Origin of the sequence: Butyrivibrio sp. NC2007 (assembly GCF_000421405.1) — a bacterium.
Classification (GTDB): domain Bacteria; phylum Bacillota; class Clostridia; order Lachnospirales; family Lachnospiraceae; genus Butyrivibrio.
On the sequence record NZ_ATWY01000007.1, the window covers coordinates 115,344 to 161,141 of the forward strand.

Here is a 45,798-nt window from a genome sequence, read left to right on the forward strand (position 1 = left end):
CCTTCGTGGTTAGGTCTTTTAGCCTGCTTCCACGTCCACCTGCCAGGATCATCGCTAACATTTCGTTTTGCGCCATAGTAAGATCCCCCTATCATTGTGTTTGTAGAAATACCCTATAAACTATGATATAATGCATGAGGACTTTAATCAAGCACGAAAGGGGTATTTTAGGGTGCTTTCAGTAATAATACCTGCATACAATGAAGAAGAAATAATACCGCAAACTGCATCTGTGATCGATGGCATTTTGAGCGGTGAGAATATAGAACATGAATTGCTTTTTGTGAATGACGGCTCCAAGGACAAGACCTGGGAAAAGATAGAGGAGCAGGCAAAGACGTTTTCCAGTGTAAGAGGCGTTTGCTTCTCAAGAAACTTTGGAAAAGAGTCAGCAATATTTGCGGGGATTGCTGAAGCAAAGGGAGATTGCTGCGTAGTGATCGACTGCGACCTGCAGCACCCACCGGAGAAGATTGTTGAAATGTACAGACTCTGGGAACAGGGCTATGAAATAGTTGAAGGAGTTAAGAGCAACAGAGGAAAAGAGAGTGGCTTGCACAGGTTTGCGGCCAAGAGCTTTTATGAAATCATGTCAAACTCAGTTGGCTTTGACATGTCGAGGGCATCAGACTTTAAGCTCCTTGACAGAAAGGCCATGAACGTCCTTCTTAACATGCGTGAAAAGAATGCGTTCTTCAGAGCGCTTTCATCCTGGATCGGATTCAAATCCACCGAGGTTGAGTATGAGGTAAGAGAGAGGGAAGTCGGAACATCCAAGTGGAGCACCAAGGCTCTTTTCAAATACGCTCTTACCAATATCACTTCCTTTACATCTGCTCCGATGCAGATCGTAACATTCCTTGGAATTATAGTTTTTGTAGTTGGCCTTGGCGCCAGCCTTGAAGCAATTATCACTTTCTTTGAAGGAAAGGCACAGGATGGTTTTACAACGGTAATCATACTTCAGTGCTTTACGGGATCATTTATTATGATGGCACTGGGAATCATAGGATACTACATTTCCAAGATCTATGATGAGGTCAAGGGAAGACCGAAGTATATTATCGATAAGACGGTATAAATCTACGGAATTTTATAAAATTATTATTGGTTTAAACATTTTTTAGAGGTACAATATAAGTAAGTGGGAGTTTGTCTTTAAATGGCTGAAAGGAGAACTTTATGCTTGCTACGTTGATACCTCTTTTTGATAACCAGATGTCTGTGAGTGCATATTCTGTCTTTGCTCGAAAGACTAATCTCTTTTTGAACCCCTCTTTCATGGCCGGTGCAAGATTTGACGGAGCCGGAACGGTTCCCGAACTTGAAGTTGTAAGCAACATGGGTGTTGCAACTCTTTCCGGCGGAAAGGAAGTCTTTGTTCCCATAAATCAGTTCTCCGTATTCGCGGAAATTTCCCTTCAGTGTACAGTTCCACCCGAGAAGGTTGTTCTTCTTATGGACAACTCTATTCCGCCTGAGGCAGAGTACATCAAGAGGGTAAAAGAGCTTAAGGAACAGGGCTACAAGCTCGCCATCCGAAAGATTCCCATCAGCAGTTTTGAAGATTACAAGGAGATAATCAGCCAGTGCAATTATATCCTCCTTGATCATGCCAAGATAGATATTTCAAAAGCTAAGATATACTTTGGCAGACAGTATCCAAACATCAAACTCTGTGCTGTCAACGTAGATACAAAAGAGCAGTATGACAAGCTGGTAGAAGACGGCGGCTACGACCTCTACGAGGGAGGTTTCTTTAGAATGCCGGTAACAAAGTCAGAGACGGAAGTTAACCCTCTGAAGGTCAACTACATTGAGCTGCTAAACGTGGTCAACGCCCCTGACTATGATCTTACCGATGCTGCAGATGTCATTGGAAAAGACCCTGCTCTTGTAATTTCTCTTTTGGAAATGGTCAACAGAATGGCCTTTAATTCAGAGATTACTTCCATTCGCCATGCAGCAGCAATGCTTGGACAGAAGGAATTAAAGAGATGGATAAACACAGCCGTTACCAAGGAGCTGTGTGCAGATAAGCCTACAGAGATCATAAGACTTGTAATGATAAGAGCTAAGTTTGCAGAGAACCTTGCAAGCGAATTTGAGATGGCGATGCATGCTCCTGAGCTGTTCATCATGGGACTGTTCTCAGCACTTGATATCATGCTCGAGAAGACTATGCCTGAAGCCCTTGATATGGTTCAGGTTTCTAAGAATGTAAGAGAAGCACTCCTTGAAGATAAGGGAGATTTTGCCAAGGTACTGGATTTTATTAAATGCTATGAGGATGCGGACTGGACAGAAATATCCAGGATTCTGGTTCTTGAAGACATTGATATGAACGATGTTTATACTGCATATCTCGGGGCACTTAGATGGTATCGCGACCTGATTCCCGCATAAGGAAAAAGATCTTTTGGATGCCTTGAGGGTTTTGTATGGTAGATGTTAGAGGTATCGGCAGTTTTACCTTTAACCTTGCGGCTATTGTCATTTCACTGACCTGTCTTTTCTATACTCTTTTGATGGGCAGAAACCGCAGGTTTAAGAATAAACTGTTTATTACGTTAATAGTAATTGTTATCGTTGATTCAATAACAGTTATCGGAGCTGACCTGGTTGTTGCCGGAGGTATTTCCCATGCCGGGAAGCTCCTGTTTCTTAATGTGCTCCAATTCCTCTATTTCTTTACCCATTTTGCAATAGCCCCGATATTTGCCCTGTACATCATTTTGGTATGCAATGTTTCGTATAGGTTTTCAAGAAGCGCACAGTTCTGCCTTGCGCTGCCTTTTTATATTCTTGAAATTCTTGTTCTGACCAATCCTCTTACACGTTTTGTCTATATCTTTGACGATAACCTGACATTCCACAGACATGCCGGAGTGTATGTTGCATACATTCAGGCCGGTTTCTATGTTCTCTTTGCGATAGTGGCACTCTTCCTGTACTGGAATATCCTAAACGGTATGAAGAAGATAGCCCTTTTGTATTTCTTTGCCATAGTCATAGTCGGAACCCTGATACAGATGATACACAGCAATATCCAGTGTGAGCTTATGTGCGAAGCTATAGGACTTATGGGTATTATGATAGTTCTGGAAAACGACGATGACAGAATGGATATGTCCACAGGTGCCTTCAACAGAAATGCAATGACCAGGGATGTGGCGAGCTATTTTAAATACGGACGAAGCTTCTACAGCATCTGTATTAGAATGGTCAACGCCGATTCGTATCGCAAGATAACAGGCTACGAAGAGTTTGAGAAGATACTTAGGGAGATTGTCAATTTTATCCGCAGTATAAACAACGGTTTTGATGTTTACAGGGCAGCTTCGGACTGCTTTATGGTTGTGTGTCCGGATATTGACGGAAGCGACGCAAAAGAGGCTGCGGAAAAGATTTATACGAGATTTAGCATGGGCTGGTCTTTGGGAGATAACACCTTATTCTTAAAGGCTTATATCCTCATGGCCTCATCACCTGATCAGTTTGCGTCTTTGGATAATCTCTATTTCCTCAGCGATACCTCAATTGATGCGGACAACGACAGAGTTTTAAGCGAGCATGACCTGGACTTCATCTTAAGAAGAGCAGAAGTTGAGAAGGCTGTAAAAAGAGGTATTGGAACAGATGCCTTCAAGGTTTACTTTGAACCTATATACACCAAGGAAGATCTGGCTATCTGTGCTGCTCAGGCAGTTGTTGTTTTTGAAGATCCCGAGCTTGGAAAGATAGAGCCCGAAGAGTTCATCCCGATAGCGGAGCAGACAGGACTTATAGAAAAGCTCGGATGGTTCACCATCGATGAAGCTTTCTATTTCCTGGGCGGTGGTATTGCAGAAGAGATGGGACTTTTGTTTATTGAAATCGGCCTTTCATCTATTCAGCTCATCAAATCAGACTTCAGTAAAAGAGTCAGAGAAGCTCTCTCAAAGTTTGGAGTCAGACCGTCGCAGATTGTCTTTGACATCACGGAATCAGCAGCTGCAACGGATCAGGATGTGCTTGGCGTTGTTATGTCTGATCTTGCGAAAGACGGAATCCGATTCTTTATGGATGAGTACGGAACCGGCTTCTTTAACATGCAGTCGGCATCATCTCTGATGTTTGAAGGTGTAAAGATGGATGCAGCTCTTTTGCATGTGGCAGGTAAGCAGATGCAGAACAAGATCATTCTTGAGAACAGACTCAAGATGATGAATCAGATGCTAAAGCGCGTTGTTATCGATAATGTTGACAGTCAGGAGCTCCTAGATACCATTGCACACATAAAGGCTGACTATCTGAAGGGAGCATATTTCTCCGAGGCGGTAAGTAAGAACGAGTTTATCGCAATCCTTCGTGCCACTGAGCTTGCAAGGATGGAGGAGAGAAGGGCAAGAGCTGCCAACGAAGCCAAGAGTAATTTCCTTGCAAATATGTCACATGAGATCAGAACCCCCATCAATGCCGTGCTCGGCATGAATGAGGTCATTCTTCGTGAGTGCAAGGACGAAAAGATCCTTGAGTATGCCCAGAACATTGAAGGCGCGGGAAGAACTCTTTTGTCACTGATAAATGATATCCTTGACTTCTCCAAGATCGAGGCGGGAAGCATGGAGATCAACGAGTCGGATTACGACTTCTCATCAGTACTCAACGACGTTTACAACATGGTTCATATCAAGGCATCCCAAAAGGCGCTGAAGCTCGAGTTTGATATTGATGACCAGCTGCCTGAGAGGATGCATGGCGATGAAATGCGCCTTAGACAGATAATGGTCAACATCCTTAACAACGCAGTCAAATATACCTCAGAGGGTAAAGTGACCTTAAGAATCACAGGCTACAGGGAATATGAGGATCTGATAACCCTTAAGATAGATGTCACAGATACCGGCGTAGGTATCAAGGAAGAGGACAAAGAAAGACTCTTTGAGAAGTTTAAGAGACTTGATATAGACAAGAACAAGACGGTGGAAGGAAGCGGACTTGGACTTGCAATCACCAGCTCTCTTCTTGATCTAATGGGCGGAAATATCTCCGTTGAGAGTGAATACGGAAAGGGCTCAACCTTCACAATGTCCCTACCGCAGAGGGTTGTGGATGATACGCCTATAGGAGACTTTAAGACCAAACTTCAGGAATCCGTCAAGGAGAGAAAGAAGTATAAAGCTAAGCTCACTGCACCTGAAGCAGAGATCCTTGTAGTTGATGATACACCGATGAATCACGTGGTGATAAGGGAGCTTTTGAAGAATACCAAGGCAAAAGTAGAGTCTGCAAGAAGCGGAGATGAGTGCTTAAAGAAGCAGCACGAAAAGAAATATGACATCATCTTCCTGGATTACAGAATGCCCGGAATGGATGGCATTGAGACTCTGGATGAGATCAAGAAGGATACGGCAAGTCCCAACAAGGACACTCCGATCATCGTCCTTACAGCAAATGCTATTTCAGGCGCCAGAGAGAACTTCCTCAGGGAAGGCTTTGATGATTATTTAAGTAAGCCGATAGAGAGTGACAGGCTGGAAGATACACTTATCAGATATCTGCCAAAGGATAAGGTTTTGATTTCCTCTGAGGAGAATGCATTTAAAGAGATTCCTGATAGCAGCAAGGATACGGAAGAATATCCGCAGTGGCTTAAAGAGCTTGAAGAGATAGATGTGGGCGAAGGCCTTAGAAACTGTGGCGGAGTAGACAGCTACTTCAGCATTATCAAGGTATATTACGAATCAGCGCAAATGACAGAATCAAACCTTGTAAGTGCCTATGAGGATGAGAACTGGAAGGATTATACGAGCTATGTTCATTCCTTAAAGAGCACCAGCAGAACCATTGGTGCAAAGCAGCTCAGCGAACTGGCCAAAAAGCTGGAAGATGCAGGTAATGCAGGTGATATAGAAACCATTAGAGATCATCAGGATGAACTGATGAATCTGTATGCGATAGTTATTCATACCCTCTCAGAGGTTCCGGGAATTGATAAGGAAGATGAGAGTGATGATACAGAGGATAAAGTTGACATAAGCACAGCACAGTTAAAAGACGCATATCAGAGCATCATAGAAGTCAGCAAGAGCCTTGATTATGACACACTTACCTTTATTCTCGATTCATTAAGAAGCTACAGACTCTCCGATGCAGACCGTAAGATAACAAGAAGTATCGGAGAAATGGCCTACAAACTTCAGTGGGATGAGATAGTGAAGCTGGCATCGGAAGGACTTGCCGGATTGGAGGAGTAAGCTATGTTTAATAAAAAAATATTACTCGTAAGAAATGAACAGACATTCCTGGTAAACGCCATAAAGAACGCATTGGATGCTGCCAAATTCATAGTGGATGAAGCGGCTTATTCCATTGCGGATCTAAGTGCAAAGGCCAAGGATGCCAATCTGATCCTTCTTTATACGGACAATGAGCTTGAGGAACATCGCGATGCCATGGTCTACCTTAAGGATCTGAGCATGGAAGACAACATAGTCATGATGGTCATAGGAAACAAGGATGCCTTTGACTTTGTTCATCAGTATATTCCCAAAGAGGATGTGGCATACGAGATAGAAAGACCTCTTGATATGGCAGACCTGGTTCAAAAGGCGCAGATTGTCACAGATGATGAGTACGAGTTCCAGAGAAGAAAGAGTATTCTCATAGTTGATGATGATCTTACCTTCCTTCAGATGATAAGGGAGTGGCTAAAAGATACCTACAGAGTCGGCATGGCAAACTCAGGAACACAGGCTGTTGCATGGCTTGCAACCAACAAGGCCGATCTTGTGCTTCTTGACTATGATATGCCTGTTCTTGACGGTCCAAAGGTTCTCGAGATGCTAAAGAGCGAATCATTTTCCAGCTCGACACCGGTAATGTTCCTTACCGGCAAGAACGACAAGGAGAGCGTTACAAACGTTATCGCACTAAAGCCGGCCGATTATCTGCTTAAGACTATATCTAAGGATAAACTTCTTTCAACTCTGGACGCATTCTTTAAGGCGAGGAAGTAATACATGGGTGATTTAAATCCTATTGGAGCGCTATCCTTTAGGACTGCTGCGGCTATAATCTGCATAACCTGTATATTCTACACGGCTGTGATGAAAAGAGAGACCACAAGAAGGCTCCGCAGCCGTTTATTTCTTGCTGCCCTTGTGATCACTCTCTATGACTGTATCACCGGTATCATCAATACCGTTGTTCTAGGCAGCAATCTCTCTCAAAGTATTAAGAATGTAGTTATTTATTTTAATAAGCTAAGCTATTACGGAACACATTTTGCTTTTGTTCCGATATTTGCGTTGTACATAATGATGGTCTGCGATGTCTTTCACAGATACAAAAGTAAACTCAAACTGGCAATATTCCTTGCGCCGTGTCTTATTCTCGAGATTGCGGTTCTGACCAACCCATTCACAGGCTTTATCATCAGCAATAATCTTGAAAAGAATTTTGCCAGAGGCGGTGGCGTTTATCTGGCTTACATTATCAGTGCGTTTTATCTGGGATTTTGCTTCTATCTTCTTGGCAAGTACTGGAATACCATGAATCACCTTCAGAAGATCGCCATGTTCTATTTCCTGGGACTTGCTGTGCTGGGCGTCTTCATACAGATGATATTCCCTGAGATAATCTGTGAGATGCTGGCTGAATCCCTGGGACTGATGGGCATTATGATCATGATTGAGAAGGACGACTACAGGCTTGACTATAAGACAGGGGCCCTGAGCAGAGCTTCACTCCTTCAGGATTTAAAGGGCAGCATAAATGTGGGAAAAGAGTTTGTGGCCATCTATGTTCGCATTGTTAATGCTGACATTTACAGGCGAGTTATGGGCTATGAAGGATATGATATCATCCTCACAAAAGTTGCGGATTTCCTTAAGGGAATTAACTATGAATACGATGTTTACAGGACTACCGGCGGCAATTTCTATCTGATCTGTACAGATGCAGATGAAGATACGGTAGATATAATCATTGACCGCATAGTGGAGAGATTTGGACAGAGCTTTGAAGTAAGCGGCGGAGCAACCAATGTTAAAGCCAAAATCATCTGTGTAAAGTCTCCCGATGAGTTTAACGATGCCGACGATATTTTAAGGCTCTCCGAGACTAAGATTGATGACGACGAAAGAATGGTATTTCGGGGAAAGGACCTTGATTTCATTCATAGAAGTATAGATGTCGAGAAGGCAATCATAAAGGGAATGGCAGGTAATGCCTTCAGAGTTATGTATCATCCGGTATATAAAAAAGAGACAATGGGAGTATTCTCTGCAGAAGCTCTTTTGACACTTAATGACCCGGACCTTGGCAGGATCAGATTCTCTGAGTACATGGCTGTTGCTGAGAATGCCGGAGTTATTGATGAACTTGAATTCAGAATGATTGAAGCCGTTTGTCAGTTTATCAATACCGGAGTAATAAAGTCGGAGATGAATATAAAGATATTCTGCATACACATAATGTCTGTTCATGTTCTAACTCAGGAGCTGGTGGAAAAGGTAAGCTTTCTTATAAAAAAATATGAAGTAGATCCTGCCATGCTCAGATTCAGTGTAAATGACACGATCGCAACACAGGCACAGGATGTACTTGGATTCATAATGGATGAGTTTAACAAGATCGGAGTAGAGTTTATCCTCCTTAACCATGAATCGGTATTTCTTGGTCTTGATGTAGCAACTATTGATAAGTTTGACGGTATCAATATCGATGTCAAAAGACATTTCGAAACCGCGGATGAGAATCAGGCGGATGCAATACTACGCAACAGGGCAGCTATGGTAAGCCAGCTCGGTAAGCGCGTTATCCTTAGCGGCATAGACAGTAAGGAACTGTACAACAGGATAAAAGACGTAAAGGCAAACTACCTTATAGGAGATTATCTATCACCTATGGTAACAAAGAATGAACTTCAGAATAAATTCTGGAATAATGAGGTATTTTCGGACAACAGATGATCAATTGGTTTTGTTATCTGACAAATAGCGTGTATAATTAATATATCAAGTAATCCGAAATGGAAAGGAGAAGAATTATGAAAAAAAGATTAGCATTGGTATTGGCGGGGCTTATGACTCTTGGCCTGATCGGCTGCGGAGAGGCTGAATCTTCGGCTCCTGCAGCTACTGAAACACCCGCAGCAACTGAGGCACCTGCAGCTGAAGCACCTGCAGCAGAGGCTGAAAGTTCAGGAATGGACGCACTCATCGAGGCAGCTAAGGCAGAGGGTGAACTCATTGTTTACGGTTCCTGCGAGGAAGAGTATCTTGCAGCAGCTTGTGAGAACTTTGAGAAACTCTATGGAATCAAGGTTCAGTATCAGCGCCTTTCAACAGGTGAGGTTCAGAGTAAGATCGAAGAAGAGAACGGAAATCCTTCAGGTGATGTATGGTTCGGCGGAACAACAGATCCTTACAACGTAGCAGCTTCAGAAGGACTCCTTGAAGCATATGATGCACAGAATGCCAGCCACCTTCTTTCAGATAAGTATCGCGATGCTGATGGATACTGGTATGGTATCTACAAGGGAATCCTTGGATTTATGGTAAATAAAGACGAGCTTGCAAGAATGGGTATCGAAGAGCCTGCTGACTGGAAAGACCTTCTTGATGAGAAGTACAAAGGTCTCGTTTGGCTTTCAAACTACAACACAGCAGGAACAGCTAAGCTTGTTATCAACACAATGATCCAGAAGTATGGTCATGACGAAGGTATCCAGTACCTTGTAGACCTTGATAAGAACATCGAAGTTTACACAAAGTCAGGTTCAGGCCCTTCTAAGAACGTTGGTACAGGTGAGTGTGTTGTTGGTATCGGATTCCTTCATGACGGTATCACACAGATCGTTGACAACGGATATGGCAACATCGGCCTCATCATTCCTTCAACAGGAACATCTTACGAGGTTGGTGCAACAGCTATCTTCAAGGGATGCCAGCATCCAAATGCAGCTAAGCTTTGGATTGAGTATGCACTCAGCCCTGATTGCGTAGAGCTTGCAGCACAGAACGGTTCATATCAGTTCCTGGTTATCGACAATGCTAAGCAGCCTGAGCTCGCTACAGAGTTTGGCCTTGATCCCGAGAACGTTATGGATTATGACTTCGAAGATGCTAAGCAGAACACAACAACTTACATTGAAGAAGTTATGAATGCACTTGGAAGCGCAGCAGACGATCGTTTCCAGACAGAGTGATTTCTATATCGGGGATATTACAGGGCGGATGTTTATCCATCCGCCCTTCTCTTTTTAAGTTGATGTGAGGAGGATTTTCAGAATGGCAAAGAGTCAGAGTGCCAGCCTTGACAGGAAAAAGCTTTTGGCCGACCCGATCATGGTGACGACCATTGTGCTTTTGGTGGTATTTCTTACAATATTCATCTTGTATCCGCTGGCAATACTTCTGGTAGACAGTTTCGTTTCGGACAATGGACTTACGCTTGATACATTTAAGAGAGTAATGGCGCTTCCCAATTTCAGACGCGCTATCACCAATACTCTTAAGGTTGGTTTTTTGGTTGGAATTGCATCAGCTCTCATAGGCCTTTTGTTTGCGTATGTGGAGGTCTATGTTAAGCTTCGTACAAAATTCATGGAGGGACTTTTTAAGGTAGTATCAATGCTTCCTGTTGTTTCACCTCCCTTTGTTTTGTCGCTTTCAATGATCATGCTTTTCGGAAAAGCAGGTATCATTACAAGATTTCTTTTACATATCTATGACAACAGTGTGTATGGATTCTGGGGTATTGCAATAGTCCAGACCCTTACATTTTTCCCTGTATGCTACATGATGCTCAAGGGGCTTTTGAAAAATATCGATCCTTCCCTTGAGGAAGCAGCAAGAGATATGGGCGCTTCCAGATTCAAGGTATTTATGACGGTTACACTTCCCCTTATCCTTCCTGGACTTGGAAATGCATTTCTTGTAACCTTCATCGAGTCTATTGCAGACTTCGCAAACCCAATGATCATCGGTGGTTCATACGATACTCTGGCAACAACGATCTATCTGCAGATAACAGGTGCTTATGATAAACAGGGTGCAGCTGCCATGGCGGTAGTTCTTCTGGCTATAACACTCATGATGTTCGTGGTTCAGAAGTATTACCTTGAGGCAAAGAGTACTGCAACACTTTCAGGTAAGGCATCAAGAGAGCGTATGCTGATCACCGATAAGAGTGTTACTGTTCCTCTTACCATCATGTGCTCAGCTCTTGCGATATTCGTAATCATCATGTACATCTGTGTTCCCTTCGGTGCGATGTTCAGGACCTGGGGATATGATTTCCATCTGACCTTTAAGTGGTTCGGTCAGGTATTTAGCAAGTACAAAGGCTTTAAGGCATTTAAGGACAGCTTCATTCTGTCACTTATTTCAGCTCCTATAACAGCTCTTTTGTCTATGATAATCTCATACCTTGTGGTAAAGAGAAAGTTCAAGGCCAAGGGCTTTATTGAGGCGGTATCTATGCTGGCTATGGCAGTTCCCGGAACGGTTCTCGGTATCGGATATATAAGAGGATTTTCCGGAGGTCTCTTCGGCAGCGGATTTCTTCAGGGACTCTACGGAACAGGAGCAATACTGGTTATCGTATTCGTAGTACGAAGCCTTCCTACAGGTACCAGAAGCGGAATTTCAGCCCTTCGCCAGATTGATAAGAGCATTGAGGAATCAGCTTATGACATGGGTGCAGACAGCTTCAAGGTATTTATGACGGTAACACTTCCGCTCATTAAGGACAGTTTCCTTAGCGGCTTTGTTACCTCCTTCGTAAGGAGCATTACAGCCATCAGTGCTATCATCCTTCTGGTTACACCTTCTTATCTGCTCATCACAGTTCAGATCAACGAGTTTGCAGAGAAGGGTGCTTACGGAATAGCCTGTGCGTTTGCAACTATCCTGATCCTTATTACTTACACAGCGGTTCTTCTCATGAACATATTCATGAAGTACTTCGGAACCAGCCGTAAGGTAAATTTAGAAGACTGACACTTAACATAGATTAAAGCCGCATGAAGATGCGAGATAGGTGGATAAAATGGCAAAAGAGAAAAAGGGCGTACGCCTTGAACATATTTCAAAGATATATAAAGATCCAAAGACAGGAAAAGATTTCTACGCAGTAAAAGATCAGAACCTTGAGATTGAGCCGGGCAGCTTTGTTACACTGCTTGGACCATCAGGCTGTGGCAAGACAACCACACTTAGAATGATAGCGGGCTTTGAGTCACCGGATGAGGGCGAGATATACCTTGGAGGAGAGCCTATCAATGCTCTTACTCCCAACAAGCGTGATACAGCCATGGTTTTCCAGAGCTATGCGCTTCTTCCTCACTACAACATTTTTGACAACGTAGCTTACGGACTTAAGCTTCGCAAGATGGATTCCGAGACCATCAAGAAAAAGGTTACTGATATCCTTTCACTGGTTGGACTTGAGGGAATGGAGAACCGTATGACAAACCAGCTCTCAGGTGGACAGCAGCAGAGAGTTGCTCTTGCAAGAGCACTGGTAATTGAGCCAGGAGTTCTTTTGTTCGATGAGCCATTGTCAAACCTTGATGCCAAGCTCAGGGTATCCATGAGAACTGAGATCAGACGTATCCAGCAGGAAGCCGGAATCACAGCCGTTTATGTAACTCATGACCAGTCAGAGGCTATGGCCATTTCAGATAAGGTTATCATCATGAACAAGGGTGTGGTAGAGCAGGTGGCAACACCACAGGAAGCATACTACTATCCAAACAGCAAATTCGTTGCTGACTTCATCGGTGAATGTAACTTCCTTAAAGCCAAGGTAACAGGTCAGGATATGGTTGAGATCGATGGATCGGCCGTAAAGTGTGCTACAGGAAGCCTTCAGACCGGCGCAGACTGCGATGTGGTTCTTCGCCCTGAAGGAGCTGTTCTTTCAGATACAGGAGCCATTAAGGGCATTGTTGATTACTCATGCTTTATGGGTGCTTATCAGGATTATCGCATCAAAGTCGGCGAGAGTTTTGTTAAGATCCAGGAATACAATCCCAAGAACAAGAAGATATACAATGTCGGTGATACTGTATGTCTTGGCTTTGAGGATAATACATTATATGCGCTATAAAGGGGTAATATATGTCTTTAGCTACTATTATTGATTATTTGCAGGGAAGCAGCAGTATAGCTGTTGGCATAAGGCTGGTGGTAGCCACTGTATTCGGAGGCCTTGTAGGCTGGGAGAGGATAATAAAGCACCACAGTGCAGGTATTAAGACCCACGCACTGGTAAGCCTTGGATCAGCCTCAGCTACAGCACTAAATATTTACCTTGCCATGCTTCCCGGACTAAATGCCGACGTCAGCAGGATTCCCGCCGGTGTTGTAAGCGGAATCGGATTCTTGGGAGCCGGCACAATACTGGTTACCGGCAGAAAGCAGATAAAGGGATTATCTACAGCTGCAACACTCTGGGTTACCTCCTGTATGGGAATGGCTATAGGAGCAGGATATCTTGAGATTGGCTGTGTATGTCTTTTGATGGTTGCCTTTTCGAATATCCTTCTAAAGCAGCTCTCCAACAAGGTGGAAGGTTACAGCAAGTACATGAACATCTACATCGAGGTCAACAAAAGCCGCGGTGTAAACAAGCTCATGAAGATGCTTTCGGATCAGGGCTTTACAATTCTTAGCATGACCAAGAGCAAGGAAAAGACTCTTCAGTCCTCCGATACAGGCCTGATCCTTGATCTGGATCTGGATAAAAAGAGATCACACCATGAGATACTAAACATGCTCAGCGATGAGGAATATGTCAATTACGTAGAAGAAGTTTAATAGTTTTGCAAATCTGTTTTAGAGGGACAAAATACTATGATAATTGAAGGTTGGCAGGTCAATAATTTCCTAACACTCTTTATACTGGTAATGATTCTTGCATTCCAGAGAAGAGGCAGCAGAGTTAAGACAAGCAGAATGTTTACGTACATTATCATTACCACTATTGTGCTTGTCGTTGCCGATACGTTTGCAAGGATAGGAGAGAACAGAGGAGGTTCCTACATTCTCATGGCCTTTTTCGGCAACCTGATAATGTTCCTTGTAGATCCTCTTATCATCCTGTTTTCAGTCATCTATATAGACTGCTGGATGGATGAAAAGAATAAGAAAGCACGAAAGATTTCCAAGATTGTCTTTCATATATTTGCCACTTTAAACATAGTATTTGTTCTTGCAGATCAGGTTTTTGGCCTTAAGTGGTTCTTCTATTTTGAAAGAAGTAATTATTTCAGAGGGAAACTCTTTATGGCAAGGGCTGTTGTGCTTGCTCTGTTCATGCTTCTTGTTACGGTTTATCTGGTTGCCTTCAGGAAAAATGTACTTAATGATTACAGAAGAACGCTGTATGTTCTGCCGGTATTTGCTCTGATCGGTACAATTGCTCAGATTCTGTATAATGGAATAAATACCACATACACCGCAGGTTCATTGGCTTGTCTGATACTGTTTATCAGTTTTCAGAGTAATGATGTCAACATGGATAACCTGACCGGAGTCTTAAACAGACGAGGATTTGATATCAGGCTTGAGCAGATGATGAAGAGCAGCGCATCAGGAGACGGAGATTTTACAGCTGTTTTGCTGGATATCGACAACTTCAGAAAGATCAACGAAAGCTGCGGCCATGAGGAAGGCGACGGTGCGATTATGGTATTTGCCGATATGATCATGGACGCTTTCGGAGAAAACTGCAAGATTGGCAGGATTGACGGAGTGACCTTCTGTGTGCTTTTGGAAAATGCATCAGAACCGGAGATAAAAGAGGGAATCAGAAGAGTAAGAAACAGTCTTGAAAGAGTAAGAAAAAAATGCGACTGGGATGAGAGCGTTGGAGTAAGAAGTATCTATGAGACCTATGATCCCGGTATTAACATGAATTCTTCGGAGTATAGAAAACACCTTGATAGCCTTATGCATGAACAGGGGGTATAACAGGGAGAATCAGCACCATGCAGGAAGATTTTCATTACTATGGAACATATTGCGCGGCGTATCTGGCAGGGTACTCCCACGAGGAGAGCCTTGACATCTGTTACTGCGCCCAATTTGTTGATCTTTGTTCAACTACATTTTTATCCAAAATAAAGGCGCCCACCAAGGCAGCCACAACCCAGCTTCAGCTGGAGATGATGGATGCAAGGACTGATATCATAGGCCTTCAGGACATTACCAGAATCTGGGCATCCTTCCACTTTCTTCCAAGAGATCTGTATGCTTACAAACCAAAGCGCACAAAGAGATACTTGAATAAATTCAGGCTTATCTGCGGACCAAACGGAGATCTTTTGGAAAAGACCGTAAGGATTGCGAAGGATAAGCCTCTTCAGCATGCAGGTATTGCAATGCATGTACTCGCCGATACCTGGGCACACATGTACTTTGCCGGGACGCCTTCACTTGTCATCAACAATGTAGATAATTCGTTTTTTGAGATCATAGAAAAAGACGGTGAGGAGATAGCAAGACCTATCAGGTTCAGGCATAATCCATCAGCTCCCGATGACATTGAAAAGGGCCTATATACAAACAGTCTTTATCAGTCAAACGAGAATTCCATCATGAACTTAGGGCACGGAAGAGCTGGGCATTTCCCTGATTACTCTTTTGCCAAATACAAATATATGCCTGCCTGGGGAGATTACATGGAGGTTTTGAAGGACAACCCGTCTGACTACGAGAAGGCCTTTACGCAGATGGTATATGCTCTTAAGTACTTAAGGGGCGAAGTGGAGTCTTTTAACAAAGATACTTATGACACCTCCGTGATGGAGAAGTATGGCGACAGAATCAGAAGCATAATCAGAAAGAGGCAGCTGAATGCCTGCGCTGACTGGAAGAGCTTCGGCGAGGAGCTATCCGGTGAGAGCATTGAGGATTTTGATATCACGAAATATGAGGATGAATACGACCTGATTCCGGCCGATTCCAAGAACAAGTCCTTTATTGGCAAATTCATTGAGGGAGCTCTTTTGCAAAAGGGAATGGTGACGGATGAGATATCAAAGGCCGGTATAAATCACGCCGGATTTGTACTTCCAAAAGAACTTAATCTGAGGAAATCGGGATGACGAAACTACAGAAAATCAGAAATTCATTATTCGGGATAGCCATGATGGTGGCAGCAGTTGTTATGGCTTATAAACCAAAGGATGCATACGAGAGCGTGATTGTCTTTATGGCACTGGGCTTTTTTGTTACGAGCATCGCAACACTTGGGTACTACTTCACCATGGCCAAATACATGGTGGGAGGCAGAATGATACTGTACAGAGGTGTCGTGCTGTTTGACTTTGCGATTCTTACAGGCTCGATCACGGATGTTCCCAGATTTTATGTGATCATTTATCTTGCAGTGCTCCATCTTTTCTCGGGACTTGTCGAGATACTAAGGTCAAGGGAGGCAAGAGCCAGCGGCGGAAGGGGCTGGAGACTCAAGCTCTTCCATGGAATCTTTAACATGTCGATTGCAATCGGATGTATTGTCCTTGCCAGAAGAGTAAATACCGCAGTCTATATGTACTGCTTTGGTATATTCTACTCGGGGCTTATAAGAGTGATACAGTCTTTCAGAAAGACAACTTTTGTTTATATCAGGTGATCCGGATTTAATGCCGCTTTCCATGGCTTTGGAGAGCGGTATTTTTGCGCCTTTTTTTAAAGTGCAAAAATATATAAACTTTGGCTTGGATTTTATAAATACACCCCTTTTGCGCTTTGATAGAATACAAATCGGTTGAAACTTTTTGGAAAAAGTGCGCCTTTTGTCTAGAAAAAAGATACTTAAATGGTTTTAAGATACTTGTTTGTCATGTGGCAAAAAGTTATGATATATGGGCATGAAAACGTTTCCGGGGGTGTTATATGAAATACAGAACTCTTGTTGCAGATGATGAACCTATGATTAGAAGAGGAATCATCAGTTTCCTTAAGGCCTATGATGATTTTGAAGTAGTGGCCGAGGCGGAAGACGGTGAGATGGCTCTTGAGAAGTCCAAATCGACAGTTATTGATGTGTTCTTTGTGGACATCAACATGCCCTTCCTCAATGGACTGGATTTCATTAAGGAGCTTAAAAAGCTCTATCCTCAGGCACTTGTTGTAATAATAACCGGGTACGATCTCTTTGAATACGCAAGAAAGGCCGTAGGCCTTGGAGTATTTGACTATGTACTTAAGCCTCTTATGGAGGATCCTTTCGATGAACTTATCGGAAGGATCCGTGAGGCTCTCAGTAAGCGCAGCGGCGAAGAGATGGAAAAGAAATACCTTGAGTGGGCAAGGGACAAGATGAACGAGAGCAGAGAGCTGCTCGTTGCCGAACTTGTCAAAAAGATAATTGACGGAAGACTCTCGGAAGATGAGATAACCCAGGAGTGCAATTATCTGAATCTCAGGATCCCTGAGAGCTACTCAATGATCCTTGTCAGGATGGACACAAGGCCTACAGAGGAACTAAACGGAGACTGGAACGACGATCTATTGTACTTTGTATCGGAGAACATTGCGCTTGAGATGTTTGCATCTCTTGCCCTTGAGAGCAGATGCAGAGACGAATCAGGAAATCTTGTGCTCATAACTTCTCGCATGGATGAGAGTCTTTTGGCAGAGAAGGCTGATGAGTACATCAGCTATATCTCAGGAATACTTCCTGTAAAATGCGTAATTGAGACTGCACTTGGCTCAGGCCTTGGCTCAATCGCCGGCACCTATCAGGAAGCACTTTCAAGAGCTTCAGAGAACACCGGATATTCCTCCATCATGGAATCAGTTCTTGAACTGATGCAGGAGAACTATTCAAGAGAGGAGTTCTCTCTTCAGGAGGCAGCAGATAAGGTTGGACTTTCGGTTCCGTACCTCAGCCGCGTCTTCAGGAAGGAAGCAGGCTGTACCTTCGTTGATTACCTCACAAACTTAAGAATGCGGAAGGCAAGCATTCTGCTGCATGACGAGGAGATGAAGATCTATGAAGTTGCTGAGAGCGTAGGCTATACATCACAGCAGTACTTCAGCCTGGTATTTAAGAAGAAACTGGGAATCAGCCCTGTAGAGTACAGGCAATCAATCAAAGAGAATAAGTAAGCGAAGCGACTACAACATTTCTGCCCCGCAGATCGTGTATTGTAGCACAAAAAATAAGGATGCAACGGCTGCCCGAGCGCCAAAAAGCGGCGCTCAGCGTACTGTCCGCTGCATCCTTCTTTTTTTGTGCATACAGGTCACTAAGCGGGGCAGGCATGTTGGAATAGCGCCTTGAGCATGCAGAACTCATGTCCCAGGGACGATGAAGTACGATATTGCCACAGATTTCGGATAGGAGTAGCCCCTTATGCAAGCTTTTTTCATGTCCCGGGGACGAAATCTTCTAAAATTGCCACAGATTTCGGATAGGAGTAGCTCCTTATGCAAGCTTTTATCATGTCCCTGGGACGATATCTTCTGATATTGCCACAGATTTTGGATAGGAGTAGCTCCTTATGCAAGCTTTTATCATGTCCCGAAGCCGATATCTTCTGATTTGCCACAGATTTCAGGCATGTCCTAGCTGGGTTTGTGGCAGGAAGGGGAGTTTGAGACCTTGTGACATGTAAAAGACTTGCATACAACCTGATTTCTGGATGATTTTTATGGCAGGGAGGGGGGTTAGAAGCCTTGTGACATGTAAAAGGCTTGCATACAACCTGATTTCTGGATGATTTTTATGGCAGGAAGGGGAGTTTGAGGCCTTGTGACATGTAAAAGGCTTGCATACAACCTGATTTCTGAATGATTTTTATGGCAGGAAGGAGTATTAGAAGCCTTATGACATGTAAAAGGCTTGCATACAACCTGATTTCTCGATGATTTTTATGGCAGGGAGGAGTATTAGAAGCCTTTTGACATGTAAAAGGCTTGTGTACAAGCTGATTTCTGGATGATTTTTATGGCAGGGAGGGGTATTAGAAGCCTTTTGACATGTAAAAGACTTGCATACAACCTGATTTCCGGATACACAAGGTTCATGTCAGCCCCGCTTAGTGACCATAATGTACAGATAGATACCGGAGTCAAGTGACAGTACGCTGGGCGCCGCTTTTTGGCGCCCGGGCAGCGCTTGGCTCCGGTATTTATCTGGACTACAATCCCTAAGCTGCGGGGCTTTTTGTTCTTCTTTGCAAGCCTAAATATCAAATGCTGACATAAGGTTAAAAAACTATAAACTTCGGACAAATCAGTCTAAATACTTTTACTTACTCCTTAGCTAGAATCAGTATTGTAAACAACGAAAGGGCCCATAAGGAAAGGGCCAAATAAGGAGGATAATATGAAGAAAAGATTAGTTAGTTCGATTCTGTGTGCAGCTATGGTTGCTGCAACAATCGCAGGCTGTGGAAGCGCTGCTCCTGAGACTGCAGCTACAACTGCTCCTGCTACAACTGTTGAAGAGGCTGAGACACCTAAGGCAGATGCTCCTGCTACAGATGATGCAGGAAGCGAGAAGCTCGTAGTTGGCTTTGCACAGATCGGACAGGAGTCAGGCTGGAGAGATGCTGAGACAATGTCAATTCAGACATATGCTGCAGAGCATACAGATACAGTTGAACTCAAGTTTGCTGACGCTCAGCAGAAGCAGGAGAACCAGATCAAGGCTATCAAGAGCTTCATCGAGCAGGATGTTGATGTTATTGGACTTGCACCTGTAGTTGAGACAGGATGGGATCAGGTATTTGCAGAGGCACAGGATGCTGGAATCCCTATCATTCTTCTTGACAGAACAGCTGATGTAGATGAGAGCCTTTATGCTACATTCATCGGTTCAGACTTCATCGAAGAAGGTAAGGAAGCTGCTAAGCAGATGGCTGAACTCATCGGTGGAAAGGGTAAGATCGTAGAGCTTGAGGGAACAGTTGGTGCTTCTGCTGCAACAGACAGAAAGACAGGTTTCGACGAGGAGATCGCTGCTAACTATCCAGATATCGAGATCGTAGCATCACAGACAGGTGACTTCACAAGAGCACAGGGTAAGGAAGTTATGGAGTCATTCCTTAAGTCAAATCCTGATATCGTTGGCGTATATGCACACAATGATGACATGGCACTTGGCGCAATCGAAGCTATCAAAGAAGCAGGCCTTAAGCCCGGCGAAGATATCGTAACAGTATCTGTTGACGGTGTTAAGGGAATCTTCGAGGCTATGGTAGCAGGCGAGGCTAACTGCACAGTAGAGTGCAATCCTCTCCTTGGACCACTCTTCTTTGAGACAGCTGCTAAGCTTAAGAACGGCGAAACAGTTGAGAAGTGGGTTAAGTCAGTTGACGGCGTATTCACATCAGATATTGCTGCGGACGTTATCGATTCAAGAGCTTATTGATCAGTAAAGAGTTAGTAAGAATAATCCGCTCCGTTACACTCCGGAGCGGATTTTTTAAAGGAGGAGAAGGGTGAGCGGTCAGACAAAACTCTTAACAATGGAAGGCATATCCAAGACCTTTGGTAAAGCGGTAATTGCCTTAAATAACGTACAGTTCGAACTTGAGGCCGGAGAAATCCATGCTCTTCTGGGCGAGAACGGTGCAGGAAAATCCACACTTATAAAAGTACTTACGGGTGTTGAGGAGAGAGATGAGGGAGAGGTTTTTCTTGAGGGGAAAAAGATCCATCCCAAATCCACAAATGAGGCTCAGCAGGTGGGTATATCAACGGTTTATCAGGAGGTAAATCTTTGCCCGAACCTGTCTGTTGCGGAAAATATCTATATCGGAAGAGCTCCAAAGACGAAGATGGGAGCAATTGACTGGGCAGCTATGAGCAGAGATGCAAAAGAGCTCCTTAAGAAATTTGATCTGCACCTTGATGTAAGTAAGAAGCTCGAAAACTATTCAGTAGCTATTCAGCAGATGGTTGCCATAGCAAGAGCCAGCGACATTAAGGCAAAGGTGCTTATATTGGACGAGCCCACAAGCTCTTTGTCCAAGGTAGAAGTAGATAAGCTCTTTGAGATCATGAGAAGGCTTAAAGCAGAAGGCATGGGAATCATATTTGTAACTCATTTCCTTGATCAGGTATATGAGGTTACAGACAGGATCACAGTCCTTAGAAACGGCACTTATGTAGGTACATACAAGACAGCTGAACTTCCAAGAATGGAGCTTGTATCAAAGATGATCGGTAAGGACTATGCAGTCCTTAATCAGTCTCTTAAGGAAGGTCAGGCAGAAAAAGAGGGAACAAGAACAGGCGATGAGCTGATTTCCATGAAAGGTGTATCACACCAGGGAAGCATATCCGGAATGGACCTCTCGATTTCAAAGGGAGAGGTACTTGGTCTTTCAGGCCTTCTTGGTTCAGGAAGATCGGAGACAGCAAGAGTACTGTTTGGAATAGATCAGGTAAACAGCGGTGAACTGTATATCAATGGGGAAAAGGTACACCTAAAGCATCCTATAGATGCCATCAGAAAAGACCTTGCATTTTGTCCTGAAAACAGAAAGACGGAAGGAATTATCGGGGACCTTTCAATCAGAGACAATATGGCACTTGCTCTTCAGGCAAAGAAGGGACTCTTTAAAAAGATATCAAAGAAAGAGGCCCAGAGAATTGCCGATGAGTACATAGAAAAGCTTGAGATAAAGACGCCGGATGCAGATCAGCTGATAAAGAACCTCTCCGGAGGAAATCAGCAGAAGGTGATCCTGGCAAGATGGCTTGCCACAAATCCGCAGCTTCTTATGCTGGATGAGCCCACAAGAGGTATCGATATCGGTACAAAGGCTGAGATCCAGAAGATAGTAATAGATCTTGCAGCTCAGGGGATGGCTGTACTTTTCATATCATCAGAGCTCGACGAGGAACTCAGATGTTGCAGAAGGATCGTTGTGCTAAAAGACATGGAGAAAGCAGGAGAAGTAGTAGGGGACAACATCTCAGAGACAGCTGTGATGCAGATCATGGCAGGAGGAGAAAAGTAATGAAAAATAAGCAATATAAAATAACGCAGAATCAGGCGTTCTGGCCTGTGATCATATTCCTGACCATCATATTGTTCAACACGATAATGACAAGAGGAGAATTCCTCTCCATATCAATAGTTGACGGACACTTCTACGGAAGAATCATTGATATCTTCAGAAACGGTGGTAAGCTCATGATCCTGGCAGCAGGTATGACCATGGTTCTTGCAACAGGCGGAACGGATATCTCTGTTGGCTCGGTAATGGCCATAAGCGGAGCCATTGCCTGCAGTATCATAAGAGGAAATCTTCTTCCGGGACTTGGCGGAAACGTAGCAGCAGCTATACTGCTTGCTGTATGTGCAGGAATCATCTGCGGACTTTGGAATGGATTTTTGGTAGCACAGATAAAGATCCAGCCTATTGTCGCAACCATGATACTTCTTGTTGCAGGAAGAGGAATTGCACAGCTCATCACAAGCGGAAAGATCATAACCATCAATTCCGATGCGTACTATTTCATCAACGGCGGCTATATTTTAGGACTTCCATTCCCGCTGTACATAGTTCTTTTCCTGGTTGGAATATTGCTCCTGTTCGTTCACAGAACATCCTTCGGACTGTTCCTTGAGTCCATTGGCTGCAACTCACTGGCTTCAAAGTTTGCAGGAATCAAGGTAAACAGATACCTTCTTGCAATCTACACCATTTCAGGAGCCTTTGCTTCTGTGGCAGGACTTATCGAGAGTGCGGGAATCAAAGGCGCTGACTGTAACAACGCAGGTCTTAACATCGAGCTTGATGCCATCCTTGCAGTAGCCATCGGCGGAACCAATCTTATGGGCGGAAGATTTTCAATATTTGCAAGTGTGATCGGAGCGCTGATCGTTCAGAGTATAACTACAACAGTTCTGGCACTTGGTGTTCCGGCAGCATATATCAGGGTTTTGAAAGCTCTTTTGATCATAGTTATCTGCCTTTCACAGTCGGGTAAGTTCAAACTGCTTTTTGCCAAGAAGAATCTTGAAAGTAAGAAGAAGGAGGCAGTTGCACTATGAAAGAAAAGCTGCGAATCAAAAATATATCACTTACCATGACCATAGTTCTTTTCCTGATCATGTTTATCTTCGGATCGGTCAGATACGATCATTTCTTCTCATTGTCAACGTTCCTTAATCTGTTCAATGACAATGCGTACCTGATGATCGCAGGAATTGGAATTACATTTGTACTTATTACCGGTGGCATTGATATTTCCATCTCATCAACCATCGCCTTTACCGGAGTTTTCATGGCCTACAGCCTGCAGAAGGGTATCCCGTCTTATGTAGTCATTCCCGTAGCGCTCCTTATCGGAATCATCGTCGGCGCAGTTCAGGGAAGCCTTATCCATTACTTCAGGCTTCAGCCCTTCATTGTTACGCTGGCAGGACAGTTCCTTATGAGAGGACTGTGCGTGGTAATAAGTGAAGCTTCGATACCTATTACAGATCCTTTCTTTAAGTTTATGGCGCTTGGAAGAATACAGATAAAGCTCGGCGATTCCAAGGCACTCAACGGAAAGATATACTACTATGTTCTTATCTTTGTGGCAGTTCTTCTTATAGGTCTTTATGTACTTAAAAAGACTCCTTTCGGAAGAGCGGTATATGCCATCGGAGGAAGCGAACAGTCTGCAGAACTCATGGGACTCAATGTTGCAAGAACAAAGATTGGGGCGTATATTATAAGCAGTTTCTGCGCATCACTTGCAGGTGTAGTATTTAGTTTTTACACACTGGCAGGCTATGGACTTCAGAACATGGGAATGGAGCTGGATGCCATCTCATCAGCGGTTATCGGCGGAACACTTCTTACGGGAGGTGTCGGCTCAGTATTCGGAACAGCCGTTGGCGCGATGATCCAGGGTATTATCCAGACAATTGTCACTTATGAGAATCTCAATACTTGGTGGACAAAGGTTACTATTGCAGGTCTTCTTTGCTTCTTTATTGTGGTTCAGAGAATTATAGCTGTAAGAGCTGAAGCCATGAAGGGAAAAGAGCTGGCGGCAGCATAAATAAACTTTGCTTAATGAGGATGAGAGTAATGAATAAGTTGCAAACAGGATCAGGAATAACCAAGATACGTACTAAACTGATCCTGTCGCAGATATTCATTGCCCTCATCCCTTTTGTTTTGCTGGGAATCGTGGGAGTTTTGTTCTCAATCCGCGAAGCTAGGAAAAATGTGACCCAGCGCACATCACAGACGGTAATACAGGTCAGTCAGACTCTTGATACCTATATGGAGGATCTGGACAAGCTGGTTCTTACGGTATCAGATGAGATCGCAGCAGCGGACCTTGGTGATGACTGGGATCAAGAAGCCATGATCGTAAGCAGGTCAATGCAGAACATCATGGGCAGATACGACGAGATTGCCGGTATGCTATATGCTGATTCCAATGACAGATATATCAGCACCGGTATCACCAGAATATCTAGGGATTCTTTTCAAAAAGAGAACTGGTACAAGGTGGCTTTATCAGACCCTGATAAGAGTCACAAGATCAGTACGGTCACAGGAAGAAACATCACTACGGACGTAGGTTACTCGGTGGACGATGTCTTTTCCATTGTAAAGGCCGTTAAGGACAAGGAAACAGGGGAAGCCAGGGGCGTGCTTCTTATGGATATAGGGCACAGTATCATTTCCTCAGCCATCAGAGAATCCCAACAAGGCGGCGAGGGATTTGTTTTCGTGCTGGATGAAGAGGACCACATGGTCTATACTCCCATAAATCAGGTAGTATACAGGATCAGACCCGAATGGCTCACCGACGAAGATGAGACCATGACCGTCGACATAGACGGAGGAAGGTACCTTATCAGATACAAGGAGTCTGAAAAGACAGGATGGAAGACCGTTTCTGTCACCTCCTACGACGAGCTTATGGGCGACTACAACAGGATGATTGGCGTTTTTGCTGTCATTCTGGTTGCAACTCTTTTATTGGTTCAATATCTTTCAATCAGGGTTTCAGACAATATCACAAGACCCATCAAGCACCTTAGAAACCTTATGATGCAGACGGAAGAAGGAAATCTGTCCCTAAGGTTTGAAAGTAACTCACGCGATGAGATTGCAGACCTTGGCATGAGCTTTAACCATATGATCGTGAAGATCCGAGAGCTTTTGGACAGAGTAAGACATGAAGAAGATCTTAAGAGGAAGGCTGAGCTGAAGATAGTTCAGGAACAGTTCAAGCCTCACTTTCTATATAATACACTGGACACCATCAACTGGATGGCCAGAGAGCACGGGGCAAAAGACATTGTCAGTCTCGTAGATGCCCTGACCAATGTATTCAGGATAAGCCTTAGCCACGGCAAGGACTATATCACCATCAGAGAAGAGATCAATTATATTTCCAGCTATCTCTATGTACAAAAAACCAGATATGAAGATAAGCTCTTATTTGAAATTGATGCGGACGAGGACTGCATGCAGAGGCAGGTGCCAAAGCTGATTCTTCAGCCCCTTGTTGAGAATGCCATCTACCACGGCATTAAGCTTAAGAGGGGTACGGGACACATCAATATTTCTGTGCATCGTATCGACGACAGGATCTGCATGAGTGTTGAGGACGACGGAAAGGGAATGGATGAAAATACCAGAGATTCCTTAAGGGACCTTCTAAAGACCGGCGAGCGCACAGATGATGTGAAGGTGGATGACAATCAGAGCTTTGGACTCTTTTACGTAAAAGAGAGACTCCAGCAAAGATACAGGGATAACTACAGCGTAGAGGTTGAGAGTACTCAGGATATCGGCACACGCATATCCATATACATACCTTTTTTTGAAGAGGAGACCGGTGTAATCTGATGAAGATGTTAAAAGAAAAATGGCATATATTAAGTGCACTGGCTGTGATGGTGCTTGCTGCGCTTACCATAGGAGGCTGCCACATGATTCCCTTAGGGGATAGTGGGAGCCAAAAAGGCGTTGCGTCAATTATAGGTGTATCCCAGGCTAACATGAGAGAAGAATGGAGAGTTGCGCTTATAAACGAGCTCAGGGAAGAGACTGAGAAGTATGAGGATATTCAGATTGTAACCACAGATGCCACAGGAAGCGCAGCCAAGCAGGTTCAGGATATAGACAATCTCATTGGCTACGGAATGGATCTTCTAATAATTTCTCCCTGTGATGAGAAGATCATGGGAGAGAAGATAAAAGAGGTATATGACAGCGGAATACCTGTAATTGTCATGGACAGATCAGTAGAGGGCTTTGACTACACTCTTTATATCGGCCCTGATAATGGAGTTATAGGGCAGCAGGCAGGATCCTATATCATTGATCACCTGGGCGATAAGGGGGGAGACGTTGTTGTGCTTCAGGGAAATCCGGCATCAGTTCAGGGAACTGAGAGGTTATCGGGATTTAAAGGAGCTATTGAGAATGCGCCCGGTATCACACTTCATGAAGTATACCTGGCAGCAGAGTCCAAGGATGCTGCCTATGATATCGTAGTAACGGCCAAAAATATTGTTGAAAATTCTGATATAATTTTTGCCTACAGCGACTCAATGGCACTTGGAGCCTGCGATGCACTTAAGGCTCTGGGACTCGACAATAAGGTCATGATAGTTGACTGCGACGGCTTTAAGGGAGCAGATGAGGGCATTGATCTGGTGTCTCAGGGAAGGCTTATGGCTACCGTTTCCTGCCCTATCGGAGGCAAGGAAGCCATTGATTATGCCTTTTCAATCTTAAACAATGAGAGCGGAGTTCCCAAGCAGGTGATACTTCGCAGCAACATTATTGACAAGAGCAACGTGGAAGAGAATTTAAACCGCATAAATGCCGATACTTCAGATGACGGCAGAAAGATAAAGGTCGGCTACTCCCAGGTAGGACAGGAGAGTAACTGGCGCCTTGCTAACACCAAATCCATTGAGGAATCGGCGAAGGCCTTTAATATTGATCTGCACATGGAGATTGCTGACCAGTCTCAGGAGAAACAGTTTGAAGCAATAAGGTCCTTTATAAAAGAGGGAGTTGATGTTATAGTAGTATCTCCAGTTGTTGAGACCGGCTGGGATGAGGTCCTAAGAGAAGCCAAGGCAGCAGGCATTCCTGTTATAATGTCCGATAGAAATGTACTTGTGGAGAACAGGGAAGAGAACCTGACAACGACGTATCTGGGTGCGGACTTTGTAGAGGAAGGTCGCAGAGCCATGCGCTGGATCAGGGACAATGTGGACAGCACGGGCGGCGACATGAAGATCATGGAAATCATGGGAAATGTCGGCGCATCTCCCACAGAGGAGAGAGATGCGGGCTTTAGGGAGATTCTTGAAGAGAATCCCGGATATGAAATATCATATTCCGCTTATGGCGATTTTACTTTTGACGGTGGGAAAAAGGTTATACGAGAATATCTTGAGAAAAACGAGTGGGACATCGACATCATCTTTTCCCAGAATGACGACATGGCCCTCGGTGCAATCGAGGAGCTTAAGGCCCATGGAATAAAACCCGATGAAGATGTTAAAATAATCTCAGTGGATGCCACCACGGAGGCTTTTGAAGCTATGGTCAGAGGAGAGCTCAGCTGCGCTGTTGAGTGTAACCCGATAATCGGACCACAGCTCATGAAGGCCATAAGGGACCTCTGCAGCGGTAAGCAGATGCCCTTCAGGATCATCACAGATGAGAAAGTTTACGATCAGTCCGTGGCGGAGGATTATATTCGCAAGAGGAGATATTAAATCGGAGGATTGTAATGATAAATCACTTCAATGCTTTTATTTCTTACAAGCATGCAGACCTTGATAATAAGATAGCCGCCTCTATTGTAAAGGACTTGGAGCGCTTTCATATACCGAAGAAGATACAGAAAGCTACCGGTGTAAAAAAGATAGAGAGGATATTCAGGGATAAAGATGAACTTCCAATAACCAGTGACCTGGGGGATACCATATCACAGGCGCTTGAAAACTCTGACTTTTTGATCGTTATCTGCTCTCATAATACCAAGCAATCAACCTGGGTTGAGAGGGAGATTGAGTACTTTTTGCAGAGTCATCCGATTAACCGGATCCTTACTGTGCTTTGCGATGGTGAACCAAACGAAGTTATTCCGCAGATTCTTTTAAAGGGAAAAGACATATTTGTGGACGAAAACGGTGTAGAGCACATCAGGGAAATCCCCTACGAGCCGCTTTCGTGCGACTACCGCTTGCCTTACAGAAAGGCCAAGGCTGAGGAACTTCCAAGGCTTGCTGCTGCGCTTATCGGCTGTTCTTATGATGAGCTGATAAACAGAAGGCGCCAGTACAAGATGCGCAGAATGAATGCGATCTTTGCAGGTGCGCTTACGTTAACGCTTGGTTTTGTAGCGTATATGATGCATTCCAATGCGCTTATTCAAAAGAATTATCTGGAGTCGCTCAAGAATCAGTCCAGATATCTGGCAAACGAATCCGAAATAAAGTTAAACGATGCGAACCGAATCGAAGCTATGCAACTGGCACTGGCATCGCTCCCTGAAGGTGAAGAGGATATAAGGCCTGTAATTCCAGAGGCTGAAAGAGCTATCGCCAAGGCTTCTTACTCCTATGTGTCACTTGAGGGCAGCAATATAGGTGCTGTTTGGAATTACAGAATGCCCGGGCGTGTAAAGAGCTTTAAGCTATCTGAGGAAGGCTCATATTTTGCTGCTATGGATGAGAGCGGTGTTGTTATGGCCTGGAAGACAGACGAGACCCATGAGATGGTTCTTTATGAGGATAATGCTGCCGACAAGGGAACAGGCTTTTTCTTCCTTGGAGATGACAGACTGATACTCTTGTGCCAGGGAAGCGTTTCGGCTTTTGACCTTGGTGAGAGTAAACTTTTGTGGAAAATAGAGGATGAACAGTCAAAGCAGCTCTTTGTCGATGATGTCTTTGTGCTGCCCGGAGGGGATCTTCTTCTTCCCGGAGCAAAGGGAAATGTAGATATTGTTTCTGCAGATGACGGGAAACTTAAAAAGTCTTTCTCTCTTTTTGGAGATGATTCTAATATGCTTGATGTTACTGATTTTGTTATGTCTGAAGATGGGACAAAGCTCATTTATATTCTGGCAAACAAGACAGATATCAATAATTATATTTATAGTCTGCATGAGTATGACCTTAGCACCGGGGAGCAGCTTGTAAACGATGAGATCGGCAGCTGGGTTACAAGGATAGTCTCTGCCGGTGACAATATCTATCTGGCATGCAAGGAAGATATGGACGGATCCAGCGTTCAGCTAATGAACTTTAGATTTGTAACGGAGGACAAGGCAGAGATCAAATGTATTTCCATAGAGGATCTTAGTGAGAAATGGACATCTGAAATTACAGCTACAGACGTGTATTTCAACGCAGAATTTCTTCCTCTGGCGGGCGGAAAGATTGCCTATTATGAGTCCGACACCTGCAGGATATGGGATGCAGAGACCGGAGAGATACTGGGAACTTATAATACCAATGATTCGATTATCGATATAAGCGATAATGATGGGAACGGAGAGCCGATGTTTATTACCAAAGGCGGAGCTACAGCAGCTCCTGCAATGTTTGGGGATAAGCAGGGAGTATCTGTCTTTGACAGATTTACGGACAATCTGTCAGATGCTCTTGTCGGGGGAGGAGTCTATACATTAAGCGATAATGCAAGACAGGTAATATACTATGGCACCAAGGTCTATGATGAAGAATGGAAACTTATTGATGAGGTTCCTGATTTTAAAACAGGCAATACCTATTTGCTAACCGAAGATGTATTGGCAATTTTGGATGATGAAGGTGAAGGAGCCAAGATAATCTTTGTTGATCCGGCAGAGAAGACATACCTGGGTAAGTGTGTTTTGAGTGAAGATATTCCGTCCTACAGCTATAGACTGATAGGCTCATATAATGGCACGTTCTATGCAGCTGTAAGTAAAGGGCTGGTTTTAAGAATAGTGAAGGTCAATCTTTCTGACATGACACTGGAGGAAGAGGTTATCAACGAGGATTACAGCAAGTATGAGCCGTATTGTTTTTTGAAAAATGGGAAGCTTGTTTATATCAATAGCGGAGAAGGATTTGAATATACAATTGTTCAAAGGGATCTTGCCACAGGAGAAGAGAAAAAGGTTGAATTTAATACCGCCTTTAGCGACGTATATTACATTGAGGAGATAGATAGCGTATATATTAATGCAGATACCGATCTTCTGGCTGATATGTCTAAAGAGACGATTACTGAGATAGACTTAGGAGAAGGTTTTGGAGACGCAGTCCTGGCTTCGGCAAACAGTGATGGCAGTATCATTGCTGTAAGCGACAGCGAGATTATAAAGCTCATAGGAAGAGATGGTGAAATTATTGGTGAGATATTCTGTGGTGGAGTCGCACCAATGGATATTACCTTTATAGATGCTGACGGAAAAGAGATCATAGTTGTGGCATACACTAATGGAACGCTTTACCGCTATGATAAAGAAACCTTTGAATTTCTGGGAAAAAGTGATCTTTCTGTTATAGGATCATCATTTGTTTCGAATAAATACTTTGTCTATGACAGTGAAAAGGGCCTGCTTTATTTTAAAAACAGTGATATCACAGATGTGGTGGAGACAGATACCTGGGTCGAAGTTACATGTATCTATAATTCTTTTGGCCATGACAAAAAAACAGACACCTTCTTAACTTACGGTTATGACCAAAAGTCTACGGAAGGTGTCGTTGGATACTTTAAGCATTATTCTGTGGATGATCTGATCCAAAAGACAAAGGATTATCTTCATGGTGAAGAGATGTCAGTGGAGCAGAAATCCACATACGGAATTACCGGATAATTAAACTTCTGAATACAATCTGTTAAACAGCGACCCTCTGATAATATATATGTCATGAGGGTCGTCTTCACGACAGGCAATATAGTCGCCAGGATTTCCCAGGTAGTATTTCTCATTGTCCCAGGCAGTGAAGACCTTTGCACCGCGCTTTAGAGTCTTTGCATAGATACAGGAGGTATCTGTGGTGCTCACAGTCTTTGCAAACTCCATGATGGATTTCTTTTTGCCCGTAGTAAGGGACTTGATCTTTGGCGGGTATTCAAGAGTCTCTGTGTAGGGGCTCTCTTTTAATGTGTAGCTCTTTAGGAGCTTTTCTTCTTTTATGGGGTAGATCTCGCCCTCGATTCCAATCATTATATAAAGATCCGGCTCAACGGTTATATCTACGTCTCCCTCAAGAGTTCTGATGGAAACAAGTGTCTTTTTTGGGAAAACATCGGTGAGCTTAACGCAACCTCTGTCCTGAGGAAGCTTTTTGTATCTGCCCATTTCTGCTGTATCAAGGGTGGTCTTTAAGGCGTAGATTACATCATAGCTGTCATAGTAAAGGCGGAGTCTTTCTTTAAGTATTTCGTCTGCACTTTTTCCTTCAATCTTCTCGGGACGGATGGATCCGCCGGCTTTGTAGATATGTCCACCGCCGCCTCCGATGCCTTCTGCAAGGAAAGCAGCAAGATCGTTGGCATGAACTTCCTTGGAACAGCTTCTTACAGAGAACTTGATCTCTTCAGGGCTCTCGTAGTAGGCAATGCAGACATCAACACCTGCAGTCTCTAGTGAGAAGTCGCTCATTACTCCAAGAATATTGGGGTCGCAGGGCTCAGCCTGGATTATCATGTATCTGTTGTCATCAAAAAACTCGTATCCGAGGATAGCCTTACCGGTTATCTTCAGCTCTTTTAAAGAGATATTGGAGTTGCTCATTCTGACAATAAGGCTCTTATTGACGATAAGCTCATCCATCATATCCCTGTCCAGAGGATGGGATACTTCGGAGAGTTTGTTGGTATCTGTATAAAGACCGTAGTATAGGGCAGTAGAGAGCTTTTTGTTTGTGCTTATTAGCTCTTTTGCATTTTCACCTTCTGCACATATCATGTCCCAGACGACAGTAGATGCGCTGCCGATGTTACTGCGAACCTCAGAAAGTTCAGGCAGATCAACGGTCTTCTGGTGATGGTCTATAATGGCGATATTCTGCGCCTTTGACGTGGTCACATTTCTCTGGCCATACTGGCAATCAACGGTTATCAGAAGCTCAGGCTCTTCGTCGTAGTCAGGGACATACTCTACGGGAATCTTAAGCTCTTTTAACATGATCATAAGGTTGCTCTTCTGGATCTTGTTTCGTCCTCTGTAGATAAAACGTACATCCTTGCCGGCGGCCTTAAAATATGTATAGAGGCCAAAGCCTGAAGCAAGGGCATCTGCATCAGGGTTGTCGTGGCACTGGATCACTATATTTTCAAATTTTAGAAGGTCTTGTAGTTTCATAATATTTCCTTTATCTTTGTTTTTTCAGGCGTATAAATTCTAACATAGTAGGATGTCCTTTGCCAATTTAGAGTTGCAACGGATATAATCTGTATATATGATTTAGTCGTTACGAAATTGATTGAACTGAGGAAATGCTTCTTATGATCATAAATACCGGACAGAGGACAGACATTCCGGCTTTTTACCCGAAGTGGCTTGCGAACAGGTTTAAAGAGGGAGAAGTCTGCGTCCGCAATCCATTTAATGAAGAGAGCGTCAGCAGGTATAAGCTAAGTCCTGACACTGTAGATGTGGTGGGATTTTGCTCTAAGAATCCTGCGCCCTTTTTTGAGTATATGGATGTGATCAGGGACTACGGACAGTACTGGTTTGTTACGATAACGCCCTATGGAAGGGATATAGAGCCGGGAGTTCCCGATAAACATAAGATACTGGAGGACTTTAAGGCGCTCTCGAACATGGTGGGAATTGACAGTATCGGATGGAGATATGACCCAATCTTGGTTAACGTCAGGTATACCGTGGCCTATCATCTGCGCGCCTTTGAGCAGATGGCTGCTGCACTGGATGGGTACACCAAGACTGTTGTCATCAGCTTTATTGATCTGTATGAGAAGGTGAAAAGAAATTTCCCGGAGGTAAGCTTTGTCTCAAGGCAGGATAAGCACTTTATGGGAAAAGAGATCGTGAAGATCGCTACAGCTCATGGCATGGTGGTAAAGCCCTGCGGAGAGGGTGAGTTTCTGTCGGAGTACGGCGCCGACTGCAGAGGCTGTATGACAATTGAGACTTACGAAAAAGCCATCGGAGCAAAGCTCATCGTCCCAAATAAAAAGCCCGCAAGAAAAGAGTGCGCATGCTACCTTTCAGGCGACATCGGAGCCTATGACAGCTGCGGACATCTCTGCAGATACTGCTACGCCAACAATGACATCGAGGCAGTTAAGCGAAACATGAAGCTCCACGATCCTGATTCGCCATTCCTTATCGGTGGCTATCGCGAAGGCGACATAATCCACGACGTTGAGATGAAATCCTACATCGACAACCAACTCAGCCTATTCTAAAATGAGCCATTGACTCCGTCCCCAGGGCTCACTTTTGAGCCCCGGGGACGGAGTCAGGGGTTCATTTTTTTAATATTAGTGGTATAATATTGATATAAATTAATATATCTCTTTTGGGAGGGCAGGATTATGGATGATTTGGAAAAGATCAAAACTCATGTCACAAAGGAAGAGGAAATATATGCAGAACCTGAACGAGCTGCACTGTTTACCGATGATATCAGTGAAAAGGCGATAAAGCCGGAGATATCGAAACAATCAACGGTTGCATTTACCGAGAAAGAACGGCTCTGGGAAGGGATGAAATAAATAAAGAATAATAACTGAATATGGTATAAATTATAAAGGCTTCGGAGTGATCCGGAGCCTTTTTGTATATCAATATACTCTTCATCAAAGCAGGGATATATCAGGCTGACGCCTACTGTGGCATCGATAATCCTGGGATTTGTATTAACGGGACTCAAAAGATATCGTGTGATAGGGCTTGGAAGTAGAAGCGTCGTATGAAATGAAAAAAATTGAATAACAACTATTAATTATTAACAGGCGTTATCCGATATAATAGATATACAGGAGGATGGTATGCCAAAAGAAGAGATGCTTCCAAGTGAAAGTGAATGGATGATCATGGAGACGCTTTGGAGATGCGGGCATGATCTTACCTCTGCGGAGATAGCCGATGCACTTCCAAAATCTTCCAAGATGAACCAGAGGATGGTAAGAGTCCTTATAAACAGATTGTGTAAAAAAGGGATGCTCACATATACTGTCGATCCGGATGATGCAAGAGTTTATCACTACAGTGCTGCAAGAGGAAGGCAGGAGTGCCAGAAAGCCAAGAGCAGCGCTTTTGTGGAGAATTATTTTGAGGGCAACAGACTATCAGCCGCATTTACTTTGCTGGAGGGCGGAAAGCTGTCGGCGGAGCAGATAAAAGAGCTTGAGGACATCCTCAAAAAAGCCAGGAAAGATATTTAAGTCTCATGGATGAGCAAGGGAGCAGTTATGCAAGGAATGCAAATGTTCTTTGAACAACTGAATAATGTCTTTGAATTTGTATGCGTTTATTATTCGACCATACTTGGTTTTTGTGCAATCATATCGATTTTTGTAATGGGAATTATCATGGCCTTAAGGAGTAGCGTGTTTGCCGGGCATGTCTTTGGCAGAGCTGCTTTGTGGTGCATGCTGATTCCTGTTTTATTTTGCGGAAAACTAAGAGCTTATTTTGAGACAAGAGTTGGTGTACGTACCATATTCAGGTGGTATAGCTTTTTGTCAGAGCATAGATGGATATGCGCCGTGTATATGGCTGGGATTATAGCATTTGCAGCACTGCTTGTTTATAGGCGCGTCAGACTAAAACGCCTTATCAGGTTCATGACCGATTCGGAAGATCACTTATCCGTGTATCCTGTCAAAGTGTTTGCGGGTAAAGCATCGTCTTTCTGCCTGGGATGCTTTAAGCCGGTTATTGTAGTGCCGGACAGCTTACAAGGTGCAGAAAGAGGCGTTGTGATAAAGCATGAAGAGACGCATATAAGGCTCGGACATCTGTGGATATTGCTGGCTTACGATATTCTTCGGACTCTCCTCTGGCCCAATGTCCTGCTTCATTTAGGCGTTCGATATTTGAAAAGAGATCTTGAAGATATTTGTGATTTGGTAACGATTCAGAGAAACAATATCGATACGGGATTTTACGGGCGCGTAATTCTTGACTGTGCAAAAGACATGTCTGACAGCGGGAGAAAGATCGGATATGAAAGCGGAATGTCTTTTACCACGGATGATAATTACAAGGCCTTGAGAAAGAGACTTGAGCAGATAGTAAGGGAAAGGGCATACGATCCGAAAGCTGTGCTGAGCGGGGCTGTAATCCTAGTGATGGTGGTTTGCGCTGTGATCGGACTTATAAAGGCTAATTCCTATAAGAGAACCAATGACATGGGCCAGGTCTGTTCCATGTGCTATACAGGTGATCTGGATTCTATATTTGTAGATGACGACCAGTCTATTGTGACATATTATGACGACGAGTATATATCAATAAACGCCCAAGCCCTTCTTGAGCAGTACCCTGAAGCCAAGAGTGGCGAAGGATGGTTCTATTTCTCAGTGGGTGGTTACTACAAGATCCCCGGAATCGGTGGCAGCGTAAGCTGGGGAGAGCTCGATGCAAAAGATATCAACGAGAGCATCATCATTATCCCCAACCACTCAGACATCGACATCTTCGAGCGCCTCATCATGTGGTTATGACCCCTGGGGACGGAGTCAAGGGCTCATTTTTGACCCCTGGGGACGGAGGTGAGGGTTCATTTTTGAAGCCAGGGAACAGGAGGTGGTTATGTGAACGGATGGGAAGTCACGGTAAGTGGCAATACAACTCATTACAGAAAAAGACTCTATGATGCATACGGCAATCATGTCGGAACCATAGGAATCTGCAAGCCTACCAAGCAGACCGGTAAGAAAAAGAAACCGGCACTGTACAGTTTTAAGCAGGTTTCATCCCAGGTTTTGCAGGCCAAGACCTCCACAAAAGCCATGCAGGTATCGAACAGTATCAGGGCGAAGATAGCTCTTTTGAAAAAGCAACTAAAGAACGGGGATGTAGATGAAGAAGAGGTACTGAGGGCAATCCTTCATGCGGAGATGGTTCAAAGAGCTTGTGAAAAGAAAAAGAAGAACCTGAAAATGGAAGAAACTGCGGAGAGGAATATCAAGGCTGAGGAGGAAATGCCTGTAGAGACGGAGGAAGCACCTGATGAAGCGGAATCCGAAGAAGAGATAAAAGAGCTTGAGCAGGCCGAGTTTGAAGCCCTTATGGAAAAGTTAGAGCTCAGCGCTGATGAGATGATGGAAATGGCGGAAGAGACGGTAGAGCTGGATGAGGAGCTTGATGAAATGGCTGAGGCTCTCTCAGGATCCATGACGCCGGAGGACTTAGAGCAGCTCAAGGTCAAGCACAGATCGGACGAAGCCAGAGACATATTGAAGGCGGATCTTAAGTATTTGAAGGCACTGTTTGACCGGCTCCAGTCGGAAAAAGAGAATGCCGGAAAAAGCTCTTTTGCAGGAGCAGGGGCATACGACAGCGGAGTGATGCTATCGCTGGGAGGTGTGGACATGGCTGTTGTGGATGCAGGAACGACAAGTGCACCGGCAGAAACAGGCGGGACATTTGATGTAGGGGTATGAGATATTTTTTTTTGAACAATAGATTAACAGATGTTAATGGATTTTGAGCCCCGGGGACGGAGTCAGTGGCTCATTTTTGAGCCCTGGGGACGGAGTCAAGGGATCATTTTGTGGAAGAACAAAGGAGGTAACATTTATGAGCATAGGAATCAACACAAATTATGGAACGAATAATTTAGTTGGCATCAGTGGCAATACCGAGCCGGCGTGGATCAAGGATGATGATAAGGAAAAAGAGAAAGCATCTTCCGCAGCACAACCCGGAGTTATCTATGAAAAGCAGGATGCCAATGCGAAGGCTGCAAAAAGCGAGAAGGATGATGAAAAGGCTATTTATAAGAAGTCCAAAGAAGACCGGGCAGCCATAGTTCAGCAGCTCAAGGCCGCCGAGGAGCAGCAGAGGAACAATCTTATCTCAATTGTGCAGAAAACGCTGCAAGGCCAGGTGGGAGCCTTCGGAACAGCCAAGGGCGATGACTTCTGGAGGCAGCTCGCCGGTGGTAACTTCAAGGTTGATGCTGCGACCAAGGCTCAGGCGCAAAAAGATATTTCGGAAGACGGCTATTATGGCGTGAAGCAGACTTCCCAGAGGCTCTTTGATTTCGCATCAGCCCTTGCCGGCGACGACGTGGACAAGATGAAAGAGATGCAAAAGGCCATGGAAAAGGGCTTCAAGCAGGCAACGAAGACCTGGGGAAGAGAGCTTCCTTCAATCTGCAAGGAAACAATGAATGCGGCGAACAAGCTGTTTGAGGATTACTACAGTTCAAAAGAGAAAGGAACAGAAGTATGAAGATTTGTGACATAAATGAATCCATTGGTGACATTTCTATAAGCTGCTAAAGGTTATATGCCGATATAACAGAAAAGGAGTTGTGTCGTTCATGTACACGGAGGTAGATGATTATGACCGGAATCAATATTACTTCGCTGGATAGGCAGGTAAAAGACATTGGTCAGGAAATTTACGCTGCGAAACAGCAGCGAGATGAGAAGCTGGCTAAGTCTTCGCCTGAAAATAAAGATGGTGGTTTGCAGAAAGCCATCCATGAAAAACTCAGTGATAGATCAAACGTAGCTTTTGGTGACACGGCAGCTACGCTTTCTATCTCTGCGCTTGGAGCAGAAGAGCTGGAGAAAGTCAGAAATTCCTGGAATAACCATACGGTAAGTTCACTGTACAGAACAGAGATTCCAATCAACAAGAATGCCGAAGGTGCGTACAAGATAGGCGGAGTTTCTTTTACCGAAGAAGAGTTTACTGCAGCCAGAGAGCTTGTGACGGATACAAGCAGTCAGCTCAAAACCGGATACCTGAGCTACAGGGATTATGCCAAGATGGAAGTCGCGCAGAAGGTTGTGGAAAACAGCGCTGCTGCGGGATTTAGCGCAGAACAGGCCAAGGTAATCAGCCGGGCTATGAAGGACTACAACAGCAGCCTGGTAGAGCGGCAGAATGAAATGCTTTCGGGCAGAACTACACGTGTGAACAATGATCCTGAGTCAGGAAGATACTTTGGAGTCGAGGTTCTGGTGCCCGGAAGCGTTACAGAATCAGGAATACCAAGATATGCCAGCACGGACATTGCTACGGACAGGGAGCTGATAAAAACGCTACGCGACAGTATAGGGGCAGTTGATATTGCCGGCAAAGACGCTGCATCTGAGCTTAAAGCTCTTTATCATGATATTATGAAGCCCGCATATGCTGCGCAGTACCCATTCCAGAGGGAATCTGATATAAATGACGCTTTGGATAAAGACGTAAAAGAGCTTATGGCACTTATAGATGTAGAGAAGTGATATGAGATTTGCTCATAAAAAATGAGCCCATGACTCCGTCCCTAGGGATCAAAAATGAGCCATGGGGACGGAGTCATGGGTTCATTTCGGAGGTAACAAATTATGAGGATACAACAGAACCCCTTTCAGGGAAATGACAATACACAGATGATTTCAGGCGCTGCAAATGCACAGAACAAGAATGGCAACATGAATTCGATTTCCGGCGCAAACCTTAAGGGTGAGAGCCTTATAGCTCAGCGTCAGGGGCTTGCAAGAAAGCAGGCTCTTAAGGTTGTCTCCGATGCTTTTGGAGGCGAGAAGAAGCTTGATGCGCAGATGCAGGGGATCAAGGATGAGATCAAGCGCCTGCAGGATGTGATAAATGAGAAGCGCACTGATACCAGGGACAATGATGCCAGATTAAAAGAACTTCAGGAACAATATGGGATAGATCCGGACAGCGAAGAGAACAAGAACCTGGAGCAGCTTGCCTTTAAAATGAATCACTCCAAAGACGGACTATCCGATGAGGAGAAGGGCAAGCTATCCGAGTATCAGCAACAGGCTCTTTACTATGTGGCAAAGAATCAGCAGAATGCGCTTGATATCGACCAGGCCAAGGCTCAGCAGGCCGGAAATGTCCAGGGATATGCAGATATGAAAAGAGAGCGTGCAAAATCCCAGGACATGCTCAAGGCACAGGATGCAGCTGAGGAGATCATGGAAGCTTCGAATGATGAGACGGTAGCTCTTTTGACTCAGGAAATGATCGAGCATGTGGATGAAGAGCAGAAGGAGCGCGAAGAAGAGGCAAAAGAGGCTGCGGAAAAGAAGAAAGAAGAGAAGAAGGAAGAGGCGAAGAAGCTTGAAAAAGAAGCCATGCAGCAGGAAATGATCGAGAACATCAAGGAACATGCTGCAGAGAGCCAGAGGAGCGGCGCCGATGCAAAAAGAGCTGTCGCAAGGCGTGAGCGAGCCGAGGCAGAGCGGATGGATGCCGAAGGCACACAGAAGACCATTATTTCTGAGGGCGCTTCCATGGAGGATACACAGAATGCGGTTAATTCCGAGATTACTAATATTCTAAATAAGCTGAGTCTTCTTTCGAATGATGTAAAGGGAAGCGCAATAGATAATCAGATATGAACCCCGGGGACGGAGTCAGGGGACCATTTTCAGAAAATTCTGAAAATGAACCACTGACTCCGTCCCTAGGGCTCAGAATCAAGGATGCGCATTATTTCAATGGAATGAAAACATTGGAATGATGCGCTTTTTAATTGTCCATTCGTAACATAAAAATGGCTATTCATGACATGGATAAAGCCTACGCAAATGTTCTGATGCTATGATTTATGCATAAACAGACAAGAGGATGAAATATGAATAAGTACTGTATAGCGATTTGTGATGATGAAGAGCCGGTGAGATGTCTTTTACGCGAATGGACAAGGACAAGTACGCCGGGTGCAGAGGTTAAGGAATACTCAGGTGGCAAAGAGCTGCTAAAGGATATCGATGAAGGTCTTAGGCTTGATGTGTTGTTCCTTGATATTGCCCTGGAGGAGAGTGATGGCTTTGAGACAGCAAAAGAGCTGGAAAAGAAAATAGAGTCAACCGGAAAGAGTATGCGCGCTTCAAGGCCTCTTATCATTTTTGTTACCGGAATCCCTGACAGAATGGGAGATGCGTTTGAGGTAAAGGCTTTTGATTATCTGATAAAGCCGGTTTCAAAAGATATATTTGAGAGTGATCTGCACCGGGCAATTGAGGAGCTAAAACGACTTGATGCACAGCTCATATGCGAAACTTCATATCACAGCAAAGAGGATTTCATTACAGTGCAGATTGGAAAAGAGTCTGTGACTTTGAGGGTAAAAGACATTCTCTATGTTGAAAGCTCCGGAAGAAAAGCAGTAGTGCATATGAAGGATAAACGCTATGAAATCTACAGACAGATGGCCGGACTTGAAGAGGAACTGGGAAAAGAATTTTTCAGAATCCACAGGGGATATCTGGTTAATATGAAGCATATTAAAGGGTACTCGAGGTCTGAGGTTCAGATAGATAACGGAGATCTTCTTATAATGTCCAAATATAAATACCAGGAATTTGTAAAAGCATATATGGATTACATATCCTAAAAAGCGGAGGGGTTATGACCGAAGAACAGATCAGGATAGCTCAGCAGTTATACGGAATAATAATGATTCTTATCAGGGGAGCGTTTTTGGGATTGTTTTTGGATCTTTTTCTGGAAAAAGAGATATTGAACAGAGCAAAGATAATTATGATATCAGCAGTCATGACTATCATCGGGCTAATTCTCTTTGCCATACCTTTCTCAACAAGAGGACTGTACAGCCTCATCGGACTTATCGTCATAGCCATAGTCTTTTGGCTGATCAATCCCAAAGTGCTGCCTCACTCGATATTTGTTTTCTTTTTGTGGAACAATGTCTTTTACGTATGGTATCTTGCAAACTTCGCAATCTTCAATGAAATTACAGATAAGGTCACAGGAGCAATTGATTATTCAAAGGAAGGTGCCATAGAGCGTTTGTGGCTTTGGATGTTTGCATTTATAGTGGCGCAGATTGTCTTTATGGCACTTACGCTTTTTGGCGAATACCTGGTAGTAAGAAAACTCTGTCAAAAGAAATATGACATGTCCTGGACGGAAGCTCTTTATCTGTCAGCTTATTCGGCGGTCTCGTACATTATCTGTTACATGATTGCCGATGTCATGGTGGTTCCTTTGGAAAAAGAGGTATTCTTTTTATTGGACGAAAAGAGAGGAATGGTATTTACACTTCCTCTGCTTGCACTGCTGCTATTCATAGGCGAGATATCTGCCATTGCTACCTGGCAGAGGTACAGACGGCTCAAGGAAGAGGAACTGCGACTTCAGGAGGAACTTAAGCAGCAGGAATTTATCAGGAAGAAGATAGAGTACACAGAAAAATATCATGACCGCATCAGGACGCTCAGGCACGATATGGCCGGAAAACTAATGATACTAAAGAGCTTTTTGGAAAATGAAAGATATGAAGATGCTTCGAAGTTTCTTGGTGAAATGAACATAGAACTAAGCATGAATAGCATGCGGATTTCTACAGGAAACCCAGTCACCGATATAGTGATAAACGAGGCAGCAGGCCAAGCGGACAATCTAAAATGTGAATTTCGGGCAGACTTCTCTTTTCCCAAAGAAAGCGGTATTGGCGCTACAGACGTGGGAATCATATTGAATAACCTGCTGGACAATGCACTGGAAGCTGTGGCAGCAATCCCGGAAAACGAAAGGTACATAAAACTTACGGGAGAGTTTAGGGAGAACTTTTTCCTGATAAAAGCCGAGAACTCTTTTGACGGAGTGCTGAAAAGAGACTTGGATGGCAATATAGTGAGCAGGAAGAGACAGCAAACCGATGAAGAACTTCATGGAATTGGGCTAAAGAGTGTGATGAGCATTGCGGATAAATATCTTGGGACAATGGATATCAGTTCAGAGAATAAGGTATTCATGGTTAGAGTTATGCTCCAAAGCATGGAAGATGACTATTCATTACATAAAAATGTCCGTTGATGCAATAGCTATTTATCCGGATATCTTCATAGTCGATACCTGTAATGTAACAGTAAAGCGCTGGAATTGTGAGGTAAACAGAATATGAAGATAGCGAGTAGTGATGTTTATTCCAAGGCAAATTACAGCTATCAAAAGGAATTGAAAAGTAGCGGCGCAGGGACAAGCGGATTTTTTGCAGGAATAGTAGAAAAGCATGTAGAGAAGGAGAAGGCGGATTATCAGGCAACGGGCAGGATTACAACAGAGGATGGCAGGGAAATCAAGGTGGATGTAGATGTTACGATGGCGCGGAAGAAAGAGCGCGATACCTTTATTGCAATGTCATCACCAATGGATAGCCTCTTTGACCCACTGATAATAAATACCGGGCAGCAGGTGGCTTCACTTAGTGATAAGAAATTTAAGTTCGACCTGGATGCTGATGGAAAGCAGGATGAGATTTCCATGACAAAGGCAGGAAGCGGATTTCTTGCTCTTGATAAAAATGGTGATGGCAAGATAAATGATGGAACGGAGCTGTTTGGTGTTAAGAGTGGTGATGGTTTTAAGGATCTTGCTGAGTATGACAGCGATGGCAATGGCTGGATTGATGAGAGTGATGAGGTCTTTGAAAAGCTTCAGGTTTGGAGTAAGACAGATGAAGGAAAAGAGGAATTAAAGAGCCTTAAGGAATCGGGAGTTGGTGCGATTTTTCTTGGAGCTGAGGATACTGAATTTACAATAGACGGAACGGATGGTGTTCTGGATGGAAAGGTAAGAAAGACCGGATTTTATCTGAAAGAAGACGGCGGAGCAGGAACTATACAGCACGTTGACCTTGCCATAAAGGGCAGGGAATCCGAGCTAATGAGCGCAGCTGAGAAGCTTGATGAATTGCTTGAGAAAATGCGAAGCGAGCGATCTTCGAGAAGGCGGAATAGTAATAATGATAACGCAAGGCGCAGAGCACAGAGAGCAGCAAGGCAAAAGAAGCAGATCGAGGAATGCCAGAAACGCAAGGAACTCAATAAAGAACTAACAGATAAGGCAATCGAACATAGAAAGCTTATGTATGGCCGGCAGATATGAGCCCTAGGGACGGAGTCAGTGGTTCATTTTTGAGCCCTGGGGACGGAGTCATGGGTTCATTTTCAGAAAATTCTGAAAATGAACCCATGACTCCGTCCCCAGGGCTCAAAATAGTATAGAATGTATATAGGTATAGACTTGAAGGGAGAATCAGGCATGCAGATTTCAGATATCGATAATGGAAAAGCCTTTGACTGGGGGAATACATCGAAAGACTATGCTAAATACCGTGATATTTACCCTGAGCAGTTCTATCAGTGCATTCTGGATATGGGGCTGTGCAAAGATGGGCAGAAAGTGCTTGATATCGGGACAGGAACTGGAGTCCTTCCGCGCAATATGTACAAGTACGGCGCTAAGTGGATTGGGACCGATATCTCGGAAAACCAGATAGCTCAGGCAAAAGAGCTTGCGGATCAGCAGGGGATGGACATTGAGTTTTACACGTGTCCTGCAGAAGAGGTTAGCTATCCGGACAATACATTTGATGTCATCACCGTGTGCCAGTGCATATGGTATCTGAATGCTGAGGTTATAGCAGGTAGATTTGCCGGAATGCTTAAACCCGGAGGAAAGCTTCTTATCCTGTATATGGGATGGCTTCCATACGAAGATCCGATTGCCGGAAAGAGTGAGGAAATCATCCTGAAGCACAATCCGAACTGGTCTTCTTACGGAGATACGGTTCATCCGGTTTACGTTCCGGATGCGCTTTTGTCACCTTTTGACATAGTGAAAAGAGATGAGTTCAGAGTCGATGTGTCTTTTACCAGAGAAGGGTGGCATGGCAGAATGCGCGCGTGCAGAGGAGTTGGAGCTGCAATGAATGAACAGCAGCTAAAGGCCTGGGATAAAGAGCATATGAAGATGCTTGAAGAAAATGCGGGGGAAGAATTTGTGGTTAAGCACTATGTGTCTTTTGCTGAACTTCAGGTGAAAAAGAAATAGTTTGAGATTGCGGTGAAAACGGCCGGCAGAGGTGAGAATCTTTGCCGGTTTTTTGTTATAATAAACATGACATACTGATGACATGTTTAGCTTGATATTATAGATATTGAGATACGTAATATGAAAAACTAAATTCCTGTTCAGATGCATTAATCTGGAATTTACTCCTGCACATATTTTTTGTTACTATATCCAAGGTTATCTGTCAGAAAGGATTACCATGGATAAGAAAAACAGCTTTCATAACCAAAGACATCTCTCATTGTCTGACAGAAGTTTTATTGAGCAGGAGCTATTACAACATTCTTCTTTTAAATATATTGGAGAAATGCTCAACAAAGATCCTACTACTATATCTAAAGAAATACGGAATCATACCATGTCAAAACCTCCTTTACAGCACTTTAGAAAGTGTCGAGGTTGTCTGCACTATATTGAATGCCGCAGGAGAAATGTATGTGGTGATCTTAAGTGTAAATCTGTATGTAGGTTATGTGTTTGGGGGCACCCTACTGATCACTGTATTAGTTATCTTCCTTTTGATCGTTACTGCAACAAAAGAGATAAACCTCCATACGTATGCAATGGCTGTGAGCATACAAATTTATGCACTCTTGAGCAAAGGATTTACGATGCAAAAAAGGCTCAAAAAATGTATGAACAAAAGCTTTCCGATTCTAGAAAGGGCATCAACATGACTCCTGAAGAACTGGATGAACTTAATGAACTCATTTCTCCTCTGGCCCTTAAAGGGCAACCATTAAGCCATATATTTGCAGTTCATGGTGATGAGATTCCCGTCTCTCGCAGGACTTTATATAACTACTTTGATCAACGAGTCTTTACGGCAAGGAACATTGATCTACCAAGAAGAGTTCGCTACAAAAAGAGAAAAAGGCGTTCTGAACCACGTATAAAAAATGTCAAGCAAGCATACCGTTCAAAGCGTACTTATGTTGATTTTGAAAAATATACAAAGGCATTTCCGGAGCTTGATGTCGTTGAAATGGACACAGTAAAGGGTACCAATAAAGCAGGAAAATGCCTGTTAACTCTTCTGTTCAGAAGCTGCAGTTTCATGATCATAATCCTACTTCCGAATTGTACCCAGAAGAGTGTTGTAGCTGCCATAAACAGCCTTTGCGACGCCATCGGATTACACACTTTTAAAAAGTACTTTCCCATAATTCTTACTGACAATGGCTCAGAGTTTAAGAATCCCTGGGACATAGAAAATACGCAAACCGGAACTCCACGGACAAAAGTATTTTATTGCGATCCATACGTTTCAAATCAGAAAGCGCGCATAGAAAAGAATCATGAGTACATACGTTATGTGATACCTAAGGGAAGAAGCATGTCCAAGTATACGCAGGATGACATCAATCTTCTTGCAAGCCACATAAACTCTGTAGGGCGTGACAGTCTCAATGGGGCTACACCTTTTGACCTAGCGGAGCTCCTTTTAGATAAAAAGATACCGACTTTAACAGGACTGAAAAAAGTCTCCCCAGACGAAGTCCTGCTAAAACCGGCACTCATTGAATACCGTGATAAATAATCACGTAGACTAATAAATCAGCAGACAGATAACCACCCGAAGATCATAAAATCTCTTTTGATGGGTGGAATTTAATTTTTCTCAATCTGCTCCAGCCATCTGTTTGCTATGCAAACAAACAGAATTGGTAAACCGATTTTAGCATGTTTTTGGGGCATGTCAAAGTACCATTTTTATAAAAAAACTCCTAAAAAAGCCTCACATGCATTTTTTGCAACTATAAACCGGAATTCAGTTTTTCATTTGACC

Annotated in this window: 35 protein-coding genes (1 of these 35 cut by a window edge); 33 read left to right on the top strand and 2 right to left on the bottom strand. The window is 43.8% G+C overall.

The window, feature by feature from the left end; genetic code table 11:
* Positions 1-76: the beginning of a glucose-1-phosphate adenylyltransferase gene (locus tag G632_RS0107635; RefSeq protein WP_022768428.1), read on the bottom strand. It extends 1,067 nt beyond the left edge of the window; 76 of the gene's 1,143 nt are visible here — the first part of the coding sequence; its start codon is at positions 74-76; the stop codon falls past the left edge of the window.
* 96 nt (positions 77-172) lie between these two features.
* On the opposite strand from G632_RS0107635, the gene G632_RS0107640 reads away from it, so the two are divergent.
* The 20 genes from G632_RS0107640 (at position 173) to G632_RS0107735 (ending at position 30,824) form a co-directional block, all read left to right on the top strand.
* Positions 173-1,081 carry a glycosyltransferase family 2 protein gene (locus tag G632_RS0107640; protein ID WP_022768429.1) on the top strand — a complete coding sequence of 303 codons (909 nt, stop codon included), beginning with the start codon at positions 173-175 and terminating at the stop codon, positions 1,079-1,081.
* A gap of 101 nt (positions 1,082-1,182) precedes the next feature.
* Positions 1,183-2,406: an EAL and HDOD domain-containing protein gene (locus G632_RS0107645; RefSeq protein WP_022768430.1), complete on the top strand. Its 1,224-nt coding sequence runs from the start codon at positions 1,183-1,185 to the stop codon at positions 2,404-2,406.
* 35 nt (positions 2,407-2,441) lie between these two features.
* Positions 2,442-6,239 (top strand): EAL domain-containing protein, encoded by a 3,798-nt coding sequence (locus tag G632_RS21085; RefSeq protein WP_022768431.1) that lies wholly within the window; start codon positions 2,442-2,444, stop codon positions 6,237-6,239.
* A gap of 3 nt (positions 6,240-6,242) precedes the next feature.
* On the top strand, positions 6,243-7,001 hold the full coding sequence (locus tag G632_RS0107655; protein ID WP_022768432.1) for a response regulator: 759 nt from the start codon (positions 6,243-6,245) through the stop codon (positions 6,999-7,001).
* Positions 7,002-7,004: 3 nt separating this feature from the next.
* The gene (locus G632_RS0107660) at positions 7,005-8,957 is read left to right on the top strand and encodes an EAL domain-containing protein (RefSeq protein WP_022768433.1); all 1,953 of its coding nucleotides are present in this window, start codon (positions 7,005-7,007) and stop codon (positions 8,955-8,957) included.
* Positions 8,958-9,034: 77 nt separating this feature from the next.
* Positions 9,035-10,195, top strand: coding sequence for an ABC transporter substrate-binding protein (locus G632_RS0107665; protein WP_022768434.1), 1,161 nt, complete (start codon positions 9,035-9,037; stop codon positions 10,193-10,195).
* An 82-nt stretch (positions 10,196-10,277) separates the two neighbouring features.
* A complete protein-coding gene (locus G632_RS0107670; RefSeq protein WP_022768435.1) occupies positions 10,278-11,990 on the top strand; it encodes an ABC transporter permease in 1,713 nt (570 codons plus the stop codon).
* A gap of 49 nt (positions 11,991-12,039) precedes the next feature.
* Positions 12,040-13,101 carry an ABC transporter ATP-binding protein gene (locus tag G632_RS0107675; protein ID WP_022768436.1) on the top strand — a complete coding sequence of 354 codons (1,062 nt, stop codon included), beginning with the start codon at positions 12,040-12,042 and terminating at the stop codon, positions 13,099-13,101.
* 11 nt (positions 13,102-13,112) lie between these two features.
* On the top strand, positions 13,113-13,811 hold the full coding sequence (locus G632_RS19275; RefSeq protein WP_022768437.1) for an MgtC/SapB family protein: 699 nt from the start codon (positions 13,113-13,115) through the stop codon (positions 13,809-13,811).
* Positions 13,812-13,847: 36 nt separating this feature from the next.
* Complete coding sequence (locus G632_RS0107685; protein WP_022768438.1) at positions 13,848-14,966, top strand: GGDEF domain-containing protein; 1,119 nt, start codon at positions 13,848-13,850, stop codon at positions 14,964-14,966.
* Between the two features lie 17 nt (positions 14,967-14,983).
* Positions 14,984-16,102, top strand: a complete 1,119-nt coding sequence (locus G632_RS0107690; protein ID WP_022768439.1) for a DUF6765 family protein — start codon at positions 14,984-14,986, stop codon at positions 16,100-16,102.
* Positions 16,099-16,632: a DUF308 domain-containing protein gene (locus tag G632_RS0107695; RefSeq protein ID WP_022768440.1), complete on the top strand. Its 534-nt coding sequence runs from the start codon at positions 16,099-16,101 to the stop codon at positions 16,630-16,632. Before G632_RS0107690 ends, G632_RS0107695 begins: the two co-directional genes overlap by 4 nt.
* 263 nt (positions 16,633-16,895) lie before the next feature.
* Positions 16,896-18,113 (top strand): response regulator transcription factor, encoded by a 1,218-nt coding sequence (locus tag G632_RS0107700; RefSeq protein ID WP_022768441.1) that lies wholly within the window; start codon positions 16,896-16,898, stop codon positions 18,111-18,113.
* Between the two features lie 1,222 nt (positions 18,114-19,335).
* Complete coding sequence (locus G632_RS0107705) at positions 19,336-20,382, top strand: ABC transporter substrate-binding protein (RefSeq protein WP_022768442.1); 1,047 nt, start codon at positions 19,336-19,338, stop codon at positions 20,380-20,382.
* Between the two features lie 97 nt (positions 20,383-20,479).
* Positions 20,480-21,979 (top strand): sugar ABC transporter ATP-binding protein, encoded by a 1,500-nt coding sequence (locus G632_RS0107710; protein ID WP_035782344.1) that lies wholly within the window; start codon positions 20,480-20,482, stop codon positions 21,977-21,979.
* Positions 21,979-23,019 carry an ABC transporter permease gene (locus tag G632_RS19280; protein WP_022768444.1) on the top strand — a complete coding sequence of 347 codons (1,041 nt, stop codon included), beginning with the start codon at positions 21,979-21,981 and terminating at the stop codon, positions 23,017-23,019. The genes G632_RS0107710 and G632_RS19280 overlap by 1 nt, the downstream gene beginning before the upstream one ends.
* Positions 23,016-24,020, top strand: coding sequence for a galactofuranose ABC transporter, permease protein YjfF (gene yjfF / locus G632_RS0107720; RefSeq protein WP_022768445.1), 1,005 nt, complete (start codon positions 23,016-23,018; stop codon positions 24,018-24,020). Before G632_RS19280 ends, yjfF begins: the two co-directional genes overlap by 4 nt.
* Positions 24,021-24,049: 29 nt before the next feature.
* Positions 24,050-25,831: a cache domain-containing sensor histidine kinase gene (locus G632_RS0107725; protein WP_022768446.1), complete on the top strand. Its 1,782-nt coding sequence runs from the start codon at positions 24,050-24,052 to the stop codon at positions 25,829-25,831.
* Positions 25,831-27,723: a substrate-binding domain-containing protein gene (locus G632_RS0107730; RefSeq protein WP_022768447.1), complete on the top strand. Its 1,893-nt coding sequence runs from the start codon at positions 25,831-25,833 to the stop codon at positions 27,721-27,723. Before G632_RS0107725 ends, G632_RS0107730 begins: the two co-directional genes overlap by 1 nt.
* A gap of 14 nt (positions 27,724-27,737) precedes the next feature.
* Positions 27,738-30,824, top strand: a complete 3,087-nt coding sequence (locus G632_RS0107735; protein ID WP_022768448.1) for a TIR domain-containing protein — start codon at positions 27,738-27,740, stop codon at positions 30,822-30,824.
* Here G632_RS0107735 and G632_RS0107740 read toward each other — a convergent pair whose 3' ends face one another.
* Complete coding sequence (locus tag G632_RS0107740) at positions 30,825-32,318, bottom strand: DHH family phosphoesterase (RefSeq protein WP_022768449.1); 1,494 nt, start codon at positions 32,316-32,318, stop codon at positions 30,825-30,827.
* A gap of 143 nt (positions 32,319-32,461) precedes the next feature.
* On the opposite strand from G632_RS0107740, the gene G632_RS0107745 reads away from it, so the two are divergent.
* From G632_RS0107745 to G632_RS21725, 13 genes are all read left to right on the top strand, one after another.
* Entirely contained in the window at positions 32,462-33,388 is a 927-nt protein-coding gene (locus G632_RS0107745; RefSeq protein ID WP_022768450.1) for a DUF1848 domain-containing protein, read from the top strand.
* 129 nt (positions 33,389-33,517) lie between these two features.
* A complete protein-coding gene (locus tag G632_RS0107750; protein WP_022768451.1) occupies positions 33,518-33,697 on the top strand; it encodes a hypothetical protein in 180 nt (59 codons plus the stop codon).
* A gap of 276 nt (positions 33,698-33,973) precedes the next feature.
* Positions 33,974-34,369 carry a BlaI/MecI/CopY family transcriptional regulator gene (locus G632_RS0107755; RefSeq protein ID WP_022768452.1) on the top strand — a complete coding sequence of 132 codons (396 nt, stop codon included), beginning with the start codon at positions 33,974-33,976 and terminating at the stop codon, positions 34,367-34,369.
* Positions 34,370-34,396: 27 nt separating this feature from the next.
* Entirely contained in the window at positions 34,397-35,653 is a 1,257-nt protein-coding gene (locus G632_RS0107760; protein ID WP_196802278.1) for a M56 family metallopeptidase, read from the top strand.
* A gap of 90 nt (positions 35,654-35,743) precedes the next feature.
* On the top strand, positions 35,744-36,595 hold the full coding sequence (locus tag G632_RS0107765) for a hypothetical protein (RefSeq protein WP_022768454.1): 852 nt from the start codon (positions 35,744-35,746) through the stop codon (positions 36,593-36,595).
* Between the two features lie 136 nt (positions 36,596-36,731).
* The gene (locus G632_RS0107770) at positions 36,732-37,388 is read left to right on the top strand and encodes a hypothetical protein (RefSeq protein WP_022768455.1); all 657 of its coding nucleotides are present in this window, start codon (positions 36,732-36,734) and stop codon (positions 37,386-37,388) included.
* 113 nt (positions 37,389-37,501) lie between these two features.
* Positions 37,502-38,398 (top strand): hypothetical protein, encoded by an 897-nt coding sequence (locus tag G632_RS0107775; protein ID WP_022768456.1) that lies wholly within the window; start codon positions 37,502-37,504, stop codon positions 38,396-38,398.
* Between the two features lie 102 nt (positions 38,399-38,500).
* Positions 38,501-39,526 carry a hypothetical protein gene (locus G632_RS0107780; protein ID WP_022768457.1) on the top strand — a complete coding sequence of 342 codons (1,026 nt, stop codon included), beginning with the start codon at positions 38,501-38,503 and terminating at the stop codon, positions 39,524-39,526.
* Positions 39,527-39,762: 236 nt separating this feature from the next.
* Positions 39,763-40,524, top strand: coding sequence for a LytR/AlgR family response regulator transcription factor (locus G632_RS0107785; RefSeq protein ID WP_022768458.1), 762 nt, complete (start codon positions 39,763-39,765; stop codon positions 40,522-40,524).
* A 14-nt stretch (positions 40,525-40,538) separates the two neighbouring features.
* Positions 40,539-41,969 carry a sensor histidine kinase gene (locus G632_RS21090; RefSeq protein WP_022768459.1) on the top strand — a complete coding sequence of 477 codons (1,431 nt, stop codon included), beginning with the start codon at positions 40,539-40,541 and terminating at the stop codon, positions 41,967-41,969.
* Positions 41,970-42,053: 84 nt separating this feature from the next.
* Positions 42,054-43,040: a hypothetical protein gene (locus G632_RS21095; RefSeq protein ID WP_022768460.1), complete on the top strand. Its 987-nt coding sequence runs from the start codon at positions 42,054-42,056 to the stop codon at positions 43,038-43,040.
* 156 nt (positions 43,041-43,196) lie between these two features.
* Positions 43,197-43,988 carry a class I SAM-dependent methyltransferase gene (locus tag G632_RS0107800; RefSeq protein WP_022768461.1) on the top strand — a complete coding sequence of 264 codons (792 nt, stop codon included), beginning with the start codon at positions 43,197-43,199 and terminating at the stop codon, positions 43,986-43,988.
* A gap of 220 nt (positions 43,989-44,208) precedes the next feature.
* Positions 44,209-45,549: an IS30 family transposase gene (locus G632_RS21725; protein ID WP_035782302.1), complete on the top strand. Its 1,341-nt coding sequence runs from the start codon at positions 44,209-44,211 to the stop codon at positions 45,547-45,549.
* Positions 45,550-45,798 lie beyond the last annotated feature (249 nt).

Bases quoted from the DNA above. Each gene is read 5' to 3' on its own strand.
- G632_RS0107775 (WP_022768456.1), top strand. From the start codon at position 37,502: ATGACCGGAATCAATATTACTTCGCTGGATAGGCAGGTAAAAGACATT.
- G632_RS0107645 (WP_022768430.1), top strand. From the start codon at position 1,183: ATGCTTGCTACGTTGATACCTCTTTTTGATAACCAGATGTCTGTGAGT.
- G632_RS0107660 (WP_022768433.1), top strand. From the start codon at position 7,005: ATGGGTGATTTAAATCCTATTGGAGCGCTATCCTTTAGGACTGCTGCG.
- G632_RS21085 (WP_022768431.1), top strand. From the start codon at position 2,442: ATGGTAGATGTTAGAGGTATCGGCAGTTTTACCTTTAACCTTGCGGCT.
- G632_RS0107685 (WP_022768438.1), top strand. From the start codon at position 13,848: ATGATAATTGAAGGTTGGCAGGTCAATAATTTCCTAACACTCTTTATA.
- G632_RS21095 (WP_022768460.1), top strand. From the start codon at position 42,054: ATGAAGATAGCGAGTAGTGATGTTTATTCCAAGGCAAATTACAGCTAT.
- G632_RS0107730 (WP_022768447.1), top strand. From the start codon at position 25,831: ATGAAGATGTTAAAAGAAAAATGGCATATATTAAGTGCACTGGCTGTG.
- G632_RS0107710 (WP_035782344.1), top strand. From the start codon at position 20,480: ATGGAAGGCATATCCAAGACCTTTGGTAAAGCGGTAATTGCCTTAAAT.
- G632_RS0107785 (WP_022768458.1), top strand. From the start codon at position 39,763: ATGAATAAGTACTGTATAGCGATTTGTGATGATGAAGAGCCGGTGAGA.
- G632_RS0107780 (WP_022768457.1), top strand. From the start codon at position 38,501: ATGAGGATACAACAGAACCCCTTTCAGGGAAATGACAATACACAGATG.
- G632_RS0107705 (WP_022768442.1), top strand. From the start codon at position 19,336: ATGAAGAAAAGATTAGTTAGTTCGATTCTGTGTGCAGCTATGGTTGCT.
- G632_RS0107655 (WP_022768432.1), top strand. From the start codon at position 6,243: ATGTTTAATAAAAAAATATTACTCGTAAGAAATGAACAGACATTCCTG.
- G632_RS0107725 (WP_022768446.1), top strand. From the start codon at position 24,050: ATGAATAAGTTGCAAACAGGATCAGGAATAACCAAGATACGTACTAAA.
- G632_RS0107745 (WP_022768450.1), top strand. From the start codon at position 32,462: ATGATCATAAATACCGGACAGAGGACAGACATTCCGGCTTTTTACCCG.
- G632_RS0107670 (WP_022768435.1), top strand. From the start codon at position 10,278: ATGGCAAAGAGTCAGAGTGCCAGCCTTGACAGGAAAAAGCTTTTGGCC.
- G632_RS21090 (WP_022768459.1), top strand. From the start codon at position 40,539: ATGACCGAAGAACAGATCAGGATAGCTCAGCAGTTATACGGAATAATA.
- G632_RS0107755 (WP_022768452.1), top strand. From the start codon at position 33,974: ATGCCAAAAGAAGAGATGCTTCCAAGTGAAAGTGAATGGATGATCATG.
- yjfF (WP_022768445.1), top strand. From the start codon at position 23,016: ATGAAAGAAAAGCTGCGAATCAAAAATATATCACTTACCATGACCATA.
- G632_RS0107760 (WP_196802278.1), top strand. From the start codon at position 34,397: ATGCAAGGAATGCAAATGTTCTTTGAACAACTGAATAATGTCTTTGAA.
- G632_RS0107750 (WP_022768451.1), top strand. From the start codon at position 33,518: ATGGATGATTTGGAAAAGATCAAAACTCATGTCACAAAGGAAGAGGAA.
- G632_RS0107675 (WP_022768436.1), top strand. From the start codon at position 12,040: ATGGCAAAAGAGAAAAAGGGCGTACGCCTTGAACATATTTCAAAGATA.
- G632_RS19275 (WP_022768437.1), top strand. From the start codon at position 13,113: ATGTCTTTAGCTACTATTATTGATTATTTGCAGGGAAGCAGCAGTATA.
- G632_RS0107695 (WP_022768440.1), top strand. From the start codon at position 16,099: ATGACGAAACTACAGAAAATCAGAAATTCATTATTCGGGATAGCCATG.
- G632_RS19280 (WP_022768444.1), top strand. From the start codon at position 21,979: ATGAAAAATAAGCAATATAAAATAACGCAGAATCAGGCGTTCTGGCCT.
- G632_RS0107770 (WP_022768455.1), top strand. From the start codon at position 36,732: ATGAGCATAGGAATCAACACAAATTATGGAACGAATAATTTAGTTGGC.
- G632_RS0107735 (WP_022768448.1), top strand. From the start codon at position 27,738: ATGATAAATCACTTCAATGCTTTTATTTCTTACAAGCATGCAGACCTT.
- G632_RS0107740 (WP_022768449.1), bottom strand. From the start codon at position 32,318: ATGAAACTACAAGACCTTCTAAAATTTGAAAATATAGTGATCCAGTGC.
- G632_RS0107800 (WP_022768461.1), top strand. From the start codon at position 43,197: ATGCAGATTTCAGATATCGATAATGGAAAAGCCTTTGACTGGGGGAAT.
- G632_RS0107665 (WP_022768434.1), top strand. From the start codon at position 9,035: ATGAAAAAAAGATTAGCATTGGTATTGGCGGGGCTTATGACTCTTGGC.
- G632_RS0107700 (WP_022768441.1), top strand. From the start codon at position 16,896: ATGAAATACAGAACTCTTGTTGCAGATGATGAACCTATGATTAGAAGA.
- G632_RS21725 (WP_035782302.1), top strand. From the start codon at position 44,209: ATGGATAAGAAAAACAGCTTTCATAACCAAAGACATCTCTCATTGTCT.
- G632_RS0107690 (WP_022768439.1), top strand. From the start codon at position 14,984: ATGCAGGAAGATTTTCATTACTATGGAACATATTGCGCGGCGTATCTG.